Source organism: Pseudomonas sp. HMSC065H01 (genome assembly GCF_001815235.1).
GTDB lineage: Bacteria > Pseudomonadota > Gammaproteobacteria > Pseudomonadales > Pseudomonadaceae > Pseudomonas > Pseudomonas aeruginosa.
Map to the genome: position 1 here is coordinate 1 of NZ_KV819899.1, position 57,671 is coordinate 57,671.

The following is a 57,671-nucleotide window of genomic DNA, read 5'->3' on the forward strand; positions in this document are numbered from 1 at the left end:
CTTATTGACTTTCTATTACACATAAACGGCGATATGAGTCAGCGGGTGATGACCATCCTCGAGGGGATGGCTCCGGTGCTTGAGGTGTACAGCATCGATGAAGCGTTCGCCGACCTGACCGGTATGCCCGGCAGCCTGGAGATGCTAGGGCGGGAGATGCGTGCACGGGTGCTGCGCTGCACTGGCATCCCGGTGGGAGTGGGCATTGCCCAGACCAAGACCTTGGCCAAGCTGGCCAATCGTGCGGCGAAGCTATGGCAGCGGCAGACCGGTGGGGTCGTGGACATCCGTCAGCCCGAAAAGCGCGACAGGCTACTGCAGGTGATGGATGTCAGCGAGGTCTGGGGCATCGGCCGGCAGATGACCGCCCACCTGGCCGACATGAACATTCGTACTGCCTGGGATCTTGTCCAGGCCGACGCCTGGACACTGCGCAGCAAGTTCTCGGTGGTGGTGGAGAAGACGGCCCGTGAACTGCGCGGCACATCCTGTCTGGCGCTCGAGGAGCAAGTACCGCCGAAGCAAGAGATCTGCTGCAGCCGGATGTTCGGCAAGCGCTTGCATGAGCTACCGCCGATCCGTGAAGCGGTGGCCACCTACTCCGCTCGGGCCTGTGAAAAGCTCCGCACGCAGCGCTCCCTGTGCAAGAAGGTACGGATCAGCATCCGCACCGGCATGTTCAACCCGGACGAGCCGAAGTTCGCCAAGGGCATTATCTGTGAGTTGCCCTATCCGACCGACGATACCCGACTGATCACCAAGGCCGCCTCCGCGGGGCTGGAACTGATCTACCGGGCCGGCTTTGCATTCAGCAAGGCGGAAATCCTGTTGCTTGATCTGCGCCAGCGTGGCGAGTTCACCGACGACCTGTTCGTCGCGACACCGCCGGTGGCTGCCGAGCGGGTGATGGGGGTGATGGATGCGATCAATGCACGATGGGGGCGTGGAACCATGCGGCCTGCAGGGGTGCCGGCGAATCCGGACTGGGGCATGCGGCGAGAGATGATGAGTCCGAGCTATACGACGCGGATTGATCAGTTATGGACGGTAAAGTAAGGGCTTGAGGCGGCCTACCCTGGAAGATACAGGTGCCGACCATGAGCTGCCCGAGTGCGAACTGACTCGCTCTAGTTGACTCAAGCGTTCATTGCCCCAGAGCAATCAGCGAGGCTGGACTGACTGGCGGCTGTTGCGGCTCTATGATGAAATCTGCCTGATATCCAACACGACCCAGACCTCATACCCTTTCTCCCGTGCTGCTTTCTCGGCCTCGAGTTGGGCAGCGAGAGTACTGATGGAGCGGGATCGGTGCTCGAAGCGGAACGGCGAGCCACCGTTCTTGCGCACGCTCAATTCAACGAGTGTGAAGGTGGAGTGCTGTTTGGGTATTGGCTGCTTCGATTCTGATGGAGCGGGATCGAGACCGAGTGCGCGCCGCATCTCGACTTCAGTGAGTTTTGTGTCAGTCAAGCTAGATCCCTAGACGATTGCGGGTGACGCCATTGTAGCGAGAAGTCGTGCTGACATGGCCTAAGCTCGATGCTGGTGAGCCAACAACCTCATCTCTGCGATATGGCTACGAATCGCCAAAGTAGTCATCACGGGCGACTAGTCCGAATGGGCGTTGCTCGCAGGGCTGCTCATCGCTGAACAGATTCTGCGTGCGGCGCTCCTGCTTCAAAAACGCTAGCGCCGCGAAAAAGCAACTTTCGCATAGGTTGACTCGATAGCGTTCGCCATCATGCCCTGCGCCATAGCCCCAGAGCGCCTGGAGCGTCCCGAACTCCTCGCCGTATCCCGGCACCCTCGTAGTGGTAGCGCATACATCGCAAATGGTGTCTTCATGGATCTCTGTCATCGGGCAGTCCTCGTGCTCGTATAAAGAGGTTAACCGGTGGCACTGCGCAACGGAGCGCCTTTTGCCAATTTTCCAGCCCCGCTGCGTTAGCTCAAGCATGGTCTGGTGTGCCATGCCAGCGGTGGATGTGGCAGGTCTTCGACAACTGAACTGGGCTATCCAAAGGAGGATTCAAAAGCAGCTGCGCTGATATGCTTATCCACAGCTGCTGATGCAGAAATCAGCAATCCGACTGGGTCAATTTCCCATCAGCGCCAACACTTCAAGCTGTCCATCGACGACCTGTGCCATGACTCGTAACGCGACGAGTGTCCGGAGATGCGGTTGGCGTTGGTTTGTCATGGTTGTCCCCTGCACGTTTCTTGCGTTGCCGGCGGCGACCACTCCATTCCCTCTTCGAGGATCGGATGGCTTTCGCTCACGACGATCAACGGTTTGTTCCGATTCTCCAGCGCGAACATGGCGATGGAGCCTTCGACGTCCGCCGCCGGCACCTCCCCCTGTGGGTCAAGCCTGCCAACCCAGACATATTGCCGGGTCTCCAAACATGCAAGGTAATACGAAATACCCATGTTTCCTCCGAATTTGAATCAAGTCTTTTGCTGTGCCAATCCGGAACGGGAGGCGGTACTGCCGCAAACATCAAATGTTACCGCCAGTGCATTTTTGACCCAGGTGCCGACGCTATTCTGCCCCAACCCAGCAGTCTGAAAGCGAAATTCTACAACTCGTTTGGTGCTCGAAACTGGGTCAATGAAATTCCGGCATGTGGGTGGAAAATGCACCGGCGGCAACACTTACACACCCTCGGCCGCAAGCGGTCACGGCGTAAGTAGCCTGGCTCGGCTCCCTCAAACACATCTACGCTGTGCCGCCTGCGGGTCGACCTGATTCGAGCAGGTCATGTCAGCTCGAACGCCATGCGCATCCATTTCGGCATTTTGCAGGCCATTAATGTAGTTAGGTCTTCAGGCCTGAGCACCTTCTTGATCGCGGCAATGCATTCCGGGGTAGAACCGTCTTTACCGAGATAAAATAGTGCGCTGATAGCCATCCCCACCTCGGTCCCGGCATGCTGCATGACCATTGGTGCCGCATGTACCAGCCGGACTTCCGCTTTCCCTATAAATAGCGATCGGCTGGGCCCGCTGGTGTAATAGATCAGAATGAGTGGCATCTGGGTGCTCAGTCCAAACCTTCTAACCGCATTGGCACCATGAATCTGCAGAGCCTGACGGCTCTGTCTGGCAATCAGGCTCACCACTTCCCATGCGTTTGGGCGAACCCGTGCAACGTATCGACTGGATTTCGGGCGCATGTAGACTCCTCGATGCACCCGCTCAAGTTCGCCTCGGCTGACCAGACGGGCTATTGCCTTGGATACGGCGCTTCTCGTTCCAAGTGCCGCAAAGCGCCTTATGCTGAAGGGCTGCCCTTTGGGCAGGCGCTTGACCCGTTGCGCAATGCGAGTGGATACCGGCTGGGCAGAATCAGTGCAGGACATTGCGGCTCGCTGTTTTTATAGCGTGAACTCCAGCGACGAGCTGAACAAAGGCTGATGGAAAGCGATCATCCTCCGTCGGTATTCATCATCCGACGCATCATTCGTCAGGCACTCTTCAAGACGACCCAGCCAGAAAATCTGGTCGGCCGACGGGTAGTGCCTGAGCAGGCTTTTCGCATAGCTGCGGATATCCTGAGGCAGCTCAGTGTTACGGGCGAGCTCTCGCAGGAACTCTTCGGTCTTGATGACGCTGCGGGTTCTTTCGTGAGGAAGGGTCAATGCGGCTATCTCTTGATTTAATCAACCACGTCTATCGGAATCCGTGTCTTGAGCCCTATGCCCATCTTCCGAGCAGTTTGTTAGCCGGTACGGCGGTCGAGCCGTCCGCATTCGAAAGCGGACGCCACTCCATTTGAGTAAGGTGTCGCAGCACTAAAAACAAGCTAGCAAATGCTGCCTGTAATGCTGGGAAAAACTCACCTGATAGCTTGGCCCAGCTGCGCCCCCTCCCAGCGAGACGATGTTCGCGGTATCAGCTCCAATAACCTGCTCGGCCCCACTTCCAATACTGTCATCAAGACCACCGATATTGCCGGTGGCCCCAGTCCAGCCAGTCTTTGAACCTGAGGCGGAGGCCGGCATCTGCACCTCGTTCAGCACTGCCAGGTCATCCGGCAGATCATCCGCAATTCGCTCCGCAAAGCTCTGCAGCGTCGGCTCAGCCAGCATAAACAGCCAGGCCTGATCATCGGATTCACCTGTTCGCCGAAGCACCCGCCCCAGCACCTGCCTGTAATGCAGCTCGGTACGGATTCGGCTGAGGTAGCAGCACACCTGCAGGCGGGGTATGTCAGTACCCTCACTGATCATCCCAACGGCAACAATCCAGCGACAGGCGCTCTGCCTGAAAGCATTGATCACTTGCTGCGCATCCGAGGTTTTGTTGGTCACAATGCGGCAGCCTTCACCCCTGGCGTCCAGGGCCTGGGCAATTTGCTGGGCGTGCTCAATGTCGGTGGCAACTACCAAGCCAGCCGCATTCGGCTTGACCAGGCGAAGCTCATCCAACTTGCTGCAACCAAGATCGAGCAGTTGATCGATCACCTCGTCATGGCGCAACAGTTCTTCATAAGTGACAGGGGATTCCCCCAATAGCTTGGCGATGCTAGGAAACATCCTGACATTGCTCTCAGTGCCCAGCTCCTCGGTGAGTTTCACCTTCTGATTATCGAGCAGGACAATACGAGGGGAACGGCACACCCCGTCGGCAATTGCCTCTATCAGGCCGTAGCGATAGTCGCAGATCAGGTGCCCCTCGGGTGACGAGTAGCGGGCCAGGGCAATGGCCCTGTCGTCCGAACGCCATGGTGTGCCGGAGAGTGCCAAGGTGAAGGCGGCGCGGTCTTGTATCCGGTGCAGTATCTGCTGCCCCCAGGCGTTGCTTAGAAGTGGATCATGGCCGGCGCAGTGGTGAATTTCATCGAAGACCACAAGTACGCGGTAGTCATCAAGAAGCTGCCAGAAACTCTCATCACGGTATTCCATGGCCTGGTAGGTGAACGCCGCCCCCACTGCACCGATCTGACCGTCCAGACGCCTGCCAAGCACCGTAGCAAAGGTCGAGCGAAAGCCCTCGACAACCTGGCAGGATGGCGCGAAGCACATCACCAGATCGATCCTGTCCTGCTTAAGCAGTCTGCTGGCCAGCTCTGCCGCCATGCGCGTCTTGCCGGCACCCGGCGTTGCCTGGCAGAAGAAGTGCGGCGTGGCGGTAAAGTGCTCCAACGCCGTGTTGATGCAGCTGAGTTGCCAGTCTCGCAGCGATAGGGTCATCGTGCGGCGGCAAGCGTCTTGAGCGTCTTCTCGATGGCGCGGAGATGACCCAGCAGGCGCGAGCTGCGGTCTCTAGCTTCCAGATACTCGCCTTCGACCTTGTCCCGGAGATGCGGCATATCATCCAGGAGCAGCTTGTATCGCTCTGCCTCGCCCATCGAAGACAGGAAGTCCAACCGGATCTCTTTGTGGAGCGCTTCCAAGTGCTGATCTGCATCGGGTGAAGGTTTCAGCGATACAGCCGCATTATCAATTACTGACGGCTCCTGCTCTGGCTCAAAAGCAGTCTTGAGGCTGTTCTCGAACCCGTTGTCGATCAGCTCCAGCTGCAGATGCGCCGGGATGGGCTGCAGGTGGTAGACCTGTCCCCGCGCACGGCGCTCTTCATCATGTACAAGCCAGCCCTTGCGAACCATTCGGCGGATCTGCTCATACACGTAGCGGCGCACATCACCGATGCGAAAAGTTATGCCTTCCAGGCGCTTGGCGTAGGCATCGCGCAGTTCACCGGTCGTGAACCTTGTGTGCCCTTCCTCCTGAAGCAGCTCATACAGACGCCTGTCGAAGATAAACGAGGCCGATTTCATTGAGGCACCAGAAGAGTAATCGCGAAAAATGCGGATTATAATCCGTGGCCCGTGCGTCCGCAAACGCAGGATAGTGCCGCCTCAAGTGGAATTGAGACGGTCATGGAGAAGTTGGCGAAAGCGTTAGGGGAACGCATCCGAACACAGAGGAAGACCTGCCGGCTTTCTCAGGATGCACTGGCGCTGGCCTGCAGTATCGACCGCAGCTACATGGGGCGGATCGAGCGTGGTGAAGTAAACATCACCGTCGAGAAGCTCTATCGGATCGCAGCCGAACTCGCCTGCGACCCGACCTGTCTTCTACCTCAGATGTCAGAGCTGCAACCCACCTGATCGACATTGCCCCTCAAGAAGGCCTGAAATCACCACCGCTGTTACTTTGCCCCAAGCCTCCCGCCGCCGTCAGCATCTTCAAAATCACCAACGCAAACGCCCGGCTCTTGGTCTCGTTATCCAGCACTTCCAGCGACATTTTTTCGTGGTCGGTCATGGCGTCCAGCACGGTGTCGAGTACGCGCTTGGGGAACAGGCCGTGCATCACTTGCTCCACCGAGTGGTTGTTCACCTGGGCCATCACATCTTCCTGGCGGCTGATGCGGTTGGCGATGCCGGTGAGGAACTGCAGCTGGTCCTCATCACTCACTTCGGCGCCGAAGATATCGTTCAGCGCTTCGATGATTTCCGACAGCCGTTTCTTCTCCGGGTCATGGGGTTTGCCGCTGCCCAGCCCCGAGGCCGGATCGAGGCCGTAGTCGCCTTGCTCCTCACTCAAGCGCAGTTGGTGCTCGGCGCGCTTGGTCAGGCGGTAGTGGGTCAGTTGCAGTTCGCCCACGTCCACGCTTTCCTGATCGAGGCGATCCACCCGCAGCAGCGGGTGCAGGTGCTTGGCGTATACGCACAGCTGCTCCAGCTCGCGATCCTCATAGGGAATGATCTGCGAGAGGAACTCGTACAGACGCACGAAGCTCTGCAGATTCTTCTTGAACAGGTCGAGCTGATCCACCTGCTCGCCGGCTTCCTTGACGGCCGCCTCGGCCTTTTTCAGGCCAGCGCTGTCGCCGTTCTGCTCGGCGGTGCGCTTGAAGTCGAGTGCATGCTGGCGTGACTCCTGGGCCAGCTTGTAGCGCTTGGAGAAGCGCTCCTTGGCCGGTGCGCAGTAGTAGCTGAGCTTGCTGGCGGCGGCCTTGGGGTCGAAGAAGGCCAGCGCAAACGCCGCCACTTCCTCCCAGTGGTAAATGCCCTCGGCATCCAGCTTCTTCTGCAGGTCATAGATGAGCTGCGGATCGGTCACGTCGGTCAGCTCGGCCTTGGTGTAGTACGGCAGAAAGGCGTCGAGAATGTCCTGAGGATCGTTGAAGAAGTCGAGAATGAAGGTCGGCTTGCTGTCGCCGAAGGTGCGGTTCAGCCGCGACAGGGTTTGCACGCAGTCCACGCCCTGCAGCTTCTTGTCCACATACATGGCGCACAGCTTGGGCTGATCGAAGCCGGTCTGGTACTTGTTGGCGGCGATCATCACGTTGAAGTCCTGGGTGTCGAAGGCTTCCGCCAGATCACGCCCGTTCAGGCCGGGGTTGAGCAGGCTGCTGCTTTCCGTCACCTCTTCGGGGATCACCTCGTCCGGTAGCACACTGCCGGAGAAGGCCACCAGCGGGTGCACGTCGTTGTAGCCCATCTGCTTCACATAGGCCTGCACTGCCAGCTGGTAGCGCACTGCCTCCTGCCGGCTGCTGGTAACCACCATGGCCTTGGCCTGGCCGCCCAGCAGGTGGCGGATATTGGCGCGGAAGTGCTCGACGATCACCTCCACCTTCTGGCTGATGTTGTACGGATGCAGGCGCACCCAGCGCGCCAGCTTCATGCGCGCCTTCTTCGAGTCCACTTCCTCGTCGTCGCCGTCCGGGTGGGCGATCTTCCAGGCGGTGCTGTAGGTGGTGTAGTTCTGCAGCACATCGAGGATGAAGCCTTCCTCGATGGCCTGGCGCATGGAGTAGAGGTGAAACGCCTCGGGCTTGTTGTCGGCGCTGGCCGGCAGCGCCGGGTTGGCCGGGCGACCGAACAGCTCCAGGGTCTTGGCCTTGGGCGTGGCGGTGAAGGCGTAGTAGCTGATGCGCTCGTTGGGTGCGCGGGCGGCCACGGCGGCATCCAGCAGCTCTTCGGCGCTGATTTCCTCAGCCTCAGGCGCGTCGCTGCCGAGAATCTGCTTGAGCTTGCTGGCCGATGAGCCGGTCTGCGAGGAATGCGCCTCGTCGGCGATCACCGCATAGCGCCCGCTGGCCAGTTTGGGGTACTTGTCCAGGGCATCGAACAGCGCCGGGAAAGTCTGGATGGTGACGATGATGATGCGCGTCTGCTCGGCCAGCGCCTCGGCCAGTTGCTCGGATTTGCTCTGGCTGCCGATATCGCGGGTGATGCACTTGACCACGCCCTGGGCGTGCTCGAACTGGTAGATGGTGTCCTGCAGCTGCTTGTCCAGCACGGTGCGGTCGGTAATCACGATCACCGAGTTGAACAGGCGCTGGCCCTCGGCATCGTAAAGCGAGGCCAGTTGATGCGCCGTCCAGGCAATCGAGTTGGACTTACCCGAGCCGGCGCTGTGCTGAATTAAGTAACGCTTGCCCGGCCCTTCGGCGCGGGTGGTTTCAATCAGCGTATTGACCACTTCCCACTGGTGATAACGCGGAAAAATCAGGGTTTCTTTGGTGACGTGCTTGCCGTCGATATCTTCCTTCACGCTCTTCTGCAGGTGCAGGAAGCGGCCCAGCACTTTCAGCCAGGCATCCGGCTGGAACAGGCGCTGCCACAGGTAGCCGGTGGCGTACTGGCTGTCATCCGGCGCCGGCGGGTTGCCGGCGCCGCCGTCGAGGCTGCCCAGGTTGAACGGCAGAAAGAAGGTCTCCTTCCCGGCCAGCTTGGTGGTCATCGCCACCTCATCCTGGCTCACGGCAAAGTGCACCAGCGCGCCGCGCTTGAAGGTCAGCAGCGGCTCGGGCTTGCGCGTCAGCGGGTCTTTCACCGGGCGATCCTGGCGGTACTGGCGCTTGGCGTTTTCCACCGACTGCTTGAACTCGCTTTTCAGCTCCAGGGTGGCCGTGGGAATGCCGTTGACGAACAGCACCAGATCCAGCCTGGGGTTGTACTCGCCTTCTCTGAAATGGGGAGAGTAGGACACCTCCGGCACCACGCGCAGGCGGTTGCACTGGTAGCGCTTGAGGGTGTCCGGGTTCATGCCGTGGTCGGGCTTGAAACTGCACGCATCGACCTTCACCCCCGGCAGCTTGAAGCCATGGCGCAGCACATCCAGGGTGCCGTCCTGCTCCAGCTCGCGTACCAGCTTCTGCACCAGCACCGCTTCCGGGTTATTCGGGTTGGCCTTGCTGAACTTATCCCAACGCTCCGGCCAGGCGTCCTTGAAGTAGCCGAGAAAGTCCTCGGTATACAGCGCCGTGCGCCGGTCATAGCCGCTGGCCGGGCCGGTCAACCAGCCCTGCGCGGTCATGGTAGTGATAATGTCCTGCTGGAACTGGGCTTCCTTGCTGTCCGCCATTTATAAGGCCTCTGCTACTGCTAATTCGGGGGCTTGGGTGCCGGCTGGAGGCTGCCAGCCGCGCACGTCGATTTTGCCGGTTACGGCGGCGGAGATTAGAGCGGAGCGGCGCTCTTGGAGCAGCTCAACAGATCGAACACCTTCTGCAATCAATCGATCCCATCGATCCAGCTGCCTTGCAATGTAATCTGCAATCGCCGCCTGCTCGTCTAGGGGGGGCTGGGTAATCGGTAAATTTCCTATGACACCCATCCCTATATTCTGCTGTGTGCCGAAGCTCCAGCTAATCACTACTGACTCCTGAAAGCTGTATGAACGCATACTGTAAAAGACGAAATACGGTACGTAGTCACTTTTGCATCGCAACGCAGCTAGAGGTGACCAAATATTAAATTCATCATCCGTTTCTACAATCGCCGTAACCCCAGTCGTTGCACCTGACTTAACCATGTAAATATCGAACTTTTTTGGCAAATATTTCTTTGAGTATCGAGCGTGATCCTCTCTTGAAATATATCGAGCCTTCTCAAAATTAATGCGGCCTGTAGAAACTGCTTCAGCTGAGATAAAAAGCACACCATCGTCAATAAACTCAGGAGTCTCATGAGGCCCATCAGTGATTGGAGTCGATACAACATGCTTCAGGGGTACAACATCCCAATGCGCCGGCACCTCACCCAGCCACTTCACTCCGGAGTCTTTCATCGGCACCGTCGGATCGAGGCCTTTGGTGACGGCGGTAGAGATCACGGCCTGGCGCTTTTCCTTGAGCAGATCAATTAGGCGCTGCTGTTCTGCGATCAACGCGTCGATGCGAGCTGTTTCGTGGTCGAGGAATGCACCAATCGTTCTCTGCTCTTTAAGCGAAGGAAAAGGAAGGGATAGCTGAGCAAAGTTGTTATATCTGAGGGCTTGTCCATCACGAACAAGATTGCTCGTATTTTGCAGGGCAGAAATGAAAGATACGGACTTGAAGAGATGCTTAAAAAATCTATTGTCGAGTTCTCTATTGGCATAGAGCGGAACATATGCAGAGCTTACTGCTCCGCTATAAGAGCAAAACTCCAGCCCACCTTGGAAACTGCGCATGCTAATGACAAAGTCGTTAACTTCAGCTTTCTTTAAAATATCCCGTCCCAAGATAACCTGCATCACCTTCTGGTCTTCCAGCTGGGAAAATAGCTTTTGCGGGATTACTCCATACTTTTGCGAAGCAGTCAGCTGCTCATCACTTTCAAGAGCCTTAATATTTCTCTCCGAGAAGACATTTTTGCTCCGATACATATGCCAATGCACTGGCATATCACCGATCCAATCCTGCCCGGAACTCTTGTAATCCGGATAACGGGGAAACGTCATGCCGACAGCCCCTCAATCATCTGCTTGATGCGGTCAGTGCAGGCTTTCAGATCGCGGTCGATCTCGTCCAGCGGGCGCGGCGGCTGGAACACGTAGAAGTGGCGGTTAACCGGAATTTCGAAACCGACGATGCCGACTTCGCCATCCTGTTCATCGCGCTTGCTCTCGTCGATCCAGGCATCCGGCACATGGGGTTTTACTTCACGCTCGAAGTAGTCGTATACCGACTCGCCCAGTGGCACGTTCTCGTTATCACGCAGGCCGGCATCAGCTTCCGGCTGGCCTTTGCTGGTGCAGATATCCGCCTCGGGGTCGCGCTCGCTCAGGGCATTGAGGATGGCTTTCAGCTCCGGCGTGCTGGGGAATACATCGTGGGCATTGAGGGTCTTTTTCAGCAGCTTGCTGAACTGCTCGCGGTTGCGGTGCAGCTGGCTGGCATCCATGGCCTGCAGGGCGGTGATCAGCTGCTGGCGTAGGGGCTGGTCCATTTTCTCGATGGCTTTTTCTTCCAGCACCTTGTCGATGCGCTCGGGGCTGGCCTGGAAGTTCAGGCGCAGCGGGCGTTCGACGCTGATGCGCCGGTAGCCGAAGGCATCGACGGGGAAGATCTTGCTCTGCGGGGTCTCCTCGAAGCGGCCATACAGGCGCACCAGCTCGTCGATCTGCTCGTCGGTGATGTACTGGCGCTTGCTGCCCAGGGATTTGCGCATCTTGGCAAAGTGCTGGCTGCCGTCGATCAACTGCACCTTGCCCTTACGCACGGCGGCTTTGTGGTTACTCAGCACCCACACATAGGTGGCGATGCCGGTGTTGTAGAACATGTCCGTGGGCAAGGCGATGATGGCTTCGACCAGATCGTTCTGCAGCAGGTAGCGGCGAATCTCCGACTCGCCCGAGCCGGCACCGCCGGTAAACAGTGGCGAGCCGTTGAGGATGATGCCGATGCGCGAACCGCCTTCACGCGGGTCACGCATCTTGCTAACCAGGTGCAGCAGAAACAGCAGTGAGCCATCGGATACACGCGGCAAGCCCGGGCCGAAGCGGCCGTTGTAGCCTTTCTCCGTATGCTCGTCGGTGATCTGCTTCTGCACCTTCTTCCACTCCACACCGAACGGCGGGTTGCTGAGCATAAAGTCGAAGCGGTGCTCGGGGCCGGCCAGTTGGTCGTTGGACAGGGTGTTGCCCAGCTTGATGCTGGTGACGTCCTGGCCCTTGATCAGCATGTCCGCCTTGCAGATGGCGTAGGACTCGGGGTTGAGCTCCTGGCCATGCAGTGACACGGTGACCTGCTGACTGATGGACTGGATGTACTCGTCACCTTCGGAGAGGAAGCCGCCGGTGCCGGCGGTTGGGTCATAGATGGTGACGATGCTGTTGGGCGCGAGCTTGTGGTCCTGATCGGTGATCACCAGCGAGGTGGTGAGGTGCACGATATCGCGCGGGGTGAAGTGCTCCCCGGCGGTTTCGTTGGAGCTTTCCGCGAACTTGCGGATCAGCTCTTCGAAGATGATGCCCATGCCGAAGTTACTGATGCGCTCGGGGCTCAGATCAGTCGCGGCAAAGCGCTGCACCACCTGATACAGCAGGTTGGCAGCTGATAGCTGCTGCACGAAATCTTCAAAGTGGAAGTGCTCGAAGATCTCGCGGGCGTCCTTGCTGAAGGACTGCACATAGCTCATCAGATCGGCGGCGGTCTGGGTGTCGGACAGCGTGCCCAGAGTCAGCTTGGAGGCATTGAAGAACTGCTGCCCGGCAGCACGCAGCAACAGACGCTCACGCACCAGATCAGGCCGCCCCTCCTGCGCATAGGATTCCCGGATCACCACTTCCTTGGTCGGCTCCAGCACGCACTCCATCCGCCGCAGCAGGGTGAACGGCAGGATGATGCGGCCGTACTGAGATTGCTTGAAGTCACCGCGCAGCAGGTCGGCAATCGACCAGAGAAAGGCGGCCGTCTGGGAATGGTTTTCCGTGTTCACGCAACTGCTCCTTGAAAGGCGTGCAAAGCGCCGAGTGTAACTGAAGAGGGGCAGGCGAAATCACTTCGAACCCAAAGCCGTTGGCGCTTAAAGCGCTGATGCGTCTAAACCTATCTACAGAGGCAAGTCAGCCGGCGGCACCTTCCCGATTTGTCCTGACCGTATGCACTCCCATATCGACGTGTCCAGATCTGCTCACCAAGAAGGCAGCATGTCTAGTGCCTGTTCTACACCACAATCTCAGAGTAATTATGTCGGTCTAAAATAGCGGACAAACCAGCATCAACGCGCGAACGATGAAGATCAGTCAGAAGATTGTCGTGCACATATCGGTTGACTAGATGAACATAGTATTCAAGTGTAGTTCTAACATCAGTGTGGCCCAGCATTTTCCTGAGATCTTCGTCGAGCGCTGCATCGTAAATAAAATTCCTTCCAAGTCTATTCTGAGCTTTCAACGCCTCATAAACAAAATATGTCGCACAGGTGTGCCTGAGCATTCGTGCATTGAATCGTATGGCTTTAAAATCAGTAGCGCTCTCGGAGTTCTTCGCTGCAGAAACCACCTTGCTAAAGTTATAACCAAGCATTCCATGAGTAACAACATCACCACGAGCGGAAAGAAACAAGTCGCTATTCCTTGGTGGAATGCCATGCTTAGCCTCATATAGTTTCGCTCGTTGCCGCCTTAAGGGTAAATAATACTCGCAAATAACTCTCCACAGCTTCCCTGGAAAGTCTATGGAGCGCCATTTTCCCTTGGACCTAAAATAATAATAGATAGCGCCATTATCTAACCCTTCTGGGTACTCACCCTCATCATAAGGAATGAATCCATAATTTTCATTTTTCCCTCGGTAAGGCAATTGAAAAAGATCAATCGGTCTAAGCCCGGTAATTCGTATGATCGCTGCGATAATTTGATAAACAGGATCATTCATCACACCGAGAGCTATTTCATAATCAGTTTGCCTTACAAATTTCTGCATTTCTCGTTGATGCATTGCTGGTCTACCACTGGGCAGATTAAATCCCAAGGTAGTAACTTTAACCCCTGGGTCGATATGGGCCAGGAGTTTCTGGTCTTTCAGCATGTATCGGATATCAGTACTACTGATATCCAAATAGTGTTTATAGCCCTGCCTTTCGGCCCACTGATAGAAGCTCCAGACCCTTGCCGCAATGTGATACATGGTTTTGTGAGACGGACCATCAGGAAGCGCATCCGTTGGAGATGCTATGTGAACAAGGAAGGCATCAAAAACATCCTCATCCACCAACTGCCAGTTCTGCGCGCCAAATACAACTTCAGCCCCTTCGATTGGGCTATCGTCCAACCACTGCAAAAACCTTCTCAGGATATTCGCATAGTTTCTTGTCGTTTCATCACTCCTTGAACGTATCTTCGAGACAGCCATCGCCCACATGGTCGGTGCTTCAAGGACGTTATGATTATCATCAAAATAAATCCCTACGCGCCCTCGCATATAGCCAGAGTGGCTGGCCAAACCGTTTCCAAAATGAAGGATACACATAACTATTTTGGCCTCGATAAGGGGTATACCACAAGCGATTTAGAAACTTCATTTAAATAGTCATTAAACTTACAAAGCGAAGCAGACAAATCTCCTAATCGCTGCTCTAATTCTTCTTCATCATGAGTTAAACCATTTTGGTGAGCACAATTGGTATCCGCACTGCGCCCATAAAGAACACCATGCGCTCTTAATTCGGACTCAAGATCACGAAGCAGAGTTACTACCTGTGCGTTTTGATAAATTATGCTTCGCTGAATCCCACACGCTTCAACCAGCTTTACTCTTGAAAGCCTAGTCATATCTGCTGAAACGAAATCAGCCCAGTCTCCCAAGAGACGTCGCTCTTCAACAAACGATTGGAAACGCTTTAGACCATTCACTGATTTCAAGCCAAGATGATTGAGTCGAAATTTTCGCTGAATTGTATTTCTTCGAACCGCGCAGCCACAACTTTGATGGATGAAATATTCAATTCAAGAGCCGCACCATTGAACTGTTTTTCGGCCCTAGAGATACAGGCATCAAGGCCTAGACTAAATCGAACACAGTGCACAGGCGCGTTAAATTCTTTCCTAACCCTAGAAACTAACAAATTCCGAGTTGAAACTGTATCACTTGCTCCACTGACATATAAGGATACACCTGGAGTAGGTGGCTTGTGATTCTCAATCCAAGATGACTTGCCGCACATTGGAAGACCACACATTATGTAGACTGCGGTAACAAGTGAAGATCGATTCTGACTAGCTAACGAATCCAGTTTCTCCAAAAAACTCAGAATGGCCTCAGAATCTGAGACTGCATTAGGCACTTCCAAAATAATCTTCGAAGTGATAATTCCTGATACCGCAGGAGTTAATGATTCAGCAAGAGCCGCCTTGAGATCTGCACGTAGGATTGCGTTCTGATTCTTCTGATGAGTTAGCTCTTGAAGGAGCTTAGCCTTCTCAACTTGCTTAGCAGGCTTTTCACTAGCCAACGCAAAGTAATATTGTACCCTGTCGATCAACTGATTATATGTGGTGCTAGCGCGCTCCCTTAGTAGGGCTAACTGCTCCTCCAACTCCTTCAGTCGATGATGTATTTCTTGAGTATTTTTGAGTGGCTTTTTGACATCCTCACTTGAATCCTTTGTATAAACCCCAGAATGAGTTGTTCCTTTTATGACTTCTCTGACCTTCACCCAGTCAGGATCATGCTTTTGATTGATTGTTGCACGACCGACACCGGATAATTTAGAAACTTCCATCACTGATAACTTTTTTCGGCCGTCGCTTTGGAGCGCTGAAATAGTCGCATACACCCGATTGAGGAGATCCTGCTTAGCCATGCGCTACCTGCTTTAGGAAATTATGTGCTTCATCCCCTACAACCTCGTGAAGTCGCTTAAAGGCTTCAGCGATACGCCTCTGCGAATACTCCTTCTGAGTCGCTCCACAGTACCTATGCTTAATCATATTATCGTGGAAAATTATCTCATTTTTTAATGATGGAACATTGGCCTCGACAAATGCAGCATATCTACAATTATATGGGTCACACGCAAACAAGTTTGGATGAAGCCTCGACCCAGGGCTATCATTCTTAGCATCACAAGGTGACTCGCTGGTAAGACCCGGCGTTCGCATACAGATTGCAAGATTCGTTCTATGCAGAAGCTTCACACCTTCATCAAGCAAAGAGGCGATATACTGACTTAAACTCTCTTTTCCCGCGCTTTGCAATTTAGCCCTGAGTATTGGAGAAGAATTAGCAGTCTTGGCCAACCTTTTGCCGCCAATGCCCCCAATTTGACCAGAAATTACACCTTGCAAAACCTCGACGAGAATTTCCGTATTTTCTTCAATCAACGTAGCTTTGACTTCATCGTTCACGCCAGGTAAAGAAAGGATGTACCTTAACGTCATTTTTAAGCTGCGGTGAGAAAAGAGGCGTTTAATAATTTCAAGATTCCGCGAATCTTGATGAATTATATAAAGGGCAAGTGACTTCCGAAAACGATGTGGGTGTACTCTATAATCAATACCTAGGTTGTTTGCCACTCGATTGCAAGCTCGCTCTACCACAGTGGACTGCGGAGTGTTTCCAAAACTAAACTTTGGTATCTTGACAAACAGATAGTCGTGATTACCGTAAGCACGAGCATCACGCCCTATTTCAATTATTACTTCAATTGCGTCAGCAGCAATTTTTGGGATAGGTATTGTTTTAATGTCGCCCTGTGACGAAATAGAGGTTTTGAAAACAGTATAAGTAAGCCAATAACCCTCAGACTTAAACGAAAGACAATCCACCTTAAGTCCAATGACCTCTGATCGGCGCATCCCAGTAAGGCATAGAAGAAGCACGATACACGCATCGATCAGAGAGACAACAACGCTAATCACAGCAGTTTGATTTATATACTCCCCCTCATCATTCTCATGCGTTCTTTCCTTGATTTCTATTCCCCACCAGGGAATACCGCTATCTAGTAACTTAGGTTTATAATCCCTAAATCTTTTAACTCCCTCAACGGACGCCGTTGACACACCAAAATTTATCGCGGCAAGCTTTTCGGGGTTCTCAAAAGCACCTACTATGGTTGGCGCAAAATTTTTATACAGCCAAAGGACGTCATCGCTATAGTTTTCAACAAACCCCACACAGTATCTAAATATTTCTGCATAGTCATCGAGCGGAATGGGTTCGAAAGGTCGAGAGGACTCGTCGTATTCTCTTCTATATTTGGCGACAAGCTCTTTAGTTACGTATGAATCGTATAGTGAGTACTCTGACGGAAGCATACCCATCGATGAGACGCCCTGCCAAAAGGACATTAAGTAACAGAATTCCCACTTAATCCCAGATGTGGGCAGCGACTCTATATAGTGCTCCACACTCGACTTAGCCAAATCATTCACCGTCCTAAAATCTGGTGAATTTTCCGAACCTAAATATAGACCTTCGGCATGAAATAACCCGACAAGTCTTAATACTTTTGTTTTATCTGTCTCAAGAGATGTATAAGCATTAATACGACCATGAATTCCGAAATGCGGTACACGGTAAAATAGTAGCGCCCTAGCAATATTCACCCAATGTTCGTGTCCTACTCCACAAACATTCATGCCATACATATTCACATAATCAAAATTGATACGTATGGGAAATCCATAAGGGGAGGGGTAATCCCCAAAATCCCAAACCGGATCGCCGAAAGAGCTTCTAGGACTTACCCTAATATAACTCCACTCGTTCTTATCAATTCTGGAAAGATTGAGTAAATTTACACTATCGCAAATGATCCCAAGTGATGAGTCGCCACTCAGAACCTCATCTTCTTCTTCAGTAGCGATAGGCTCTGACTCTTCCTCGTGACAACCCAGTCCATTCCTTATTTCTTCTAAAACGGCTTTTATTTGGTCACGTGTTGGAGTTGTCATGAGAGCCCTATCATTGTCAATGGCAGTGCAAAACCGTTATGTTCCGATCGATCTATTGCCTCAGCAACCTCAATCGGATCCCCCCAGCCCTCTAGAACCCCCTTCCACGCTAAATACTCAGCGCGATAGCTTTTCTCCCATTCTAAGGGATTTAACCGCTCCCTCAGACCGTCAAGGTCGGAAATTCTTCTTGCAATAAAAGGTAATGCTTCTTTGAAGATCACACACTGTGAGCATAACGGGCAACGATTAAAGTAGTTGCAAGGCGTATCCGTCCTAAGAAAACTTTCAGCGCCTGGCCAATCTGGTCGTCTTGAATTTAGACAACTTGCAATGAATGTCTGACCTTCCGGAGAAAGCAACTGTATTACCGAATCTTCAGAAGAATTCAGCCTGCCGACTAATGGTGCAACAACTGACCGTAGTTCTTCTTTGCTACCGCAGCGTAGAGTGGCTTCACGCAGCTCAACCAAAGACACATCTGTAAGAAGATTTGCTGAGTAACGCCTAAAATCTTCTTCATGCTTTCTCTGAATCTTCCTTAGACGCCCATTTAATATTTCTGCCGACCCCCAGTCACTATCATAATGATTCACTGTGGTATCGATATCCGAATGCCCCATCATTGCCGAAACTTCGTCTATATCTAAACCCTGTTCTCTCCGTCGAGTTTCGTAAGTGGTTCGAAGACGTTTCGTTTCAATTCTGGGGGATTTGGTATCCGTATCCAATTTTATGCGGTGGCGATGTAGAAACTCCGTTGATGCGTGCCCAAAATTCGTAGTGGTCACCGGCGTGCATAAGCGACCAAACTTATTCCACAGATTCTTCGAAATGACACACTGAAATAATTTACCCTTTAAATAATGAGGCGACGACAAATGCTTGGTTACTTCAGCGGCAACAAAGCGCAAGATCTGATACGCGCCAAACTTATCTCGCTTGTTTGATCTATGCATTTGGCTTTTGTCGGACCGTCCCTTGTACCCATAAATAATCACATAGTCATCATCCAGAAGGTCCTCCTCAATGTGGTCGTCTAGGTTATCGCTTATCGATACCACAACCTCAAAGTTCCAGCCCGTCTGCAACATCACGAAGAGAAAGAATGGGAATATAGTTCCCATTGTGAAGGCTACTCTGCTGAAGTATGCCATTTGACCTACTTCATAGGGTAGGTGCTCTGGCCCAACCCTCATATACATCAAGGCCGACCGTAATTTTTTTTCCAGCGTAGAATATTTTTTGTTTGTTCCGTGAGCGGTGTTTTTACTCCACTCAGTGGAAAAGAGATGTCCAGCTTCCTCGAAGCTCACTTGCATAGGCCAATCAGGATAAAGTCTTCCTACATTTGCAGTTGCAATTCGCCCAGATTCTTCTCGATCACAGCCATACACCATCCCCCGTTCACTGACCTCAGTACCAACTACAGGGCGACCTTTAGCCGCCAGTTCATGGGCGCGGGCTCGGTAAATGCCCAGAAACCTCTCTATACTTATTCCATTTGCCCGTATGTATTCTTTAACATCTCCAGTGGAGCGTATAACCCACTCAAACCCTTTAATGTGTGTCGCCTTGATTGACCCGTTGGATCTTTTAGTTTGCTCTTTTACAACCAGATCAAACATCAAGTTTTCTAATGAAAGATCGTATGCCAGAATTGGCTTCTCGCCTTCCACTACACCATTGTAACTCTCCATCCACTTCATAATAAACTTAATATCGATCAGGCATCCCTCCACAAGCTTATTATGAATCTCCCTGCTGTATCCTTCTGTTACTTTCTCGTTCATCCCCGGTCCAGTCGGCCATTCAAACCCTTTGCCGACCCAGCCCTGCCCTTTATATTTATTCTTCAACGAAAGGAAGATATTTTTTAATGCACCGTATCTTTTTCTATTTACGGTGCGACCTGGATACGAACGAATTAGAAATGACCTAAAATTCACGCATACCTGCCCATCGACATCAGCAACACCTTTGACTGATTTATTGATCGGCTCAGCGCTATTAAGAAACAGCACAAACTCTTGAATTGAGTAATAGATGTCTTGATGGGATTGATATGTGATCAATCTCTTTGCGGAATGGAGCTGCGCACCTATAAGTAACTGCTGGACAATTAATTTATGGTGCGGATACTCAGTGACAAGATCTGTGAAGTCACGGACGTATTCCCTTGTGCCAGTAGTCTTGTTTCGGACAAGCAACCCTTGAGCTGAAACATCGACTTGTCCCCTAGCAGTGCTTCTTTCTTGAATCGCTTGGGGGGTGTTTTCTGGGAGCTTTCGCTGGAGGGTCGGTCGTTCTCGCGACTCAAGTGCAGACTTGGAGAAAGGCTTGCGTGGCATCTGACGTCCATTTGGATGGGTCTCTAGCCAGCAATATCAAGGATAGCTAGACACTCTGGCCATACATTTCTTTGTCAACGATAACATGCTCGCAACCACGGTAGGGATTGATCGAACGATCGAAAGGGAGGTCCGGCGACTGGTTGCGGGAGATCACCGTGCGGGCGATCTCCTCGCGCACCTCGGTGAGCTGGATCGGCGGCACGTCCTGCTCCCAGCCATCGTCGAAGGCCTCGCTGTGGGTCGGGGCGAAGCGGTTGAGGGGGTTGCTGGCGGTACCGCGACCGCGCGGGGGCAGGGGAGCGCTCATGAGGGGAACCCGGCGAAATACTGTATATGGATACAGTATCGCACCGGGCCCCGGCCCACAGCCATCGCCGCCGGTCGGCGGCGAGCGGTCAGGCGTCGGGCTTCTTCTTCAGCTTGGGATTGGGGAAGAACTGCACCGACTGCACCTTCGGGTTGGCCGGCTTCGGCGCGTTCTGGTTGACCCGCGTACCCAGCTCCTTCGGGATCGACTGGCCCTGGGCGTTGAGCGTGTCGGCGTAGCCGCAGGCCACGCATTCGCGGTGCGGCACGCCGTCCTCTTCCCACATCTGGATCTTGTCCTGTTCGCTGCACGCCGGGCAGACCGCCCCGGCGATGAAGCGCTTCCTGGTGATCGCCGGGCTCATGCGGCCTCCCCGACCAGCCCGGAGTGACGCAGCAGGGCGTCGATGGACGGCTCGCGACCGCGGAAATCGACGAACAACAGCATCGGCTCGCGGGAGCCGCCGCGGGCCAGGATCGCCTCGCGGAAGGCACGCCCGGTATCGGGGTTGAACACGCCTTCTTCCTCGAAACGCGAGAAGGCATCGGCGGACAGCACCTCGGCCCACTTGTAGCTGTAGTAACCGGCCGCGTAGCCGCCGGCGAAGATGTGCGCGAAGCTGTTGGCGAAGCGATTGTACGCCGGCGGACGCATCACCGCCACTTCGTCGCGGATGCCCTCGAGCACCTGCAGCACGCTGCGGCCGTCGCCGTGGGTGGCGTGCAGCTCGAAGTCGAAGAGGGAGAACTCCAGCTGGCGGACCATCATCATCCCGGACTGGAAGTTCTTCGCCGCCAGCATCTTCTCCAGCAGGTCCTGCGGCAGCGCCTCGCCGGTCTCGTAGTGGGCGGAGATCAGCGCCAGGCCTTCCGGTTCCCAGCACCAGTTCTCCATGAACTGGCTGGGCAGCTCGACGGCGTCCCAGGCCACCCCGTTGATCCCCGAGGCGGCGGCATGCTCGACGCGGGTCAGCAGGTGGTGCAGGCCATGGCCGAACTCGTGGAACAGGGTAGTGACCTCGTCGTGGGTCAGCAGCGCCGGCTTGCCGTTCACCGCCGGGGTGAAGTTGCACACCAGGTAGGCCACCGGGTCGATCAGCCGGCCCTGGGCGTCGCGCCGGCGGTCGCGGGCGCCGTCCATCCAGGCACCGCCGCGCTTGTTGGCGCGGGCATAGAGGTCGAAGTAGAAGCGGCCGACGTGCTCGCCGTTCTCGAGGATCTCGAACAGGCGTACGTCGGCGTGCCAGCGTTCGAAATCGTGCAGTTCGCGGATCTGGATGCCGTAGAGGCGCTCGACGATGGCGAACAGGCCGGAAAGCACCTTGTCCACCGGGAAGTAGGCACGCAGCGCCTCCTGGGACACGCTGTAGCGCGCCTCGCGGAGTTTCTCGGCGTAGTAGCCGGCGTCCCAGCTCTGCAATTCGGCGCAGCCCTGCTCGGCGGCATAGGCGCGCAGCTGCTCCAGGTCGCGGGCGGCGAACGGCTTGCTGCGCACCGCCAGGTCGCGGAGGAAGCTGAGCACCTGGTCGCTGGACTCGGCCATCTTGGTCGCCAGCGACAGCTCGGCGTAGTTGGCGAAGCCGAGCAGGCCGGCCAGCTCCTGGCGCAGGTCGAGGATCTCTTCCATCACCGGACCGTTGTCGTTCTGCCCGGCGTTCGGGCCCTGGTCGGAGGCGCGGGTGCAATAGGCGGCGTATACCTCTTCGCGCAGGGCGCGGTCATCGGCATAGGTCATCACCGCGTAGTAGCTGGGGAACTCCAGGCTGATCAGCCAGCCGTCCAGGCCCTTGGCCTCGGCGGCCTGCTTCATCTGGGCCTTGGCCGAATCGGTCAGGCCGGCCAGCGCGGCTTCGTCGGTGACATGCTTGGTCCAGGCCTGGGTGGCGTCGAGCAGCTGGTTGGAGAAACGGCTACCCAGCTCGGACAGGCGCGACTGCACCTCGGCATAGCGCTTCTGCTTGTCCGCCGGCAAGTCGATGCCGGACAGGCGGAAGTCGCGCAGGGCGTGTTCGAGGATGGTTTTCTGGGCCACGTCGAAGCCGGCCGCCTCGGGGCTCTTCGCCAGCGCCTCGTAGGCCTCGAACAGGGCGCGGTTCTGCCCCAGCTCGGTGGAGTAGGCCGACAGCTCCGGCAGGCAGGCCTCGTAGGCCTCGCGCAGCTCGGCGCTGTTGCACACCGCGTTGAGGTGGCTGACCGGACTCCAGGCGGCGCCCAGACGGTCGTTGAGTTCGTCCATCGCCAGCACCAGGCCCTTCCAGGTCGGCTGCTCGCGCTGGGTTTCCAGCAGGCGGGCGATGGCGGCGCGGTTATCGGCGAGGATCCGCTCGATGGCCGGCTTCACGTGTTCCGGGCGAATGGAGGAGAAAGGCGGCAGGTCGTAGGCCTGCAGAAGGGGATTCGCGCTCACGTTGGCAACCTTGGCTAAGGAAATACCCGACCATCTTAAATACAATCGGCGGCATCCGCAGCCTGAGGAAAACTATCGTGACCATTCGTTCCTACCAGGGCAAAACGCCACTGCTCGGCGAGCGGGTCTTCGTCGATCCCTCGGCCGTGCTCGTCGGCGACATCGAGATCGGCGCCGACAGCTCGGTCTGGCCGCTGGTGGTGATCCGCGGCGACATGCACCGCATCCGCATCGGCCAGCGCAGCAGCATCCAGGACGGCAGCGTGCTGCACATCACCCACGCCGGCCCCTTCAACCCGGACGGTTTTCCGCTGAGCATCGGCGACGAAGTGACCGTCGGGCACAAGGTCCTGCTGCACGGTTGCAGCATCGGCAACCGGGTGCTGGTGGGGATGGGCTCGATCGTCATGGACGGCGCGGTGATCGAGGACCAAGTGATCCTCGGCGCCGGCAGCCTGGTGCCGCCGGGCAAGGTGCTGGAGAGCGGCTTCCTCTACGTCGGCAGCCCGGCGAAGAAGGCCCGTCCGCTGAGCGACAGGGAGCGCGGCTTCTTCACCTACACCGCCGGCAACTACGTGAAGCTCAAGGACCTGCACATCGCCGAGGACTACCATGCGTGACGCCACGCTGCGCTACCCGAACATCCTCTTCGATCTCGACGGCACCCTCACCGACCCACGCGAGGGCATCACCCGCTCGGTGCAGTTCGCCCTCGCCCGCCTGGGCATCGACGAGCCGGACCTGGCGCGCCTGGAACACTTCATCGGCCCCCCGCTGTTGCAGTGCTTCATGCAGACCTACGGCTTCGACGAAGCGCGCGCCTGGGAGGCGGTGAACCACTACCGCGAGCGCTTCAGGGTCACCGGTCTCTACGAGAACCGCGTGTTCGACGGCATTCCCGAGCTGCTCGAAGCCCTGGTCGGACGCGGCCACACGCTCTACGTCGCGACCAGCAAGCCCGGCGTGTTCGCCCGCGAGATCGCCCGCCACTTCGCCTTCGACCGTCACTTCAAGGCGATCTACGGCAGCGAGCTGGACGGCACGCGCACGCACAAGGACGAACTGATCCGCCATCTGCTCGACAGCGAAGGCCTGGCAGCGGAGCATTGCCTGATGATCGGCGACCGCATGCACGACCTGCTCGGCGCCAGCCGCAACGGTGTCGCCTGCATCGGCGTCGGCTACGGCTTCGGCAGCGAAGACGAACTGCGCGCGCACCAGCCGACCCATTACTGCGCCGACCTCGCCGCCCTGCGGCAGGTGTTGGAATCCCACTGACCCATGCTCCGTTTCAGACAAGGACGCCTGACATGACCGACAATCCCTTCGCCACCCCCACCGCCCCGGTGCAGCCGCCGGCCAGAGAGGTGCCCGCCACCACCCAGCCCTATGCGTTCATCGCGGTGCTGGCGCTGGTCACCTGCCTGTCCTTCGCCGTAAGCCTGGGCATCCAGTGGTACAACGACATCGGCGAGATCCGCCAGCGTTTCTCCGAGCACCTGCAACTGATGGCGCCGCACTGGTTCACCGGCCTGGTGTTCTACGCGGCGGCCAACCTGCTGGTGCTGCATGCCTACCGCGAGAAGCGGCAGCTCATCGAGTTCCGCCCGCTGGCGCTGCTGCTGATCGGCTACGGTCTGCTCAACCTGGTCTGCGGCATGCTCGCCGGGATCGGCCTGGCACCGCTGACGCTGCCGTTCTACCAGTGGGTGACGGCGCAATCCAGCTACGGCGTCTGGCTGATGGCGTTCAACGAAGCGATGAGCTGGGTCTACCTGCTCCTGGGCAGCCTGCTGCCGTTGGGGCTGGTGCTGCTCGGCAGCCGGGTGAACTCGCCGCGCCTGGCCGAAGGGGAAGAAGCCCGCGTCGCTGCCTGGCAGGTCGCCCTGGGCGCCGCGCTGTGTTTCGCCACGCTGTGTTTCAAGCTGATGCAGTTCCTTCCCTACGCCCTGCTGCGCTACGACGAGCCTTGGCTATACGGCCTGTACCTGAGCGGCGTGGCGCTGCCCGCGGCGCTGCTCTTCGGCGCCGTCTGCACGCGCCTGCCGGCGCGCCTGCAACGCTTCGCCGCCGGCCGCGCGCTGCTGCTCGCGGTGGTCGCCATGCTGCTCTGGAGCGTCGCGCTGCTGGCGGTCGGCGGGGGGCTGGCGCTGCTGATGATCCTCGGCCTGGCGCCCGCTGGCATCGGCTATACGCTGCTGGTGGCGCTGCTCGGCGTCGGCCTGTTGGCGCTGCTCTGGCCGATCGGCCGGCTGGCCACGCGCTGGTGCTACGCCGACCAGCTCGCCGCCTGAGCAGGCGTCAGGGCGCTGCGGCGGCCAGCCGCTGCAACGCCGCCTGGCGCTCCGCCAGGGGGAGCTGGCCAAGGGCACGGACCCGCGCATAGAACGCCGGCCAGTTGCCGCCGACCTGGCGGAACAGCACGGCGAACGCCGCCACCCATTGGTCGTAGAGGCCGAAGGGAAGCAGCTTGGCATTGTTGAACGGCGCGTCGATCCAGGCCTTGAACGGCGACTCGCCACCCCATTCGCGCTGGCTCAGCGCCGCGTACTCGCGGCGCAGGCGCTGGAATTCGGCAGCCTTGCCGGCACGCTTGGCGGCATCGTCCAACGGCCCGGCATAAAGTGCTTCGAGGCGCGCACGACTGGCCAGGACCAGCGCGGTGAACTGCTCGCGGCGCTTCTCCTCGCGGCCGTCCGCCGGCGGCAGTCCACGATATTCGCGCCACTGGCGGGTACCTTCCTGTTCGACGAAGGTGGCGAAGGATTCGTTGAAGGCGGTGTCGTCGCGCAGGTAGAACTTCTGGTGCGCCAGTTCGTGGAAGATCAAGGTCGCCAGCCGTTCGTCGTCCCAGCGCAGCATGCTGCTGAGGATCGGATCGTCGAACCAGCCGAGGGTCGAGTAGGCCTGCACCCCGCCGACGTAGACGTCGTCGCCGAGCGCCCGCTGGCGCGCCGCCTCGGCGCGCGCGGCGGCCTCGCTGTAGTAGCCGCGGTAGGCCACGCAGCCGGCGATGGGGAAGCAATGGGTGACCGGCTGCAGCGACAGCTCCGGGGTGGCGAACACGTTCCATACCACGTAGGGCCGGCCGATATCGGCGTACAGGCGATAGCTGCGGTTGTCCGGCAGGCCGAGGCGTTCGCTGGCGAATTGCCGGGCCTTTTCCGCCTTCGCCAGGCGTTCGCGCAAGCGCGCGTCGCGCTGCGGGTCGGCGATCACCGCGGCGGCCGGCTCGCGGGCGCGCAGCAGGGCGAACTGGCCGCTGGCCAGTTGCCCGTAGTAGGAGACGGTCGAGCAACCGCTCAGCGCCAACAGCGCCAGGCAGGGAACCCAACGGGGCAGTCGAAGGTCAGCAAGCGGATGGCGAAGGCGGCGTGGCATGGGCGGAACATAGCACAGCACGCGGACCGCCCGCCGCCCTACCAGCACCGGTCCGCGATCCGGCGAGGCGGAGGAACGCAAGGCGTTTTTCCAAGGCGCAACGGATGGCGGCCGGGTTAAAGGAGCTTCGGAGTCTTCTATGCGTACGCTGCTGCTTGCCGGTGGCCTGCTCGTCCTGAGCGGCTGCTCACTGATGATGCCCACCCCCGACCCGAACCGCGCCTGGGTCGACCTCGATACCCAGCCCGACGCCGATCTCGCCGCCGTGGAAGTCGACGACAAGAGCTGGGACCGCACGCGCTACTTCGAGGTCGATCCCGGCACCCGCGAACTCACGGTGCGCTACCAGTTCACCGTCGACCCGACCAACATCGGCCCCGTGGACAGCCCGCTCTGGCGCGATTGCCAGCTCAACCTCAAGTTCAAGGACTTCAGCGCCGGCCAGCGCTACCGCCTGGAGGCCGGGCACATCGGCTTCCGTCCCTGGGCGAAGCTCTACGACCAGGACAACAGGGAACTGGCGCGCGGCCGCGAGGGACGCTGCGCGAAGGTCTGAACGGCGCAAGGCGAGGGCGCTATGCTAGGAGCTGAACGCCCTCCGGAGCCCGCCCCATGCGTCCACTCACCCGTCTCGTCCCGCTCGCGCTGCTGCTCCTCGCCGGCTGCGCCGGACCGCTGCCGCAGCCGGACCCGCAGATGGCCTGGGTCGAGCTGCGCAGCGCGCCGGCCAACACCCTGCTGGCCGAGCGCCTGGACGGCGAGCGGTTGAGCGACGGGCGCTACTTCCAGGTCACTCCGGGACGCCATGTGCTGGAGGTGCGCTTCCAGTACGAACTCTATGGCGGTTCCGGCGGCGGGGGCGGCGGCTTCGGCGAGCCGGTGCAGATCAACTGCTACCAGCAGGTGGTCTATGACGGCTTCGAGGCGGGCCGGCGCTATCGCCTGGAGGTGCGCCCGCAATTGCGCAGGGCGCTGGCGCTACTGAGCGACGAGCGTGGCGAGGTGGTCGCCCGTTCGAACTTCCAGACCAGCCGCTGCCCGCCGTACTGAAACGCAGCGGCTCAGCCGTCGTTCTTCTGGTAGATGATCTTCTTGGTGCCGTTCTCGCAACTGCCGACCACCATGTTCGGGTCGCTGACTTCGTCGTTGCGCACGATCTCCAGGGTGTAGGAGGTCACCCCGGCCGACTGGATCTTGGTCTCGATCTCCGCCTTGAGTTCCTCGCACGGCTTCGGCGCGGCCAGCGCCGTGGCGCTGAACAGCAAGGCGGCAATCCCCAGCCCGATGGTTTTCATGACCCGTCACTCCTCGTCGATGCCTGGCAGCCGAGTGCTGCGCAGCGCATCCTGCCGCATTCGACTGCGGCAGGCCAGGGCCAGTTCGCCGGGCTGGGGAAGCGTTCCGCTCAGCCGGCGAGGCTGGCGTCCAGGCTGATCTTCGCGTTGAGCACCTTGGATACCGGGCAACCGGCCTTGGCCTTGTTGGCGATCTGCTCGAAGGTCTGCGCGTCCGCCCCCGGCACGCGCGCCCTGAGCACCAGGTGCACGGCAGTGATGGCGAAACCGTCGGACTGCTTGTCGAGGGTGACCTCGGCGCGGGTCTCGATACGTTCGGCGGTCAGGCCGGCCTCACCGAGCATCATCGACAGGGCCATGCTGAAGCAGCCGGCGTGGGCCGCGCCGATCAGCTCTTCCGGGTTGGTTCCCGGTGCGCCCTCGAAGCGGGTATTGAAGCCATAGGGGTTGTCCTTGAGCGCGCCGCTTTCGGTGGAAAGGGTGCCCTTGCCGTCTTTCAGGCCGCCTTGCCAGACCGCCGATGCCGTCTTCTTCATGTCGACTCCTCCGGAGCTGTGGATGGACATCCGCTCGCGTCGGCGAGCGGGCATGTCTACATGGGAGGACGACGCAGCCGGACAAGTTCAGTCCGCCTGCGCGGCGGCGGGATTCAGGCGCAACCGTCGATGCGGCAGAGCGGCGCCGCGGCCCCGCCCACGGCATCGCTGCCGCCGGCAAGGCGCAGCCGCGTTTCGAGGAGAGCCCGCCAGTCGTCCGGCTGGCCGAGGTAGCGCCCGGTGTCGAGCACCTGCAGGCGGCCGTCGCGCTCCAGGGCGAAGGTCGGGAAGCCAGCGGCGCCGAGACGGTTCATCAGCCGCCGACTGTCGGCGAAGTGCGCGCGCAGCGGCTCGCCGGAGCAGGCGTCGAACGCCTCGGCGAAGCCCTCGCCAAGCCCCAGTTCGGCACCCAGCTCGAGCAGCACCGGACGCTCGGCGATACGCCGGCCCTCGACGTAGTGGGCACGCTGGATCCGCGCCAGCATCGCCGCGCCGAGGCCGTCGAGCGCTTCGGCGGCAAGCACGGCGGCGGTCGGCGGGGCCGAGTCGAATACCGCGCTGGTGTCGCGCAGCAGGCCGTCGAAGTAGTCCTTGCCGAACGGCTGGCCGGTCAGTTGGGCGATCCGCAGGTCATGGGGCATCACGTAGTGGCGCAGACCGGCGCCGACCGGCTGGCGGTTGGCATCGGTCATCATGCCGCCGCCATGCAGGCGTACGTCCAGACCCGTCACCTCGCGGGCGGCGGCGAGCAGCGGCGAGGCGCCGTAGCACCAGCCGCAGAGCGGATCGTAGAGGTAATGCAGGGTGAGGTCGTTCATCTCGGTCTCCACGAGACGCCCCGCAGGGGACGCCTCGATCAGCGGCTATCGGCGGGCGCGGCTCAGGGCCACTGCATCTCGCCCTTGAGCACCTTGGCGCTCAGCTCCAGGCCTTCCTCGCCCGGCAGGTTCGGGTAGCGGCGCTTCATCGCCTCGACCAGCGCGGCGGAATCCCTGGCCTTGGGCAGTTCGGCTTCCAGGGCCTTCAGGTAGTCACGGGTGAAGCGCACGCCGTCCAGGCCCTTCGGCTCCTCGCCGGTGAAATGGCCGGGCACCACGCGCCGCGGTTGCAGCGCCTCGATCCGGTCGAGCATCGCCACCCAGGCCTGGCGCGAGGCCTGGGTCTGGGTATCGGCGGTCCAGACGTGCGAACCGGATTCCACCAGCACGCCACCAACCACCGTCTTCAGCGACGGAATCCACAGCACCGTGCGGTCCGGGCTCGGCCCCTTCAGGTCGACCACCTTCAGGGCATGGCCTTCCAGCTTCAACTGGTCGCCCTTCAGCGGCTCCGGCACCACCAGCGACGTCGGCGCGTTGTCCTTGAGGATCGGCCCCCAGTAGGCCAGCTTGGCGTCCTTGGTCGCCTGGATGTGTGCAACGGTCTGCGCCGTCGCGAGGATCTTCGCCTCGGGGAAGGCGGCCTTCAGCACGTCGAGGCCGAAGTAGAAGTCCGGGTCGCCGTGGCTGATGTAGATAGTGCTGAGGGTCTTGCCGCTGGCCTGGATACGCTTGACCAGTTGCTCGGCGTCGGCGCGGGAGAACTGCGCGTCGATCAGCATCGCCTCGCGCTGGCCCACCAGCAGTTCCGAGGACACGGCGAAGATCGCCTTCTCGCCGGGGTTGTAGACCTCCAGCCGCAGCGGTTCGGCGCTGGCGGCGAAGACGCCGGCGGCACCCAGCAGGGCGGCGGCGGCGAACAGGGAACGAAGCAATCCATGGCGCGACATGAGCGGTTCTCCAGGCAGTGGGATCAGAGGCTTGCCATGTTAGTTGCTTGAAAGCGCGCAAAAAGCCCCGCAATAATCACAGCTTTGTTGCATGGATCGAGCGAATCATGGACCGCCTGACCGCCACTCGCGTCTTCGTCGAAGTCATCGACAGCGGCAGCCAGACCGCCGCCGCCGAGCGTCTGGACATGTCCCGGGCGATGGTCTCGCGCTACCTCGCCGAGTTGGAGGAGTGGGTCGGCGCACGCCTGCTGCACCGCAGCACCCGCCGCCTGAGCCTGACCGACGCCGGCGCGGAGCTGTTGCCACAGTGCCGCGAGATGCTCGCCGTGGCCGACGCCATGCAGGCCACCGGCCAGACCCGCCGCGACAGCCCGCGCGGCACCCTGCGCATCACCAGCAGCCTGTCCTTCGCCCAGGCCTGGCTGACCCGTGCCGCCGCCGCCTTCGTCGAGCGCTACCCGGGCACCGCCATCGACCTGCAGGTCAACAGCCAGGTGGTCAACCTGGTGGAGGAGCGCATCGACCTGGCCCTGCGCATCGCCAACCAGCTCGACCCCAACCTGATCGCCCGCCGCCTCGGCGAATGCCGCTCGGTGATCTGCGCCGCGCCGGACTACCTGCGCCGCCACGGCACCCCGCGGCGCCCGGAGGACCTGGCGCTGCACAACTGCCTGACCTACTCCTACTTCGGCCGCAGTCTCTGGCAGTTCGAGCGCGACGGCGAGCCGACCAGCGTGCCGGTGGGTGGCAGTCTCAGCGCCAACGAATCCACCGTGCTGCTGGAGGCCGCCGCCGCCGGTGCCGGGATCAGCCAGCAGCCGCTGTACTCGGCAGCCCCGCTGATCCGTAGCGGACGCCTGGTGGCGCTGCTGCCGGAGTGGTCGCCGCAGGTGCTCGGCATCCACGCGGTGTACGCCTCGCGCCGGCAGATGCCGCCGGCGCTGCGGGCGCTGCTGGACTTCCTGGTCGAACGGATGGCGGCCGATCCGCACTGGGACGAGGCGGGCCCCCTGGCGCTGGCGTGAAAGCCGGGTAGACTGCTGGACGCGCCGCCTTCGACGCACCTTTATCCCCTGTCTGGAGCACGTCCAAGTCCCTGTCGATCTACCAGGCTTCGATCCCGACCTTCCTGCGCACCCTCGGCAACCTCTCGGCGATCCTGAAGAAAGCCGCCGCCCACGCCGAAGCGAAGAACATCGATCCGCGCATCTTCATCGACGCCCGGCTGGCGCCGGACATGTTCCCCCTGGCGCGCCAGGTGCAGATCGCCAGCGACGCCGCCAAGGGCGCCGGCGCGCGGCTGGCCGGGCTGGAAGTGCCGAGCTACGCGGATACGGAAACCACCTTCGACGAACTCCAGGCACGCATCGCTCGCACCGTCGAGTTCCTCGAGGGCATCCGCGAGGAACAACTGGACGGCGCCGAAGAGCGCAACGTGACCCTCAAGGTGCGCGGCCAGGAGATCAGCTTCAACGGCCGCGACTTCCTCTTCGGCTTCGCCCTGCCCAACTTCTTCTTCCACGTCACCACCGCCTACGCCATCCTCCGCCACAACGGCGTCGAACTGGGCAAGATGGACTTCCTCGGCGGCGCCTGAGGTTCCCGCGCCGGGATGGCACGCACAAGGACCATGGAATGAATCGGAAAACCCTCGACGACACCAGCAAGTTCCTCAGCTATGTCCTTCGCCACCAGCCCGAGGCCATCGGCCTGACGCTGGACGGCGAAGGCTGGGCCGACATCGACGCCCTGATCGCCGGCGCGGCGCGGGACGGCCGCGCCCTCGACCGCATGCTGCTCGGCGCGGTGGTCGAGAACAACGACAAGAAGCGCTTCGCCCTCTCCGCCGATGGCCAGCGCATCCGCGCCGTGCAAGGCCACTCGCATGCCGCGGTGGCCATCGCCTACGCCCCCGCGGTCCCGCCCGCAGTGCTCTACCACGGCACCGCCAGCCGCTTCCTCGACTCCATCCGCGAGCGCGGCCTGGTTCCCGGCAGCCGCCACCACGTCCATCTCTCCGCCCGCCGCGCCACCGCCCTGGAAGTCGGCCGCCGCTACGGCAGCCCGGTTCTGCTGGAAATCGACGCGCGCGACATGCACCTGGCCGGGCACCTATTCCACCAGGCGGAGAACGGCGTCTGGCTGACCGAGCGGGTACCCGTGCGGTTCATCCGCGAGGCTTGAGAAGGCATCGCCTCTCATCGGGAAGTCGTAGGGCGCATAACGCGCAGCGTTATCCGCCGATGCGCCGAGGCTAAAGGAGAAAGCCGCCGCCTGCGATGAACCAACCGCCTCCTTGATGGCCCGCTGCCGCCTAGCAGAAGCGGCAGTGGAGCAGGCGGTGAAAGCCGGCTTGACTGAGGAAAAACACCGACAAGCGCAGGACGCCCGATGGACCTTCGCCCCAGCCACGTGCATGTGTTCCCACCCAGCCGCGACCTCCCGGCCGCAACCAGTCCGCACCGCGAAACCCTGCTGCGCAGCGGCTGCGCCTGGAACGGCTCGCTCTACCTCGGCTATCCCCTTGGCCAGCCGCAGCTCACCGTGCAGCGCCTGAGCCTGGCCGCCCACGAACGCCTGGACTGGCAGGTCCATCCGATGCCCAGCGCGCTTTACGTGCTCAAGGGCGAACTGCGCCTGGAGACCCGCGACGGAGCCCAGAGCACGCGGGTGCTGGAAGGCGAGGCGGCGGGTTGCCTGATGAACATCATCCATCGCCTGATAGCCGGGGCCGAACCGGTGGAAGCCCTGCTGTTCCATGCCGGCGTGGAAGGCATGCCGGTGGGGCTCGGCGAACGCGGCGAAATGCCCGACGCCTGAAGACGCCGGCGGGCCGGACAGCAGCCCGAACCCGCCACGCCCCGCGTCACGCTCAGGCGGAGAGCCCGTACAACCTGAGCCAGCCTTCCAGCGCCAGTGCGGTCTCCAGGTTGTGGCGGCTCACCTGGGTGTTGAAGTACCCCTCCGGATGCTCCAGTTCGGCGGCCAGGAACTCTCGCGAAACGATGCCGAACACCGGGTTCGCCGCGTCCTCCAGCAGGCGCCGCACGCTCCCGCGCAGGAAACGCTCGTAGCCGAGGTTGGCAGAAGTCGGATAAGGGCTCTTGCGGCGCTTGAGCACGGCTTCCGGGACATAGTCGGCGCAGGCCCGCTTGAGCAGCCACTTCTCCTCGCCGTCCCGGCTCTTGATCGACCAGGGCACGTTGTAGACGTACTCCACCAGCTCATGGTCGGTGTAGGGCACCCGCACCTCCAGGCCGTTGCACATGCTCAGGCGATCCTTGCGTTCGAGCAGCAGCACCATCCAGCGCTTCAGATGCAGGTGGCTGAACTCGCGCATCCGCCGCTCCTCCGGGCTGTCGCCGGCCAGGTGTTCGACCTGGCGCAGCCCATCGTCGTAGCTGGCCTGCTGGTACTGGAGGAGATCGCAGCGGCGGTTGAAACCGGCGTCGATGAAGCCGGCCGGCAGGCGCACCCTGGAGGCCCAGGGGAAGCGCGCCGCAGCCACCGCCTGCGGATCGCGGAACCAGCCGTAGCCACCGAACAGCTCGTCGGCGCCTTCACCGGAGATGGCCACCGTGGAATGCCGGCGGATCTCGCCGAACATCAGGTGCAGCGAGGTATCCATGTCGCCGAAGGTGAAAGGTACGTCCTTGGCCCGGAATACCTCTTCGCGCGCTCGTTCGCAGACCAGTTCGGCATTGTCGATGAGCACGGTGCGATGACGGCTGCCGATGTACTGCGCGGCCAGCAGGGCGAACGGCTGGTCCTGGTCGGGACGCAGGTCGTCGCTGCGGAACTGCTCGGCCTGGCCGACGAAGTCCACCGAGAACGAATTGATGTCGCCGCCGTGCTCCGCCTTCGCGATGCGCTGGGCGATGCCGGTCAGGGCGGTCGAATCGAGCCCACCCGATAGCAGCGAACACACCGGAACGTCGGCGTGCAATTGCGCCCCCAGGGCGCGGGTGACCAGTTCGCGGGTGCGCTGCACGGTGCTCTGCAGGTCGTCGGCATGCTCCTGGCGGCGCACCTCCCAGTAGCGGCGCAACTTCGCCTGGGAATTGGGACGCCAGGACAGCAGGTGGCCGGGCAGCAGTTCCTGGACCTCGCGGAACGGCGTCTGCGAAGTGCCCCGGGACAGCGTCAGGAGGTCGACCAGGCCGACCGCGTCGAGCCTGGCGGCGAATTCCGGATGCGCCAGGATGGACTTGATCTCCGAGCCGAACAGCAGTCCCTCGCGGTGCCGCGCGTAATACAGCGGCTTGATGCCCAGGCGGTCGCGCACCAGCAGCAGGTGGCCGTCGCGGCCATCGAAGACGGCGAAGGCGAACATCCCGGTCAGGTACTCGCAACAACGCTCGCCCCATTGCAGATAGGCGTGCAGAACCACCTCGGTATCGCTGCGGGTGCGGAACTCATGTCCGGCCCGGCGCAACCGCTCGCGCAGGGCATCGTGGTTGTACACCTCGCCGGTGTAGACGAGGGTGACCTCCTGGCCGGTGGGAAAGCGATAGGACATCGGCTGCACGCCGCCGCTGAGGTCGATGACCGCCAGCCGCCGGTGACCCAGCAGGGCGTTGCGGTGCTTCCAGATGCCCTCGGCATCCGGCCCGCGCAAGGCGAGCGTATCGGTCATGGCGAAGATCGCCGGAAATTCGTCGTCGAGCTTGCGCGTGTAATCCACCCAACCCGCGAGACCGCACATAGGGAAACTCCTCTAATTGATGTTTATCGGGAAACTCATCCAGAGAACATGCTGAAAACATCCGTGCGGCCGGACAGATTTCCGGCGTACGAATGCTTCGCCCAAGGCGGTCGATGTATGAACTTTTCGAGGACCTGAAGATAATCAGTTTCGGCAGGCCTGCGCCCAAGGAAGGCCAATGATAGAACAGGAAAAAACGTGGCCGAGTTAATTAATATCTATCTAAATCTGGTAGCTGTTTTTAAAAAAACAAAGGAAAAACAATAATCTACAAAATTAATGAAATATCCTGAAACATCATTACGCGGCTCTACAACCAGATATTACAGGGTCGTTCACGGCTCTTTCCAAAGACTTAGAAGGCCAATCCAATTAAACTTATAATTGCTTTACGGCAATCATATGAATAGCCAACTAAGCAAATGACTACAACAAACTCAGATCGTACAACTATTGAATATAAGAGTTGTCCATCGACGCTGATTTCGTGGCAACGTTCGACGCGACGATGGACGAGCGGGAAAAGTAGGGCGGCGCGGGGAATGGAGAATTAAAGAAGGCAACTTCGAGCGAGCGATCCATCCGGAAGCGGGCCCGCTGCACCGGGCCCGCCAGACGACCTACCTCAAGGGCATTCGCAGGTCGACGGACCGAACACCGGCCCGCTGCACGGGTCCTCGGACGGGCCGAAAACCGGGCACGCGGCCTGGGCGGTAAGAGAGAAGCCACAGAGCAGGAACACAGCCAACAGTACTTTCTTCATTTGCAACCTCCTGGTTGGTAATCGAACGCTCCCTGTCCCTGGTCGAGGGTACAGTCGGTCATCACGGGCACTCGCAGACGGTCGGTCCCAGCACCGGGCCCGCGCAGGGATCTTCCCCCGGCCCGAGCACCGCGCAGTCCGCCTGCGCCGTCAGCGAGAACATCCACAGCAGCAGCGAAGCCGCCAGCATCTTCCTTTTCATCTGACCTCCTTGGTCGAAACAGCGATCAACGATCCGTGTCCTTCTCCGAAAACAAGGGCATTTGCCTGCAGAAGGACCGAACGCCCGTCCGCTCGCGGCGCACCGCAAGACTCGCCGGCGAGCCGCCGGACCCCGGAGAGCAAAGACCAGCCCGAGCGAACGCGCCAGTGCGGTGGATTGCCGCAGCGCCAGCGAAAGTACCGGGGCAGGGGGCTTCGGCACCGGTTCGCCATCAACTTTTCCTATCCCCGGCGGCCACATAAATTCGTTGGACGCACCGCGCCGGCGCCTCCAAGAATGCCGCACGGGTGCGAAGTCCGGCCGTGCACCCACCGACGCCCCACAACAGCAAGAACAACGATCGGTGCATCCATGGCAAAGGACCTGACTTTCCCAGACGCCTCCGCGTCGTCCCGCAACCCTCCCTCCGCGCGCCTCCGTCTACCGGCGACACGCGCCCCCTAGCACCGCCCTCCCGTCCGCCACCGCAGCAACCCGCGACGCACCTTGCGTCGGTCCCGGCCCCCGCCGCCGGCGGGCGCCGCTCGCCCGCGCTCCGCCCGCCGCACCGATCGACCCATGAACCGAACAAGAACAGGAGTCCACCCGATGCGCTACGCCCGTCACGCAAGCCGATACTCCCTCTTCGCCCTGGCCGTCTCGGCAGCCCTGCTGCCCGGCGCCGGCTGGGCCGCCAACGGCGACCTCGCCGGCGCCCGCAAGCCGCCCAGCGTCGCCTGCTCCTGGAACCGCGAGGCAGCGTTGTCCTACGAGGAGCGCCGGCTCGACACGCCGCTGCCGTTCAGCGGCGCCAACGTCGTCACCCATGACCAGACGCCGCTGGCCGAGCGCATCGTCAAGGGCGCCGGCTTCGACGGCTTCGAACCGGCCTTCGCCAAGCGCCTGTGCGCCGCCGACGGCCGCACCCCGGTCACCAGCTACGCCAAGGCACTGAAGCTGGTCACCGAAGAGGGCCGCGCGCTGTGGCGCGCCGCCGTCGACCGGGCCCAGGGTCGCCGCGCCATTCCCGCCGGCGCGCTGCCGGCCAGCGATGACCGCATGCTCTACTGGACGCGCCTCTACATGACCCGCACCCTGCGCCAGTGGGCGCCATCCTTCCACCTCGGCAAGGCCCAGGCCCAGGCGCTGCAATGGCGCTTCGAACGCGCCTCGCGCGGACAGCTGGACATCGACCTGCCGCGCCGCTACGCCGCCGACGGCTCGCGCTACCGGCGGATGATCATCAGCGGCTTCGACGTCTTCACCCTGGGCACTCCCGGGACGGCGAACACCGGCCTGCGCAACGGCAACCCCTCGGGCGCCACCGCCCTTGCGCTGGACGGCCGCGAGTTCAGGCTGGCCGACGGCAGCCTGCTGCGTATCGAGGCCTACCTGTTGCCGGTCAGCTACGACCCGTTCAACCGCGGCATGCAGGAAGACACCCTGGGCCCCTGGTTCCGCCCCGGCCCGCGCCGGGTCGACGCCTCCATCACCATCAGCCAGGGCGGCGCCAACCAGTTCTGGCTGGAGGCCTGGAACGGCCGCTTCCACGGCTCCTCCGCCGGCAACGACGGCATCGTCTACTGCCCCGCCGACAGCGCTTTGCCCAACTACGTGCTTCCCCTGGGCAGCGTGACCAATCCCGGCACCGCGCCGATTTCCCTGCGGGGCTCCGGCTGCAATATCAACCCGCCGCGCCGCTGGCTCGGCTACGACAGCGCCAGCCGCTGGCGGCAGAACCTGCCGGCACAGTTCTCCAAGGCCTCGCTGCCGGTCCGCCAGTTGCTCGCCGCCGATACCTGGCGCGGCATCGAGCGGCCGCCGGGCGCTACCAGCCAGGCCACGGAAGGCTTCGACGTCACCTGGCACACCAACTACGACTTCTTCCCCGATTGCGCCAACCCGCGCACCGAAAACGTGCCGACCAACGGGGTGATGAACGCCATGCCCGATCCCTCCCTGGTGCTCCCGCCGAACCGACGGATCTGCGCGCGCAACGGCGGTGGCGGCGACTACCTGTCCAACGAGAGCGCCTACCGCAACACGGTGCTGCGCGACGCGTTCCGCCTGGAGATTCCCGCCGGGCACATCCATGTACCGGTGATGAACAACTACTACACCGGCGTACCGGCGAGCGGCGGCGGCGCGCGCAACGACAACGCCATCAGCGACGCCCGCTACGAGGCCTACCGCAGCGCCATCGTGGCGCAGACCCGGGCGCTGCTGGTGGGCGTCGGCAACGCCCTGGCGCAGGGGGCGCAAGCGGACTAGTCCTCGCCAGGCGCAAGGCCCTCGCGTCCTATCGCTTCGCCGCGGAGCCAAACTGCCGCCGACGCAGGCCAACGGGACGGTAGCCCGTCGCTTCAGCCTCTACTGAATCGAAAAAGGCGGCACGCGGGGAAACCTCGGACTCACGACCCGGAGCTTTCCCAGGCCCGCGCCGGAACGGTAGGGCAGAGTCGAAGAGTGCGAACGCCGATGATGGAGACAACCGCCATCGCCCGCATCACCGGGGCGGTGGCAAGGATTTCCCCTGACTTGGAGAGTTTTCCATGAGCTTCGCGCAGAATCTCCTACGCCTACGCCAGCAGAACGCCCTGACCCAACGGCAGATGGCCGAGCGACTGGGCGTCACCGTGAGCCAGTTGCGGCACTTCGAAACCAAGGGCGGGCACCCGTCGCTGGTGGTGCTGCAAACCATCGCCGGACGTTTCGCGGTGCCCCTCGACTGGCTGGTCTGCGAGCGCAGCGAGCGGCAGGCGCTACCGGAAGACCTGCGCCTGCAGTTCGAGGCCATCGGCCGCCTGCGGCTGGACGAGCGGCGCGCCATCCGGGCGTTGCTCGACGACCTGATCCGCCAGTACATGGCCAAGCGCAACGCAGCGGCCAAGCCCCTCCCGGCGGCTTGCGCCGAGGCCACGGAGACGTCCCCGTAGCCCCGGCGCACGGCTCAGTCGCTGCCGTACCTCGGCGAGCGCGGGCCGTACAACAGTCCGCCCGGCTGGCCGGCCGAGAGCAGGCGCGCGCTGGTCATCCCGGCGATCGGATAACCGGCGTCCTCCACCGAACTGTTGATGATCTGCTTGACCGCCGCGGTGATCAGCATGCCCACCAGGCCGCCGTTGTTGCCGCCGTTGCCTTCCTCGCTGGAGGCGGTCGCCGAGCCGGTCCACAGGGTGGTGCCGGATCGCAGGTCGACCAGCTTGGCGCTGGCGGTGACGATGGTCGCGCTGCTGATCACCATGTAGCGCGTGCCGTAGTCGCTCACCGTGACGTACAGCGCCGCGTCGGCGCCATAGATCTCGCGCAGCTTGGCCGGGGACACCTGGTGCACGTCGCCGGCGCTGGTCAGGCCGTTCTGGCGGAAGGTCTCGTCGGCCAGCGCCACCGGCACTACGTAGTAGCCGGCCTCGGCCAGCGGGAAGGTGACCTGCGAGAGCATGCTGTAGGTCGCCTTCACGTCGGGCGACTCGTTCAGCGGCGGCAGGACCAGGATCGAGCGCGGCTTGGCCTGCTTGAACGCCGAGTAATCGACGCTCTTGGTCGGCGCGCAGCCGCCGAGCAGGGCCAGCAGGGTGAAACCGGCCACCAGGCCGGACAGTCGGGCGAGTTTCAACGGGCACCTCCACGGGCGTTGTTCAGGAGGAAGTCCATGTAGGTCGCCGACTCGGGAAACAGCGCCTTCTCGGTCTCGAACTCGCGGACCATCTGGTCGTCCTTGCCGATGCTGGAATAGAGCAGCCCCAGCTGGGCGTGGTAGCCCGGCGGCACCGCGCCGTTCTTCGCCCGGATCTTCTCGAGGTCGGCTTCCAGCGCCTGCGCCTGGGCCTCCTTGGATTCACCCTTGAAGTATTCGTGGACCTGGGCCTGGTAGCCCTCCCACTGGTACAGCGTCTTCGGTCCGCTGCACCCGGCCAGCGCCATGCTCCCCAGCAGCGCCGCCGTCCATGTGATCGTCTTGCTCATGTGTGCCGTGATTCCCTGGTTTCTGGTGGATTATTGGTTCTGTGGCTTCCAGGCCCCGCTATCGACCGCGTTGACCAACTTGTTCACCGCCTCGCGCATGGCCAGGTCGAGAACCTTGCCGTTGAGGGTCGAGTCGTAGCTGGCGGTGCCGCCGAAGCCGATCACCTCGCGGTTGGACAGGGCGTACTCGCCAGCGCCCTGGGTCGAATAGACGACCTCCGAGGTAGAGATGTTGACGATGTTCAGCGCCACCTTGGCGTAGGCGATCTGCGACTTGCCGCGGCCAAGGATGCCGAACAGCTGGCGGTCGCCGACTTCCTTGCGGCCGAACTCGGTGACATCGCCGGTCACCACGTAGTCGGCACCCTTCAGGCGCTGGGCCTGGCCCTTGATCGCCGCTTCCTGCTGGATCTCGCTCATGTTGTCGCGGTCCAGCACGTTGAAGCGATTGGTCTGCTGCAGGTGGGTGATGAGAATGGTCTTGGCCTGGCCGCCGAGGCGGTCGACGCCATCGGAAAAGATCCCGCGCATGTAGCTGGAGCGGTTGTCGAACTTGCCTACCGCAATCGGCGAACGCACGCCGCTGTAGGGTCGGTTGACGCTCTCGACCTGCTGTACCGGCAACGCGGTGGAGGTCTCGGTGGCGCAGCCCGCCAGGCCGGCCAGGGTGGCGACGGCGAGGAGCGGCAGTAGTGCTTTCTTGGCGCTGTGACTCATGGGGTTCTCCTGGAAAAAAACGCTATCGACGCGGAGCGGCTTCTAGCCGCCCCGTGTGCGGAAAAGAGGGCGTAGTGAAAATCGAGGAAGGCCAGGCGGCACGGCGGCGCGCCAAGGCGAGGGGCGAAATGGGGTGGCCACGATTTCTTTCCTTGAAATACGAATGCGTCGATCAACCGGCGCTCCCGGCCGGCCTTGGAAATCCGAAACAATCGTGCGGGAAGCGATGCACGAACCGTATGAGCCATCAATAGGCCATCTCGGTGGGCGGCAAAGTTACCACAGTTATTCCGATCGTTTCGTTATGCAGGAAGCATACTCGGAGAATTCTGACTGCGTCTCGTTCGCAGGATCGAGGTGGGACGCCGGGCACCGGTGTCCGCCACCAACCGGTGGCAGCCAGGCAGGCCTCCTTGCCGCCCATTGCGCCCGACGCTGTACGGCGCAAATGAAAACGGACACCCCTTGGGAGTGTCCGTCTCTGCCGTCGACCGGTCAGGCCAGGTCGAGGCCGCGCATTCTCAGGCGCAGGTCCTGTTCCTGGGGCTTGCCTGAACGATCCGTCCCGTTTGCCAGGTCCAGGGCATCGAGCAGTCCCTCGCCGTGGCCGCTCCGTTCCCCCAGCGTGGCCTCTTCGAGCACCCGACGGGTCACACCCTGCCCATCCTTGGCGCTGAGAAGCACGCGCATGTCGGTCCCCTTGTCGTAGAGGATCTCCTGCTCATCGCCCTCGATCGATATCTCGCTGACATCGATCCCGGATCTGCCGAACAGGGTGGTTATCGTGCCCTGGCCCGCGAAGCTCCTGGCAACGCTGGGGTCCCGGGAGGTGGAGAGATAGCCGGCGTCGTGGCCGACCTGGCCCTCTTTCACCGCCTCGAAGGCATCCCTGCCCTGGGTGCCGCGGAAGGTCTTCACGACCTGTTCAGCCGGTCCGCTCTTTTCGAACGCGGCAGACATGCCCCGGTCGATCAACGCCTGGCCCGCATCCAGCTCTCGCCCCTGACGCAGGGAACGATTCAGGTGCTGGTACTCGCCGTTGGTATAAAGACCGAGCGCCATCACCTCGGCATCGCTGTACGGCCCGTCCGGGTGTTCGCCGAGGTACTGCTCCGCCTCCAGCCCGAAGTGCTCCACCAGGCCATCCGCCAGCGCCTTGTCGACAGGCTCGCCCTTTACCTCGCTCTCTACCGCGTGGCGCAACAGGGCGACCTTGTCCATTACCGCATGCAGTTGGACGGCGATTTCGCGCAGTTGCTCCGGGCTTGCGCTGAGTACATGCTGGCTGGCGGCACCGCCCGCGGTCCCCCACTGTTGCAGCGCGATCCCCCCAACGCTCTGTTCGAGCAGGCGGGCAGCCTGGGTACGGGAAGCCTCGATCCGGCTGCCATCGCGAATCCCGACCAGGGCGGTGGCCAGCGAGCGCAGGGCGCCGTCGCCGCTGGCCAGGCGCGTGTGATCCTTCGCCAGCCTCTCCGCTGTCAAAGTCGCCAGCTCGCTCGCCTTGCCAAGTCCGCCCAAGGTCAGGGGCAGTGCCTTTTGCAGCATCATCTGCTTGATCTCGGCGGCCGAGAGACTGGCGGCAGGCGGCGCGTCCTGACGGGAGAGCGGCGCCTGGGTGGAGGCGTGGGCACGGCTCCCCAGCAGTTTGCCCAGCCACTCGATGATCGCCACGAAGGGACGCGCGAGGGCGGCCCCCAGGCGGGAGAGCAGGCCCTCGCCCTTCGGTGCTTCCTGGCGCTGGGCCAGTTGTTGCGCCTCCCGGGGAGTGGCCACCTGGCGGGCCTCGACCTGTCCCAGGCGCCCGGCCACGGCCTGGCTCAACTCAGCCACGAAAGACGGGTTCTGCTGAGATGATTGAATATGCATGATGATTGACGTCTCCTGATGTTTCCCCGCCAGTCTAGGAACGAGGCGCCCCTCCGCCTATCAGGATTGGCCGTGGTTTTTTTACTGTTGGCGGCCGTCGGAGCACGCGGAAAGAGAACCGTCAGCGGCCGAAAAACAGCGGACTTTCCCTACGCCAGCTCCCGTGCGCCTACACCGGGGCGGAGAACCCGATGGATATCGGCGGCAGCGACGGGCTCTTGGTGGACGGCGCACCGCCGTGCGGGCGCCTCGGGGTCGTCTGCTGCTATGGTGCGCACAGGCACGTCGCCATCCTCTCTCCCGGCGAATGGAATCGAGCATGACGCTTTCCCTGGATCTGTTGTTGAGCCTGTGCACGGCCCTGGCCATCGGCCTCCTGATCGGCGCCGAGCGCGGCTGGCAGGAGCGCGACCACGAAGATGCGCGGCAGATCGCCGGAATCCGCACCTTCAGCCTGGCCGGCCTGCTCGGCGGCTTCGCCACCCTGCTGGCGGGCGAACTGGGCAGCGCAGTCTGGGTAGCCTTGCTGCTGGCCCTCGCGGCGCTGGCCGTGGCCGGCTACGTGAGCGATGTCAGGCGTGGCGGCGACCAGGGCATGACCACCGAGATCGCCCTGCTGATGACCTTCCTCCTCGGCAGCCTCGCCCTCACCGAACAGCGCCTGCTGGCTGCCGCCGGCGGCATCGTGCTGACCCTGCTGCTGAGCCTCAAGGACAAGCTCCACGCCCTGCTGAAGCGCCTGACCGCCGAGGAGCTATCGGGCACCCTCAAGCTGCTGTTCATTTCCGTGGTCCTGCTGCCGGTGCTGCCCAACCAGGGCTATGGTCCCTGGGCGTTCTTCAATCCCTACCTGACCTGGTGGATGGTGGTGCTGATCGCCGCCCTCGGTTTCTCCGCCTACCTGGCCATCCGCCTGATCGGCTCGCGCAAGGGCCTGTTGCTGACCGCGGTGCTCGGCGGCCTGGTGTCCTCCACGGTGATGACCCTGACCCTGGCGCGCCTGCGCGAGCGCATGCCCGACGCCCTGTTGGCGTGCGCCCTGCTGGCGACCTCGGCGCTGATGTTCCCGCGCATCCTCGTCGAGATCGGCGCGATCCACCCGGCCTTGCTGAAGGAACTGGCCCTGCCATTCGCCGCCACCACCCTCGTCTACCTTGGCGGCACGCTGTTCCACGCCCTGCGCGGCGGCCGCGCCAGCCAGGAGGCGCCCGACGAGCCAGGCCTGCGCAACCCCTTCGAACTGCTCCCGGCCATGCGTTTCGCCGCCCTGCTGAGCGCGATCCTGCTGTTGGTGGAGGTCGGCCGGCGGCTGTTCGGCGACGCCGGCATCTATGCGGTCGCGTTGCTCTCCGGCCTCGCCGACGTCGACGCGATCACCCTGTCCCTGGCCCGCGCGGCGCAGGGCGAACTCGATCCAGGCGTGGCCAGCCGCGGCATCGCCCTTGCCGCCCTGAGCAACAGCCTGGTCAAGGCCGGCCTGGTCGTGCTGGTGGGCGGCAAGCGGCTGGCCCTGCAAACGCTACCCTTCAGCCTGGCGGGGCTGCTGGTAGGAGCGCTGCTGATCCTGTTGTGAGGCGCCGGGGAAACCCCGGAGCGCCGCTGGACGAACGCGACGGCAACCGCCTGGCGCCCCGCATCAACCTGCGCGGCTACTGGCTGCAACGGCCGGGTTTCGAGGACCGGACCAGGACCCGGGTGAGGCAGGGCGGCCTGGCGATCACGGCGGAGCGAGGGGAGGGGACGTCTCCGCGCTGGACTGAGGCGTCTCTGCGAGGTCGGAGACAAGGCGGTGGCTGGCTGAGCCAATCACCCTTTGCGGCGTGAAGAGCGCCTGGAACTAGCGGCACTCACCCCGCGCGGTCGCATCGACCACCCTGCCCGAGGCGTCGGCAAAGAACTCGTAGATGCAGGTGTAATAGCCGCTCTGGTTGGCCGTGCCGGTCTTCTGGTTCAGGACCGAGCTGTTGGGCGTATTGCCATGGCCCTGCTCGTAGTAGGTGTAGTCGTAGTCGTGGCTATAGTTCTCGTACTCCTTCCACACGTACTTCTGCCTGGCGGCATCCCCCGTCACACGTTCCGGCTCGCCGAAGCGCTTGATCACGTCCTGGATCGGCAAGCCGATCCAGGATTGCGCATCGCTACGCGCGCGACTGCCATAGGCCTCCATGACGCACCCCGACACGCTGATCGCAAGGGCCGCCAGGGCGGTGAGTCTCAGAGCCAGTACCGGCATATGTGCTTCTCCTTCCATGGCGGCCTGCCTACGCGGCATCCCGCTCCCTTTGCGCGGGTCGGTGTGCTGCGAATGGTAGGGGGCCGGGGCCCGCCCGTTCAACGGGAGACGGCGGTTTCCGGTGTACTAGTACATTGGGGCGCTGTGCGACGGGGCAGTAGAAAGGAGGGTCGGCAAGCCGCCAGGAGCAGATGGATATGGGTGGTTATTCAGCAAAATGCATGGAGCTTGTTATCGAAGGCATCCTCGAGGTCCCGTAGATCGGAGAGGTAACGCTGGTAGTCCTCGTCCTCGGCGAATACCACTTGCCGATTGTGTCCCCGCTGGACCATGTGAAGCGGATAATTCGGTAAACCACTCGCCCTTGCCTAGGCATCGCGGAGCCTCCTTACGGCGTCTGCGCTGGAGCCTCCTTGCTTAGAAAACTAGAGTAGGGAAAATAAATCTGTCCCCTTTATGCTGCTAATTTCAGAAACTGCGCCACGCAGAAACACTCAAAGCAAATAACTCGCTAAACCATTCTCCCTTACCTAGGCATCTTGCCCCCTTGACGGAACCTGCGCTGGAGCCTCCGTGTTCAGAAATTAGGATAGGGAAAATAAAAATTCTTCCTTTATGTTAATAATTAGAAATAAGTTTATCTACGTACTCTTTCCGGTATAAACCCAAATCAGCCTGCTCCATCATAAACTCTCTACTAACGAACTCGCCAAAATCAAAATTTGAATATACAGATTTCGTTTCATCCAACATAACCAAAACCCCTATCTCTTCTAAAACCTCTTCATACAGAACCCATGAGACCATATCTGAAAAAGCTACTATTCTACCTACCTCTCCAACTAAAACATGCTCTTCATATAAAGAACACAGCCTATTCTCTATCTCAGTAAAATTAACTTCAAGCAGATCAACCTCATAAACCGAGGAGATCTCAAATTTATTTTTTTGGGCTACCAAAAAGCAGAAAAATATTTTTTTCGCACCACTATTAACGCTAACAAAAAATAACAATTTTAAAATACTCAAACTATATAGAGCCGATCTCTCAACAAAAAATGTCATCCCTTTCCTTACCTTAACAATATTATCTGGAAGCTTCTTTGAAAAGTCCACCAAACCACATAAAACATGCTGACAGGAACTATTCATATTACACCCTAAGGATTTTCAAAACGAATCTTTACAGCAATATTTTTCTTACTTTTTCCACCTATCTTTAGTTCCGCAGAAGGTAGCCCCGCGACGAGAAAAGGAGAAAAGGGGACAGATTTATTTTTGCTACTCTAATTTCGGCGACTGCGCCCACTCTGAAACGCTCAAAGCAAATAATTCGCTAAACCATGCGCCCTTACCTAGGCATCGCGGAGCCTCCTTACGGCGTCTGCGCTGGAGCCTCCCTGCTTAGAAAATTAGAGTAGGTAAAATAAATCTACCCCTTTATTTATTCTTTATTTAATAAAGCATATTTATTTCTGAAAAAAAGTAATAGTAGGGCCATAATCTTGATCTGAGCAAGATAGCAAAACCGAAAAATCTCTATCTGGAAATTTCTCTTTTAAAATTAAGCGCCATGATAGAGAAAGCATATGAGCAAGCTGCTCAAAAATTTCATCTTCTACATCCTCATTGCACCCGGAAAAAATATCATAAATATGGGTATGATTAATGAATCTCTCTACAGACTGGATATCATTTTCTAATCTTTCCATCCAGTCATTAAATTTTTTTTCCTCATAATTCATCTCCAGTATTACCGCCCCCCTATCCAAGATAAAATCAGGAAAAACCAATTTCCCTAAGATCAATAAGTCTTCTGGCCTGATTTCATAGGAAATATATGAAAATACATCAATCTCATTCTTATTCTCCCAGCCGGACCTCCATAACTCATAATTACTCAAACACTTTAAATCTTTAAAAGATACTATTTTTTTCATGGTATCTCATCCGAATTAGCAGGGCGCGGAGCTAATTTAGTTGATGGAGATTGTACTCTAACACTTCCGTCTGGCAATATATTTCTACCATATTCTATTACATGAGGCGTGGGTATGTTTGCATGCGAAGCCCCGCTTACATCGACCCTTTTAATAATCATGCCAGTCGAGTCATATACAGCATAACTTGTAACATTCCCCTTATTATCAGATCTATATAGCACTCCATTGGCTGGCCCACCATCTAGCTTAAACCTACCGCTAGTCTTAATAGCATTTTCTAAGGGGCCACCAGTAAAGTTCCCTTCTGCACGAGGAGGATTTGGTATTTTTGTTTTAGTTGCTTCTTTCACCGGATGCGTATAAGGCATCCCCGCCTCAGCATCCGCCAACGCCCCAATGGTAGGCAGATTAGCCTTTCCTGGGGCCACCTCTCCTTTGGGCAACTCTCCCGCCTTCAGCGCATTCATGAGCGCCTTGGCCGATACCTTGCCAGCGGCACCGCCCATTGCCGGAACGCCGATTCCGAACGGATTGAACCCCGTCTGGTCCAGGTATGCACCGACTTCCTTCTGCCACTGTGGATTGCCGTTCCACCAGAGGTTGGCGGTCTGCTCCAGGTGCAACTGACCAGCCGTCGTCCAGTCGACGACGTTTCGGCCCATCAGGAAACCGTAGGCTATATCGCTGTCACTTCCTCCCGGATTAGCTGTTTCCTGCCGGGCCACCAGCTCGTTGAGAGCCGTAGACCCCGCATCGATCTCCGCACGAATCTCCGCGCAATTACCCGCAGCCACGCAGCCATTCAACCTCCGCCGGTTCTCGTCGCTACGCGCCTTGAACTCTTCCTCTACCTGACGGCAATTTCCCTGGGACTTGCATTTCTGCAAGGCGTTATCCAGATCGGCCACATCCTGATGGTTGAGGAAGTTGTATTGCGTCGAGTTCTTCGCTACCCAAGCAGCGCTTTCCAGAGCTTTGCCTGTCACATCAGGATCGCGTACCGCCGCAGCCAGAACACCAACCAATTGCGACCCCATAGTGACCATGGCTTCACGGTTCTCAGGGCTCAAGCTCTTGAAGGCCTGGTCTAGCTTGGCCACCAGCGCTTCATTGGCGCCAGCCGCCGCGGCGCCCGTGGCGAAATCGCCACCGCTGACCTGCGCCGCCAGGCCACCCATCAGGGCGTGCATGGTCACCATCGAAGGATCGCCTGGCTTCAGGCTGTATTCCTGGCCGATATCGCCGACGAAGTTGAAACCTGCCGCCGCGAAACTGTTGTAGAGCGCGCTCTTCAGCGCCTCGTTCAGGCTCCCGCCCTGGCCCAAGGCCTGGCTCAGTACAGTGGATGTAGCGTTCTGCATCGCCTGATTGGCAGCGAAGCGACCAACACCAGATAGGCTGCTGAGGTCTACCGTGACCTTTCCAGTAAGCGGATCAGTCTTGGTCTGAAGAATCCCGTCGAAGTACTCAGCCGTCAGCCCCCCGGTCAGGCTCGCAATAGCAATCTGCTTCAGACTGTCACTACTGAAGCTGTCTTTCAGCACCTTCCCGAGATCGCCCTTGTTGTTGATCAGGCTGACCGCTGCCGTGCCCGACAGGCTTCCTGCCGCACCAACTCCTGCGCCCATGGCGAAGCTACTGGCACCCACTCCTGCACCACTGAGCGCTCCCGCTGCCGCCATGCCACCGATGGCTGCCGCCGCGATGGCGACAGCGATCTGCGTCGCCGGCCCCATGCCCGAGTTGCTGTACTTCCAGCTATCGTGCACCTCCTGCACCATGCGCCAGTCCACATCCCCGCGCTGCTCGGCCTCCTTCAGCCACGCCAGTTGCGGATCCGCCTGCACCATCGCGTCGATGGTCTGGCTCACGGTCTTTTGGTCGATATGCTTGAGGTCGATCTTCAGCCCTTCCACGGCCTTGATCGCCAGATTCCCCTGGGCCACGATCTGGGTCTGCCGAAGCGTTTCATCGGTCTGCCCTTTCCCCTTGGCGCTGTTCCACGCCAGGTCGCCCTTGCTCTTCTCGTGGCTTTCCTGGTGCAGGTCCTTCACCGCCTCGAAGGTCACCCCGCCGCCGCTGACGATGGCCAGGTCGTTGCCCGATTCCAGCTTCGCGCCCTGGTAGGTCTGGTCGCCGCCGCTGAGCAGGGTGAGGTCGCCGCCGCTGCTGATCTGGCTGCCCACCGCCTTGACGTCGGTGACTTCGTCGCGCCGGGTTTCCTTGCGGCCGAAATCGCCTTTCTTCTTCTTGTCGTACAGGTAGTAGTTGCTGTCGTTGGCGGCCAGCAGTTCCAGCTTGTCGCCGGCCACCAGGTAGGCCTCGTCGCCGGCGCTGGCCTGGCTCGCGATCAGGCGCAGGTCCTGTCCGGCATTGATCGCCAGGTCGCCCCCGGCATCCACGCGGGTGCCTTGCTGGGCGACCTTGTCTTCCTGGTAGGTGACCTTCCTGGTCTTGCTGTAGGCATGCTCCTCGTTCGCCGCCACCGCCAGGGTCACGTCGCGCCCGGCGGAGAGGGCGATGTCGCGGCGCGCTTCGAGGGCGCTGGCCACTGCGCTGAGGTCGCGCCCGGCGCTGACGTTCAGGTCCCGCCCAGCACTGACTTCGGCGCCGAGCTGGGTCACGCTCTGTAGCCGCGACGTGCTCCAGCGGGTCTGGCCCTGGCGGTCCTCGACGGCGGCGACGGTGACGTCGCGTCCGGCGTCGAGGCTGAGGTCGCCGCGACTCTGCAGCACCCCGCCGAGGTTGGCGATGTCGCGTCCGGCCTGGACGTTCAGGCTGTTCGCCGCCTCCACCCGCGCGGCGCTGTCGGCGAAGCTGCGCTCCCAGGTGCGGCCGTCGAGCGCGCTGTCGTAGCGGGTCACGCTGCGTTCGTTGATCACGTCGCCGGTCAGCGCGGTGAGGCTCACATCGCGCCCGGCGATGACCCCGCCCTGGCGGTTGCGGATCGAGTCGCCGGCGAGCAGGTCGAGGCGCTTGCCGGCCTCGATCAGGCCGCTGTTGTCGAGGTTGTCGGCCGTCGCCGAGAGGTCGTTCCGCGCGCGCAGGGTGCCGACGTTATGCAGGTCGCCGCCGCTCACCAGCTTCACGTCGCGGCCCTGGATCAGCGCACCGTTGGGTGCCAGCCGACCCTCCGCCTGGGCCAGGTAGACCACCGGCGCGAGGACCTTCTCGCCGTTCACCTCGACCTCTTCCAGCCAGACGATGTCGTGAGTCAGCGCCGCCATCTGCTCCGCGCTCAGACCCACACCCAGTTGCAGGTGCAGTTGGTCCTTGTAAGCGATGGCGTTGTCCATCAGGTAGCGGAACAGTGCCTCGTCGCTGCTCAGCCCGTCGATGTAGCGCTGGCCGGTGCGCGCCACCACCGCGTCGCGGATCAGCCGCTGCTCGTAGAGACCGTCGCCGAGACGCTTCTTGCTAGCGTCCGGGTTCATGCCCAGGCCGCTGAGCAGGTAGTCCGAGTTGAGGAACTGCTTCAGTTCGGTGAGCGCCGGGTTGGTCTCGATCAGGTACTTGTGGCTGGCGCTCGGCGTGGCGTTGCCGGGCACGCCCTGGACCCGGGCGACGCCCGGCAGGCTACCGCCGAGCGCGCTGCCGCCCTGACCCAGGACGTTGGCCGCGCCAGCCAGGCCATCGACTCGCACGCCCTGGCCCTGCCAGGTACCGGCGACGTTGCCGGCGCCTTGCTGGCCGACCGAGACGCCGCTACCGCCCTGGGTGCGGTCGGCGCCGGCACCGAGCGCGGCGCTGCCATTGCCGTCCTCGGCGAAGCGCGAGCTGAGACGGAACAGGCCGTTGTCGCCCTGGGGCAGGCTGAAGCCGGGCAGGGTAACCGGGTTGACCTGGCGCCGCGCCAGGTCGGGCGGCAGTTGCGAGGTCAGCGGCACGACCACCGAAACCCCGCTGCCGCCCACCGCGCTGTCGCCCACCTGGCGGCCACTGCCGACGAAGGTGTAGCCGGGGCGGGTGACGCCGTTGTCGATGCGCGTGCTGGCATTGACCGTGACGTCGCCGGCGGCCTGGATCACCGCTGCGTAGGACTGGTCGCCACTGCTGATCGGGGTCGGCCCCTTGCTCGGGAATTCGTACTCGAAGGACCAGTCGCTGAGGATCGCGTTGAGCGCGGCGGGAATCTCGCCCGCGCGCGCCGGGTCGAAATTGGCGCTCTGGTACCAGTAGAGGTTGGTGAAGTTGCGCGACTTCTGGTCGATGCCGCCGATATCGCCGCCGCGAGCGGTACGCAGCACGCGGATGGTTTCCAGCTCGCCGGTTTCCAGGCCCTGGTTGTCGAGGACTTCGAGGTTGGCGGTGAGGTTGCCGCCGCTGCCGATCAGGCTGGAAAGGTTGTTCAGGGTGCCGCCGTCGATGGCGAAGTCGCCTCCGGCCAGCAGTTGCCCCATGGCGCTGCTGGCAGTGACCTCGGTCTTGTCGCGCTGGGTGATGGTCCAGATGGCGTTGCGCTTGCCGCTGCAGTCGCCCGCGTTGACGCCTTCGATGCAGGCGGTCTGCTCCATCTTCGCGGTGTACAGGCCCGACTTGCTTTCCAGCACGGCGCGACGGTTCTCGATCAGGCTGGCACGCAGGCTGAAGTCCTTGCCGCTCTCGATCACCCCGGAAAGGTTGCGCAGGCTGGCGGCACGGTTGCCGGCATCGTCGCGGGCGATATCCAGCCTGCCGAGGCTGTACACATCCCCGTAGAGGTTGGTGATGTCGCCGGCGCGCAGGGTCATGTCGGCGCCACTGAACAGCAACCCGCGCTCGTTGAGCAGGGCGGGCGCGTTCAATCGCAGGCTGCCGCCGCCGCCCAGGGTGCCGTAGTTGTTCAGACTCGCGGCGCTGGCCACGAGGTCGCCGGCGGCGGTGATCCGCCCACGGTTGACCAGCAGGTTGCCGGCGCCGAGCGTGACATTGGCGCCGCCGGCGAGGCTGGCGGCGTTGCCGAGGTCGAGGCTGGCGGCGTTCAGGGCGAAGTCGCCGAGGCTGGTGGCGCGGCCGTTGCCACGGTAGCCGCCGCTCAGGTCGAGGCGCAAGCTGCCGTCGCTGGCCAGCAGGCCGTCGTTGCTCCAGTCGCCGCCGCGGCCAGTGAAGGACTGCACCGCCAGCAGCTTGCCCTCGGCCGTCTGGCGGAAGGTGCCGATGTCCAGGTTCAGGCGTCCGGCTTGCAGCACGCTGCTGTTGGTCCATTCGCTGGCGCGGATGTCCAGCAGGCCATTGGTGGTCAGTTCGCCGCCGGCGCGGATCACCTGCGCGGAATCCAGGCCGAAGGTGCCATTGCCAGTGTGGAGGATGCGCCCGCCGGCGTTGGCCAGGCTGCCCAGTTGCAGGTCGAGGTCCTGGTTGGCGCTTTCCAGCACGCCGTAGGCGTTGTTCAGGTCGCCAGCGACCAGCCGCGTGCTGCCGCTGCGGCCGAGGGCGCGCAGGCTGCCGCCGCTGTTGTCGATCGCGGCGGCGCGCAGGTGCAGCTCGCTCTCGCTTTCCAACTGGCCGAAGCGGTTGGCCAGCGCGCCGGCCAGGCTGAAGTCGATGCGCCCGGCGCCGACCTTGCCGCCCTGGCCCGCCGCCGCGCCCTGGTTGAGGAAGCGCTGGCCGTCGAGGCTGAGCAGGCCGCTGGCGTAGAGGCCGCCGCCCTGGTTGTCGAAGTCGGCAGTGACGATGCGGTTGTCGCCGCCCAGCGCCGAGAGATGGCCCTGCTGGTTGCGCACGCCTTGCCCGGCGCGAATCTCCAGCGACCGCGCCTGGGTGACGCCGGCGCTGTTGTCGAACAGCCCGGTGACCAGCTTCAGCCAACCCTTGGCGCTGTTGAGCACGCCGCCGGCGCCGTTGTCGAGGCTGCCGCTCTGCAGGTCGAGGTTGCCGGCCCGGCTGTCCAGGCGGCCGCCCTGGTTGTCCAGCGCGCCGCCGATACGCAGCCGGTTGTCGCCCTGGGCCTGGAGCGTGCCCTGGCGGTTGTCCAGGCTGCCAGCCTGCACCTCGAGGGCGCCGGCCTGGCTGAAGATCAGGCCGTCCTGCTGGTTGCGCAGGGCGCCGCCGCCCAGGCGCAGGCTCATGCCGGCCTGGCTGGCGAGGGTGCCGGAGGCGCTGTTTTCGAGGCTGCCGGCGCTGATCTCCAGCAGCCCCTGGCTGACCAGCTTGCCGCCGCGGTTGTCGACGCTGGCGCTGCGCAGCAGCAGGTCGCCGCCGCTGGCCAGGCGCGCCGCGCCGGTGTTGACCAGGGCGCCGCCGAGGATGGCGTCGAGCCGGCCCTGGCTGATCAACTGGCCGTCGCTGTTATCCAGGCTGGCGCCCTTGAGCAGCAGGCTGCCGCCGTTGATCCGGCCGCCGGCGTTGTTCAGCAGCGTATCGTCGCGCTCGAAGCTCAGCGCGCGCTGCGCCGAGACCAGGCCGCCCTGGCCGTTGTCCAGCTTCCCGGCGATGCTCAGGGTCACGTCGCTTTCGCCGGAGACAATGCCCTGGGCGTTATCCAGGCTGGCGGCGTCGATCCGTTGCGCGCCCTTGCTGACCAGGGCGCCCTGGCCGTGGTTGTCCAGCGCGCCGCCGAGGCTGATGGCCAGCTCGCCGTCCTTGCTCGAAAGGGTGCCGCCGGCGCTGTTGTCCAGGCTCCCGCCTGTCACCGTCAGGCCCTGCCATCCGGAGAGCAGGCCGGCGCCGGCGTTGCCCAGCGCGTCGGCGTCCAGGCGCAGTTTCCCGGCGCTGATGATGCGCCCCTGCTGGCCGTTGTCGATGCGCCTGGCCAGCAGCTCGAAGCCCTGCTGGCTGGAAATCTCGCCGCCCTGGCGGTTGTCGAGGACGTTCAGCCGCTCGATGCTCAGCGGGCCGCGGGCACTGATCAGGCCGCCCTGGTTATCCAGGTCGCCACCCCGCAGGTCGAGACTGACGCCGCGCTCGCCGATCAGCCGGCCCTGGCGTTGCACCAGGCGCTCGACCGTCAGGCGCAGGTCGCCCCGGGCGGAGATTTCGCCGCCGTCGGCGGAGTCGACGCGCCCTGCCGTCAGTTCCAGTTCGCCGTCGCTGGTCAGCAGGCCGCCACGGTTGTCCAGGTTGGCGGCGCTCAGGCGCAGCGACTGCTTGCCACTGAGGGCGCCGCCACGGTTGTCGAGGTCGGCGCTGCTGACGTCCAGCACGCCCTGGCTGATCAACTGGCCACCCTCGGCGTTGTCCAGCGCGCCAGTGGCGACGCTCAGGCCGGCGTTGCCGGAGAGCAGGCCCTTGCCGCTGTTGTCCAGCGAGGCGCTGGCGAGCGTCAGGCGGGCGCCGGAGACGGTGCCTTCGGCGTGGTTGTCCAGCGCGCCGTCGACGCGCAGGTCGATGCCGGCGCGGCTGGCCAGGGTGCCCTTGGCGCTGTTGTCCAGGCGAGCGGCCGCGATGTCCAGGCCGGCGGTGCCGGAGATCACCCCGGCCAGGCTGTTGTCCAGGGCCTGGGCGATGCGCAGGGTCAGGCTGTCGGCGCCGATCAGGCGCCCGCCGCGGTTGTCCAGGCTGGCGGCGGCGAGGGTGAAGGCGCGGTCGCTGGAGATTTCCCCGCCGGCGCCGTTGTCCACCGCGCCGAGCTGGCGCAGCAGCAGCGCGCCGGGCGTGGCGATCAGGCCGCCGTCGCGGTTGACTAGCGTGCCGCCATTGAGGTCGAGGGTGACGCCGGTTTCGCTGACCAGGACGCCGCCTCCGCGCTGGTCGAGGCCTTTCAGGTTGGCGTCGAGCAGGCCCTTGGCGCTGACCCGGCCCTGCTGGCCGTTGTCCAGCCGGGCGGCCACCAGGGTGATGCCGGCGTTGCTGCCGATGCCGCCGTTGCGGCTGTTGTCCAGCACGCCGGTGCGGATATCCACCGCACCCTTGGCGCTGATCACGCCGGAACGGCTGTTGTCGAGGCTGGCGCCCTTCAGCGTCACGCCGGCATCGCTGAGCAGCCTGCCGCCCTGGTTGTCCAGCGCGGCCTGGCTGGTCAGCGCCAGCGCACCGGCGCTGGAGAAGGTCCCGCCACGGTTGTCCAGGCGCGCGGCGCGCGCCGTCAGGCTGCCTTCGCTGACCAGCGCGCCGCCCTGGTTGTCCAGCACGCCGCCGAGGCTCACGCTCAGGCCGTTCTGGCTGTCGAGCCGACCGCCGTCGCCGTTGAACAGTTCGCCGCCGTCCAGACTCAGGCCGTCGCGCCCGGCCAGCACCCCCTTGGCCTGGTTCAGCAGGCGCTGCACGGTGAGGCGCAGGCCGCTGTCGCCGATGACCTTGCCGCCGCGGTTGTCCAGTTGCTCGCGGGCGTTCACGGCGACCCTCGAGGTGCTGGAAATCTCGCCGGCGCGGTTGTCGACCTGCCGCGCCTCGATAGCGATGCCGCCATTCGCGGCAATCAGCCCGGACTGGCTGTTGTCGAGCACGTCGGCCGCGACCTTCAGGGTCTTTTCGCTGACCAGTTCGCCACCTTGCTGGGCCAGGCTGCCAAGCGTCGCCTGCAGGTCGCCCTTGGCGGCGATACGCCCTCCGGCGTTGCCGACGGCGTTCGCTGCGAGGTCCAGGCGGCCATCGCTGAGCAGCTTGCCACCCTGGTCGTTGCGCAGGCTGGCAACCTCCACGCGCACGCCAGCCTTGCCGCTGGCGCTGCCGCCGTCGCGGTTGTCGAAGGCGCCTCCCGTGGCGCTCAGGCCGGCGTCGGCCACCAGCACGCCGCCACGGTTGTCCAGGCTGGCGCCGTGGACGTTCAACTCGCTGCGGCTCGACAGCAGGCCGCCGGCGCGGTTGTCCAGTTGCCCCACCGTCACGCGCTGCGCGCCCTGGCTGAGCAGGCTGCCTTCATCGCGGTTGTCCAGCAGGCCGCCGAGGCTGACCTCCAGGCCGCCCCGGCTGCTCAGCGTGCCCTTGCCGCTGTTGTCCAGGCTGCGCGCCCGCAGGTCGAGGCGGTTGGCTGCGGAGAACAAGCCGAGGCGGTTGTCGATGGCACCGCTGGCGACCACCAGCAGGTCGTCGCCGATCAGCTTGCCGCCGCGATTGTCGAGGCTGCCGACGCGGGCCTCGACGCGCTTGCCGGAGACTTCGCCGTCCCCCCGGTTGACCAGCGCCTGGGCACTGACGCGGGTGGACTGCTGGCTGCCGAGCAGGCCTTGCTGGCCGTTGTCGAGCGTCGCCGCGCCGACCTCCAGGTCGTTCAGGCCGATCACCTGGCCGCCACGGTTGTCGAGATCGCCACGGGTCTTGACCACGGCGCGGTCCCGGCTCTGCAACAGGCCGTCCTGGCGGTTGTCCAGGCTGCTCGCCTCGACCCGCAGTTCGCCCTCGGCGAGCAGCTTGCCGCCACGGTTGTCCAGGTGTCCGCCGTCGACCCGGACGGTCGCCCCCTTCAGGCTGCCGCCCTGGTTGTCCAGCGCCTGGCTCGCCTTCGCTTCCAGCGCGCGGCTGGCCACCAGGCTGCCGGCGTTGCGCAGGGTGCCGCTGCGCAGCTCGAGGTCGCCGCGCGCGTTGCGCCGCTCGTCTGGCTCGACGCCGGCTTCGATCACCCCGGCGTTGTCGATATGCGCCGCCTCCAGCACGATGCGTTCGCGCGCCGCCAGGCTCTGCCGGTTGACCAGTTCCTCCGCGCTGCGGATCTCGGCGCTGCCGCCGGCGTAGGTCTTGCCATTCAGCTCCACGGCCTGGGCCGCGATCTTCAGGTCGCCCTGGCTGGAGGCCTGGGCCAGGCTCAGCTTGCCGCTGGCGTCGATGCGGATGTCGCCGCCGCTGGCGGCCATGTCGCCGGCCAGCCGCACCCCCACGCCCTGCTCGGTGCCGACCAGGCGGATCGCCCCGGCGTACATCCCGCCCAGCGCCGAGCTGTCGATCGCCAGCTGCGGCTTCTCGCTGCCATCGGCAGCGCGCGGCGTGGCCTGCAGGCTGTCGGCCTGGACGTCGTTGCGGCCGGTGACGATGTTGAGGTTCTTCGCGTAGAGCTTGGCGTTGAGCTTGGCGCTGCGGGTGATCAGGTCGAACTGTTCGAGGTTGCCGACGTTCAGTTCGGCGCCTTCGACGACGATGTCGCCGCCGTCCACCTGGAAGCGCTCCAGGCGCTGGCCGTCCATGATCGGCTTGCCGGTGGTGAGGGTCGCGCGCGGCGTGTTGATGAAGCCGCAGCCCTGGCAGGTGATGCCGTGCGGGTTGGCGACGATCACCCGCGCCGACTGCCCGGCCACCTCGGTGTAGCCGGCCAGGGTGCTGCGGTTGCCGCCGGTGACCTGGTTGAGGATCACCTGCGCCGCCTGGCCCTTGAGGTTGGGGTTGCCGAGGATGATCCCGCCGAGCTGGGTACCCTGGGTCTTGCCGGTGGCGTTGTTGAGGATCAGCCCGTTGGCGCCGACGTTGTAGTCGCGGAAATGGTTGTTCGACAGCCCGGCGCCGTTGGGCGTGGCGATATTGACGATGGGCACGCCGTTGCCCGCCTGGCCCAGGCCGGTGTTGCCGCCGGCGGCCTTGTCCAGCGCCAGCCCCGCCGCCGCGGCGACGATCGGGTTGAGGAACAGGATGCCGGCCAGGGACAGGGCGATGCACTGGTTCAGCGGGCTGCGGATGTCCATATCGTTACTCCTTGGCGGGTAGGGGCCCGGCGAGGTTAAGCAAGGTTTTCCAAGGAAAGGGCCTCGATGCAGGTAGGCGCTTTCCTAAAGCGTTCAGGAGGTCGCCGCGTCTTCAGAAGAACGCGTCGACCCGGAAATAGATCGGGTGCTCGCGCCGCTCGATGGCGCTGGGCCGCTCCAGCGAGCGGGCGAAGCCGACGCTGGCGGCGAAATAGCGGCCGCGGGCATCCAGTTCGATGGCGTTGCCGCTCATGCGCCCGCTGGCGCCGTCGTTGTAGCGGTCGTGGCGGATCACGCCGACGTCGTAGGCGAAGGCCACGCCGTATTCCTGCAGCCAGGGCCGCAGCGGCGCCCACTCCACCGCGCGCCGCCAGCGCAACTGGTTGCGCCAGTAGCCGCCGCTGTCGCCGGTCAGGGTCTGGTCCTTGAAGCCGCGCACCGAGCTGTTGCCGCCGAGGCTGATGCGCTGCGGGCTGAACAGCACGTCCTCGCTCCTCTGCCCGGTGGCCAGGCTGTCGAAGCTGAAGCGCTCGCCCCATAGCTGGAACGGCTGCAGGTAGCTGAGGGTCAGGCTGTACTTGTCGTAGCGCGCATGCGGATCGCCCGCGTGCGGGTGGCCGCGACCCTGCGCGCCAAGGGCGCCGATGCCCTGCTGCCAGCCGAGGTCGAGGTTGACGAAACCGCTGCCGATCCGCCGGCCGTGGTTGAAGCCGAGCTGGGTCTCGGTGATCCGCGTGCTCTGGTCTTCCAGGCGGGTGTCTTCGACATAGTTGTTGGTGCGCTGGTGGCTGAGCCCCAGGCTCATGGCGGTCTTGCTCACGCCGTCGCGGTGCAGCACGCGTTCGGCGCGGAACTGATGGCTGCGGCTGTCGCCATCGAGCTTGAAGGGGAAGCCGCTGGCCTCGTTGCGCGTGCGGTAGTCGCTCTGGCTGTAGCCGTAGGTGAAGGTCCACCAGCCCCAGGGCAGGCTGTAGAACAGGCTCTGGCTGTCGGAATGGCGCCAGCGGTCGGTCACCGCGTCGCGGTTGGCGCGCAGGTTGAGCTGGTCGGCCAGGCCCAGCGGGCTGTCC

At 61.9% G+C, this 57,671-nt stretch carries 47 protein-coding genes and 2 pseudogenes (1 of these 49 running past the window's edge); 14 read left to right on the forward strand and 35 right to left on the reverse strand.

Annotated features, from left to right (window positions below; all coding sequences use genetic code 11):
* The coding region (locus HMPREF3014_RS18905) for a DUF4113 domain-containing protein (RefSeq protein WP_141765460.1) at window positions 1-1,056 on the forward strand (1,056 nt) is incomplete at its 5' end.
* A 141-nt stretch (window positions 1,057-1,197) separates the two neighbouring features.
* On the opposite strand, the gene HMPREF3014_RS33685 is transcribed toward HMPREF3014_RS18905, so the two are convergent.
* The 7 genes from HMPREF3014_RS33685 to HMPREF3014_RS18935 form a co-directional block, all read right to left on the reverse strand.
* Window positions 1,198-1,470 carry a hypothetical protein gene (locus HMPREF3014_RS33685; RefSeq protein WP_237751694.1) on the reverse strand — a complete coding sequence of 91 codons (273 nt, stop codon included), beginning with the start codon at window positions 1,468-1,470 and terminating at the stop codon, window positions 1,198-1,200.
* 106 nt (window positions 1,471-1,576) lie between these two features.
* Window positions 1,577-1,858, reverse strand: coding sequence for a hypothetical protein (locus HMPREF3014_RS18910; protein WP_034017004.1), 282 nt, complete (start codon window positions 1,856-1,858; stop codon window positions 1,577-1,579).
* A 338-nt stretch (window positions 1,859-2,196) separates the two neighbouring features.
* Window positions 2,197-2,430, reverse strand: coding sequence for a hypothetical protein (locus HMPREF3014_RS18915; RefSeq protein ID WP_033988199.1), 234 nt, complete (start codon window positions 2,428-2,430; stop codon window positions 2,197-2,199).
* 329 nt (window positions 2,431-2,759) lie between these two features.
* Window positions 2,760-3,362, reverse strand: a complete 603-nt coding sequence (locus tag HMPREF3014_RS33690; protein ID WP_034072893.1) for a DUF6088 family protein — start codon at window positions 3,360-3,362, stop codon at window positions 2,760-2,762.
* Window positions 3,363-3,377: 15 nt separating this feature from the next.
* Entirely contained in the window at window positions 3,378-3,641 is a 264-nt protein-coding gene (locus HMPREF3014_RS18925) for a BPSL0761 family protein (protein ID WP_034016982.1), read from the reverse strand.
* Between the two features lie 153 nt (window positions 3,642-3,794).
* Window positions 3,795-5,195 carry a DEAD/DEAH box helicase gene (locus HMPREF3014_RS18930; RefSeq protein WP_034016983.1) on the reverse strand — a complete coding sequence of 467 codons (1,401 nt, stop codon included), beginning with the start codon at window positions 5,193-5,195 and terminating at the stop codon, window positions 3,795-3,797.
* The gene (locus tag HMPREF3014_RS18935) at window positions 5,192-5,782 is read right to left on the reverse strand and encodes a hypothetical protein (protein WP_034016985.1); all 591 of its coding nucleotides are present in this window, start codon (window positions 5,780-5,782) and stop codon (window positions 5,192-5,194) included. The genes HMPREF3014_RS18930 and HMPREF3014_RS18935 overlap by 4 nt, the downstream gene beginning before the upstream one ends.
* A gap of 102 nt (window positions 5,783-5,884) precedes the next feature.
* Between HMPREF3014_RS18935 and HMPREF3014_RS18940 the strand changes: the two genes are divergently transcribed.
* Window positions 5,885-6,115, forward strand: a complete 231-nt coding sequence (locus HMPREF3014_RS18940) for a helix-turn-helix domain-containing protein (protein ID WP_034016988.1) — start codon at window positions 5,885-5,887, stop codon at window positions 6,113-6,115.
* Window positions 6,116-6,128: 13 nt separating this feature from the next.
* Here the strand turns inward: HMPREF3014_RS18940 and HMPREF3014_RS18945 are convergent, their stop codons facing one another.
* The 10 genes and pseudogenes from HMPREF3014_RS18945 to prlC form a co-directional block, all read right to left on the reverse strand.
* Window positions 6,129-9,326 carry a type I restriction endonuclease subunit R gene (locus HMPREF3014_RS18945; RefSeq protein WP_034016991.1) on the reverse strand — a complete coding sequence of 1,066 codons (3,198 nt, stop codon included), beginning with the start codon at window positions 9,324-9,326 and terminating at the stop codon, window positions 6,129-6,131.
* Entirely contained in the window at window positions 9,327-10,685 is a 1,359-nt protein-coding gene (locus tag HMPREF3014_RS34410; RefSeq protein WP_121136700.1) for a restriction endonuclease subunit S, read from the reverse strand.
* Window positions 10,682-12,664: a type I restriction-modification system subunit M gene (locus HMPREF3014_RS18955; protein WP_034016997.1), complete on the reverse strand. Its 1,983-nt coding sequence runs from the start codon at window positions 12,662-12,664 to the stop codon at window positions 10,682-10,684. The genes HMPREF3014_RS34410 and HMPREF3014_RS18955 overlap by 4 nt, the downstream gene beginning before the upstream one ends.
* 227 nt (window positions 12,665-12,891) lie before the next feature.
* Complete coding sequence (locus HMPREF3014_RS18960; protein ID WP_174535660.1) at window positions 12,892-14,172, reverse strand: tyrosine-type recombinase/integrase; 1,281 nt, start codon at window positions 14,170-14,172, stop codon at window positions 12,892-12,894.
* Between the two features lie 415 nt (window positions 14,173-14,587).
* Window positions 14,588-15,532, reverse strand: coding sequence for a hypothetical protein (locus tag HMPREF3014_RS34415; protein WP_126558616.1), 945 nt, complete (start codon window positions 15,530-15,532; stop codon window positions 14,588-14,590).
* Window positions 15,525-17,627 (reverse strand): tyrosine-type recombinase/integrase, encoded by a 2,103-nt coding sequence (locus tag HMPREF3014_RS18965; RefSeq protein WP_034016999.1) that lies wholly within the window; start codon window positions 17,625-17,627, stop codon window positions 15,525-15,527. The genes HMPREF3014_RS34415 and HMPREF3014_RS18965 overlap by 8 nt, the downstream gene beginning before the upstream one ends.
* Window positions 17,624-19,978: a site-specific integrase gene (locus tag HMPREF3014_RS34420; RefSeq protein WP_126558615.1), complete on the reverse strand. Its 2,355-nt coding sequence runs from the start codon at window positions 19,976-19,978 to the stop codon at window positions 17,624-17,626. Before HMPREF3014_RS34420 ends, HMPREF3014_RS18965 begins: the two co-directional genes overlap by 4 nt.
* 85 nt (window positions 19,979-20,063) lie before the next feature.
* Window positions 20,064-20,288, reverse strand: a pseudogene (locus tag HMPREF3014_RS18970) (radical SAM protein); the annotation flags it as partial.
* Between the two features lie 88 nt (window positions 20,289-20,376).
* Window positions 20,377-20,652 carry a YheV family putative zinc ribbon protein gene (locus tag HMPREF3014_RS18975; RefSeq protein ID WP_003083624.1) on the reverse strand — a complete coding sequence of 92 codons (276 nt, stop codon included), beginning with the start codon at window positions 20,650-20,652 and terminating at the stop codon, window positions 20,377-20,379.
* Entirely contained in the window at window positions 20,649-22,694 is a 2,046-nt protein-coding gene (gene prlC / locus HMPREF3014_RS18980; protein ID WP_016852309.1) for an oligopeptidase A, read from the reverse strand. Before prlC ends, HMPREF3014_RS18975 begins: the two co-directional genes overlap by 4 nt.
* Before the next feature lie 77 nt (window positions 22,695-22,771).
* On the opposite strand from prlC, the gene HMPREF3014_RS18985 reads away from it, so the two are divergent.
* Genes HMPREF3014_RS18985 through HMPREF3014_RS18995 form a run of 3 tightly spaced genes read left to right on the forward strand, consistent with a single transcriptional unit; the run spans window position 22,772 to window position 24,988 of the window.
* Complete coding sequence (locus HMPREF3014_RS18985) at window positions 22,772-23,314, forward strand: gamma carbonic anhydrase family protein (RefSeq protein ID WP_003142343.1); 543 nt, start codon at window positions 22,772-22,774, stop codon at window positions 23,312-23,314.
* Window positions 23,307-23,972 carry an HAD family hydrolase gene (locus HMPREF3014_RS18990; RefSeq protein ID WP_003106611.1) on the forward strand — a complete coding sequence of 222 codons (666 nt, stop codon included), beginning with the start codon at window positions 23,307-23,309 and terminating at the stop codon, window positions 23,970-23,972. The genes HMPREF3014_RS18985 and HMPREF3014_RS18990 overlap by 8 nt, the downstream gene beginning before the upstream one ends.
* Before the next feature lie 32 nt (window positions 23,973-24,004).
* Complete coding sequence (locus tag HMPREF3014_RS18995) at window positions 24,005-24,988, forward strand: hypothetical protein (protein ID WP_003118565.1); 984 nt, start codon at window positions 24,005-24,007, stop codon at window positions 24,986-24,988.
* Between the two features lie 7 nt (window positions 24,989-24,995).
* Here HMPREF3014_RS18995 and HMPREF3014_RS19000 read toward each other — a convergent pair whose 3' ends face one another.
* On the reverse strand, window positions 24,996-26,123 hold the full coding sequence (locus HMPREF3014_RS19000) for an aminopeptidase (RefSeq protein ID WP_003118564.1): 1,128 nt from the start codon (window positions 26,121-26,123) through the stop codon (window positions 24,996-24,998).
* Window positions 26,124-26,214: 91 nt separating this feature from the next.
* Between HMPREF3014_RS19000 and HMPREF3014_RS19005 the strand changes: the two genes are divergently transcribed.
* Both HMPREF3014_RS19005 and HMPREF3014_RS19010 read left to right on the forward strand, forming a co-directional pair.
* Window positions 26,215-26,631, forward strand: a complete 417-nt coding sequence (locus tag HMPREF3014_RS19005; RefSeq protein ID WP_003122273.1) for a PA0061/PA0062 family lipoprotein — start codon at window positions 26,215-26,217, stop codon at window positions 26,629-26,631.
* A gap of 56 nt (window positions 26,632-26,687) precedes the next feature.
* Entirely contained in the window at window positions 26,688-27,125 is a 438-nt protein-coding gene (locus HMPREF3014_RS19010) for a PA0061/PA0062 family lipoprotein (RefSeq protein WP_003083612.1), read from the forward strand.
* 11 nt (window positions 27,126-27,136) lie between these two features.
* On the opposite strand, the gene HMPREF3014_RS19015 is transcribed toward HMPREF3014_RS19010, so the two are convergent.
* The 4 genes from HMPREF3014_RS19015 to HMPREF3014_RS19030 all read right to left on the reverse strand — a co-directional run bounded on the left by HMPREF3014_RS19015 (window position 27,137) and on the right by HMPREF3014_RS19030 (window position 29,674).
* A complete protein-coding gene (locus HMPREF3014_RS19015; protein WP_003122274.1) occupies window positions 27,137-27,370 on the reverse strand; it encodes a DUF1161 domain-containing protein in 234 nt (77 codons plus the stop codon).
* A 110-nt stretch (window positions 27,371-27,480) separates the two neighbouring features.
* The gene (locus HMPREF3014_RS19020; RefSeq protein WP_073647821.1) at window positions 27,481-27,936 is read right to left on the reverse strand and encodes an OsmC family protein; all 456 of its coding nucleotides are present in this window, start codon (window positions 27,934-27,936) and stop codon (window positions 27,481-27,483) included.
* Window positions 27,937-28,019: 83 nt separating this feature from the next.
* Window positions 28,020-28,724, reverse strand: a complete 705-nt coding sequence (gene dsbM / locus HMPREF3014_RS19025; RefSeq protein WP_015647792.1) for a disulfide reductase DsbM — start codon at window positions 28,722-28,724, stop codon at window positions 28,020-28,022.
* Between the two features lie 62 nt (window positions 28,725-28,786).
* A complete protein-coding gene (locus HMPREF3014_RS19030) occupies window positions 28,787-29,674 on the reverse strand; it encodes an MBL fold metallo-hydrolase (protein WP_003083599.1) in 888 nt (295 codons plus the stop codon).
* A gap of 107 nt (window positions 29,675-29,781) precedes the next feature.
* Here HMPREF3014_RS19030 and osaR point away from each other — a divergent pair, with 107 nt between their 5' ends.
* The 4 genes from osaR to HMPREF3014_RS19050 all read left to right on the forward strand — a co-directional run bounded on the left by osaR (window position 29,782) and on the right by HMPREF3014_RS19050 (window position 32,497).
* Window positions 29,782-30,702, forward strand: coding sequence for an oxidative stress response transcriptional regulator OsaR (osaR, locus tag HMPREF3014_RS19035; protein WP_003083596.1), 921 nt, complete (start codon window positions 29,782-29,784; stop codon window positions 30,700-30,702).
* A 71-nt stretch (window positions 30,703-30,773) separates the two neighbouring features.
* Entirely contained in the window at window positions 30,774-31,274 is a 501-nt protein-coding gene (locus HMPREF3014_RS19040; protein WP_031633791.1) for a DUF1993 domain-containing protein, read from the forward strand.
* 38 nt (window positions 31,275-31,312) lie between these two features.
* Window positions 31,313-31,861 (forward strand): RNA 2'-phosphotransferase, encoded by a 549-nt coding sequence (locus HMPREF3014_RS19045; protein ID WP_023086858.1) that lies wholly within the window; start codon window positions 31,313-31,315, stop codon window positions 31,859-31,861.
* A 207-nt stretch (window positions 31,862-32,068) separates the two neighbouring features.
* Window positions 32,069-32,497 carry a cupin domain-containing protein gene (locus tag HMPREF3014_RS19050; protein WP_003083588.1) on the forward strand — a complete coding sequence of 143 codons (429 nt, stop codon included), beginning with the start codon at window positions 32,069-32,071 and terminating at the stop codon, window positions 32,495-32,497.
* A gap of 52 nt (window positions 32,498-32,549) precedes the next feature.
* Here the strand turns inward: HMPREF3014_RS19050 and asnB are convergent, their stop codons facing one another.
* The 3 genes from asnB to HMPREF3014_RS19060 all read right to left on the reverse strand — a co-directional run bounded on the left by asnB (window position 32,550) and on the right by HMPREF3014_RS19060 (window position 35,347).
* A complete protein-coding gene (gene asnB, locus HMPREF3014_RS19055; protein ID WP_012613433.1) occupies window positions 32,550-34,382 on the reverse strand; it encodes an asparagine synthase (glutamine-hydrolyzing) in 1,833 nt (610 codons plus the stop codon).
* A gap of 625 nt (window positions 34,383-35,007) precedes the next feature.
* Window positions 35,008-35,145, reverse strand: a complete 138-nt coding sequence (locus HMPREF3014_RS34685; protein ID WP_003083584.1) for a PA0050 family protein — start codon at window positions 35,143-35,145, stop codon at window positions 35,008-35,010.
* Window positions 35,146-35,206: 61 nt separating this feature from the next.
* On the reverse strand, window positions 35,207-35,347 hold the full coding sequence (locus HMPREF3014_RS19060; RefSeq protein ID WP_003083582.1) for a PA0050 family protein: 141 nt from the start codon (window positions 35,345-35,347) through the stop codon (window positions 35,207-35,209).
* 609 nt (window positions 35,348-35,956) lie between these two features.
* On the opposite strand from HMPREF3014_RS19060, the gene HMPREF3014_RS19065 reads away from it, so the two are divergent.
* Window positions 35,957-37,618 carry a hypothetical protein gene (locus tag HMPREF3014_RS19065; protein ID WP_023104714.1) on the forward strand — a complete coding sequence of 554 codons (1,662 nt, stop codon included), beginning with the start codon at window positions 35,957-35,959 and terminating at the stop codon, window positions 37,616-37,618.
* 281 nt (window positions 37,619-37,899) lie between these two features.
* Complete coding sequence (locus HMPREF3014_RS19070; RefSeq protein WP_003104304.1) at window positions 37,900-38,283, forward strand: helix-turn-helix domain-containing protein; 384 nt, start codon at window positions 37,900-37,902, stop codon at window positions 38,281-38,283.
* A gap of 14 nt (window positions 38,284-38,297) precedes the next feature.
* On the opposite strand, the gene HMPREF3014_RS19075 is transcribed toward HMPREF3014_RS19070, so the two are convergent.
* The 4 genes from HMPREF3014_RS19075 to exoT form a co-directional block, all read right to left on the reverse strand.
* Entirely contained in the window at window positions 38,298-38,963 is a 666-nt protein-coding gene (locus HMPREF3014_RS19075) for a DUF799 domain-containing protein (RefSeq protein ID WP_003083573.1), read from the reverse strand.
* The gene (locus HMPREF3014_RS19080) at window positions 38,960-39,313 is read right to left on the reverse strand and encodes a DUF4810 domain-containing protein (RefSeq protein WP_003083569.1); all 354 of its coding nucleotides are present in this window, start codon (window positions 39,311-39,313) and stop codon (window positions 38,960-38,962) included. Before HMPREF3014_RS19080 ends, HMPREF3014_RS19075 begins: the two co-directional genes overlap by 4 nt.
* Window positions 39,314-39,343: 30 nt before the next feature.
* Window positions 39,344-40,030: a CsgG/HfaB family protein gene (locus HMPREF3014_RS19085; RefSeq protein ID WP_003111706.1), complete on the reverse strand. Its 687-nt coding sequence runs from the start codon at window positions 40,028-40,030 to the stop codon at window positions 39,344-39,346.
* A 495-nt stretch (window positions 40,031-40,525) separates the two neighbouring features.
* Window positions 40,526-41,899 (reverse strand): T3SS effector bifunctional cytotoxin exoenzyme T, encoded by a 1,374-nt coding sequence (exoT, locus tag HMPREF3014_RS19090; RefSeq protein ID WP_017002016.1) that lies wholly within the window; start codon window positions 41,897-41,899, stop codon window positions 40,526-40,528.
* 163 nt (window positions 41,900-42,062) lie between these two features.
* Between exoT and HMPREF3014_RS19095 the strand changes: the two genes are divergently transcribed.
* Window positions 42,063-43,472, forward strand: a complete 1,410-nt coding sequence (locus tag HMPREF3014_RS19095; protein WP_003118557.1) for an MgtC/SapB family protein — start codon at window positions 42,063-42,065, stop codon at window positions 43,470-43,472.
* A 264-nt stretch (window positions 43,473-43,736) separates the two neighbouring features.
* Here HMPREF3014_RS19095 and HMPREF3014_RS19100 read toward each other — a convergent pair whose 3' ends face one another.
* The 6 genes and pseudogenes from HMPREF3014_RS19100 to HMPREF3014_RS19110 all read right to left on the reverse strand — a co-directional run.
* Complete coding sequence (locus HMPREF3014_RS19100) at window positions 43,737-44,132, reverse strand: hypothetical protein (RefSeq protein WP_003083536.1); 396 nt, start codon at window positions 44,130-44,132, stop codon at window positions 43,737-43,739.
* A 212-nt stretch (window positions 44,133-44,344) separates the two neighbouring features.
* Window positions 44,345-44,508: pseudogene (locus HMPREF3014_RS34815) on the reverse strand (transposase); the annotation flags it as partial.
* A gap of 242 nt (window positions 44,509-44,750) precedes the next feature.
* Entirely contained in the window at window positions 44,751-45,284 is a 534-nt protein-coding gene (locus HMPREF3014_RS34820; protein ID WP_170868655.1) for a hypothetical protein, read from the reverse strand.
* A gap of 317 nt (window positions 45,285-45,601) precedes the next feature.
* Window positions 45,602-46,072: a hypothetical protein gene (locus HMPREF3014_RS34690; protein ID WP_153274314.1), complete on the reverse strand. Its 471-nt coding sequence runs from the start codon at window positions 46,070-46,072 to the stop codon at window positions 45,602-45,604.
* Entirely contained in the window at window positions 46,069-56,601 is a 10,533-nt protein-coding gene (gene tpsA2, locus HMPREF3014_RS19105) for a two-partner secretion system putative hemagglutinin TpsA2 (protein WP_023086856.1), read from the reverse strand. Before tpsA2 ends, HMPREF3014_RS34690 begins: the two co-directional genes overlap by 4 nt.
* 112 nt (window positions 56,602-56,713) lie before the next feature.
* Window positions 56,714-57,671 carry the 3' portion of a ShlB/FhaC/HecB family hemolysin secretion/activation protein gene (locus HMPREF3014_RS19110; protein WP_023086855.1) on the reverse strand. Its footprint extends 731 nt past the window's final position, so 958 of the gene's 1,689 nt are visible here — the last part of the coding sequence; the start codon falls outside the window, past its right edge — the gene reads right to left on this strand; the stop codon is at window positions 56,714-56,716.

Coding starts and splice junctions, on each gene's coding strand:
- HMPREF3014_RS18915 (WP_033988199.1), bottom strand. CDS start 2,430: ATGGGTATTTCGTATTACCTTGCATGTTTGGAGACCCGGCAATATGTC.
- HMPREF3014_RS18945 (WP_034016991.1), bottom strand. CDS start 9,326: ATGGCGGACAGCAAGGAAGCCCAGTTCCAGCAGGACATTATCACTACC.
- HMPREF3014_RS18975 (WP_003083624.1), bottom strand. CDS start 20,652: ATGAGCCCGGCGATCACCAGGAAGCGCTTCATCGCCGGGGCGGTCTGC.
- HMPREF3014_RS18930 (WP_034016983.1), bottom strand. CDS start 5,195: ATGACCCTATCGCTGCGAGACTGGCAACTCAGCTGCATCAACACGGCG.
- HMPREF3014_RS18935 (WP_034016985.1), bottom strand. CDS start 5,782: ATGAAATCGGCCTCGTTTATCTTCGACAGGCGTCTGTATGAGCTGCTT.
- dsbM (WP_015647792.1), bottom strand. CDS start 28,724: ATGAACGACCTCACCCTGCATTACCTCTACGATCCGCTCTGCGGCTGG.
- HMPREF3014_RS19100 (WP_003083536.1), bottom strand. CDS start 44,132: ATGCCGGTACTGGCTCTGAGACTCACCGCCCTGGCGGCCCTTGCGATC.
- HMPREF3014_RS19065 (WP_023104714.1), top strand. CDS start 35,957: ATGCGCTACGCCCGTCACGCAAGCCGATACTCCCTCTTCGCCCTGGCC.
- HMPREF3014_RS19015 (WP_003122274.1), bottom strand. CDS start 27,370: ATGAAAACCATCGGGCTGGGGATTGCCGCCTTGCTGTTCAGCGCCACG.
- HMPREF3014_RS19070 (WP_003104304.1), top strand. CDS start 37,900: ATGAGCTTCGCGCAGAATCTCCTACGCCTACGCCAGCAGAACGCCCTG.
- HMPREF3014_RS34685 (WP_003083584.1), bottom strand. CDS start 35,145: ATGAAGAAAGTACTGTTGGCTGTGTTCCTGCTCTGTGGCTTCTCTCTT.
- HMPREF3014_RS19050 (WP_003083588.1), top strand. CDS start 32,069: ATGGACCTTCGCCCCAGCCACGTGCATGTGTTCCCACCCAGCCGCGAC.
- HMPREF3014_RS19060 (WP_003083582.1), bottom strand. CDS start 35,347: ATGAAAAGGAAGATGCTGGCGGCTTCGCTGCTGCTGTGGATGTTCTCG.
- HMPREF3014_RS19010 (WP_003083612.1), top strand. CDS start 26,688: ATGCGTCCACTCACCCGTCTCGTCCCGCTCGCGCTGCTGCTCCTCGCC.
- HMPREF3014_RS34410 (WP_121136700.1), bottom strand. CDS start 10,685: ATGACGTTTCCCCGTTATCCGGATTACAAGAGTTCCGGGCAGGATTGG.
- HMPREF3014_RS34415 (WP_126558616.1), bottom strand. CDS start 15,532: ATGGCTAAGCAGGATCTCCTCAATCGGGTGTATGCGACTATTTCAGCG.
- HMPREF3014_RS18965 (WP_034016999.1), bottom strand. CDS start 17,627: ATGACAACTCCAACACGTGACCAAATAAAAGCCGTTTTAGAAGAAATA.
- HMPREF3014_RS19030 (WP_003083599.1), bottom strand. CDS start 29,674: ATGTCGCGCCATGGATTGCTTCGTTCCCTGTTCGCCGCCGCCGCCCTG.
- osaR (WP_003083596.1), top strand. CDS start 29,782: ATGGACCGCCTGACCGCCACTCGCGTCTTCGTCGAAGTCATCGACAGC.
- HMPREF3014_RS34690 (WP_153274314.1), bottom strand. CDS start 46,072: ATGAAAAAAATAGTATCTTTTAAAGATTTAAAGTGTTTGAGTAATTAT.
- HMPREF3014_RS18940 (WP_034016988.1), top strand. CDS start 5,885: ATGGAGAAGTTGGCGAAAGCGTTAGGGGAACGCATCCGAACACAGAGG.
- HMPREF3014_RS19085 (WP_003111706.1), bottom strand. CDS start 40,030: ATGAGTCACAGCGCCAAGAAAGCACTACTGCCGCTCCTCGCCGTCGCC.
- HMPREF3014_RS18995 (WP_003118565.1), top strand. CDS start 24,005: ATGACCGACAATCCCTTCGCCACCCCCACCGCCCCGGTGCAGCCGCCG.
- HMPREF3014_RS18910 (WP_034017004.1), bottom strand. CDS start 1,858: ATGACAGAGATCCATGAAGACACCATTTGCGATGTATGCGCTACCACT.
- HMPREF3014_RS19045 (WP_023086858.1), top strand. CDS start 31,313: ATGAATCGGAAAACCCTCGACGACACCAGCAAGTTCCTCAGCTATGTC.
- HMPREF3014_RS34420 (WP_126558615.1), bottom strand. CDS start 19,978: ATGCCACGCAAGCCTTTCTCCAAGTCTGCACTTGAGTCGCGAGAACGA.
- HMPREF3014_RS19080 (WP_003083569.1), bottom strand. CDS start 39,313: ATGAGCAAGACGATCACATGGACGGCGGCGCTGCTGGGGAGCATGGCG.
- HMPREF3014_RS19020 (WP_073647821.1), bottom strand. CDS start 27,936: ATGTCCATCCACAGCTCCGGAGGAGTCGACATGAAGAAGACGGCATCG.
- HMPREF3014_RS33690 (WP_034072893.1), bottom strand. CDS start 3,362: ATGTCCTGCACTGATTCTGCCCAGCCGGTATCCACTCGCATTGCGCAA.
- HMPREF3014_RS19005 (WP_003122273.1), top strand. CDS start 26,215: ATGCGTACGCTGCTGCTTGCCGGTGGCCTGCTCGTCCTGAGCGGCTGC.
- HMPREF3014_RS18990 (WP_003106611.1), top strand. CDS start 23,307: ATGCGTGACGCCACGCTGCGCTACCCGAACATCCTCTTCGATCTCGAC.
- asnB (WP_012613433.1), bottom strand. CDS start 34,382: ATGTGCGGTCTCGCGGGTTGGGTGGATTACACGCGCAAGCTCGACGAC.
- HMPREF3014_RS34820 (WP_170868655.1), bottom strand. CDS start 45,284: ATGAATAGTTCCTGTCAGCATGTTTTATGTGGTTTGGTGGACTTTTCA.
- tpsA2 (WP_023086856.1), bottom strand. CDS start 56,601: ATGGACATCCGCAGCCCGCTGAACCAGTGCATCGCCCTGTCCCTGGCC.
- exoT (WP_017002016.1), bottom strand. CDS start 41,899: ATGCATATTCAATCATCTCAGCAGAACCCGTCTTTCGTGGCTGAGTTG.